This window comes from Paenibacillus sp. FSL K6-0108, from assembly GCF_045040695.1.
Taxonomy (GTDB): Bacteria; Bacillota; Bacilli; order Paenibacillales; family Paenibacillaceae; genus Paenibacillus; species Paenibacillus pabuli_B.
In genome coordinates this window covers 461371-519041 of sequence record NZ_CP150288.1, presented here as the reverse complement: position 1 = coordinate 519041, position 57671 = coordinate 461371, and the positions used below count along the sequence as shown (strand labels likewise).

General features: G+C 46.2%; 60 protein-coding genes (2 of these 60 only partly in view). 16 read left to right on the top strand and 44 right to left on the bottom strand.

Going from position 1 to position 57671, the window contains the following annotated elements; translation table 11 throughout:
* From MHB49_RS02585 to MHB49_RS02550, 8 genes are all read right to left on the bottom strand, one after another.
* On the bottom strand, positions 1-498 hold the 5' end (the start) of the coding sequence (locus tag MHB49_RS02585; RefSeq protein ID WP_405154902.1) for a YhgE/Pip domain-containing protein. The gene continues 663 nt to the left of window position 1, outside the view; 498 of the gene's 1161 nt are visible here — the first part of the coding sequence; it begins with the start codon at positions 496-498; the stop codon falls past the left edge of the window.
* Positions 499-828: 330 nt separating this feature from the next.
* Entirely contained in the window at positions 829-3357 is a 2529-nt protein-coding gene (locus MHB49_RS02580; protein ID WP_405154901.1) for a heavy metal translocating P-type ATPase, read from the bottom strand.
* Between the two features lie 161 nt (positions 3358-3518).
* Positions 3519-3719 (bottom strand): copper ion binding protein, encoded by a 201-nt coding sequence (locus MHB49_RS02575; protein ID WP_079348675.1) that lies wholly within the window; start codon positions 3717-3719, stop codon positions 3519-3521.
* Between the two features lie 57 nt (positions 3720-3776).
* Positions 3777-4178 (bottom strand): metal-sensitive transcriptional regulator, encoded by a 402-nt coding sequence (locus MHB49_RS02570; RefSeq protein ID WP_405154900.1) that lies wholly within the window; start codon positions 4176-4178, stop codon positions 3777-3779.
* A gap of 90 nt (positions 4179-4268) precedes the next feature.
* Positions 4269-5504, bottom strand: coding sequence for a phosphotransferase (locus MHB49_RS02565; protein WP_405154899.1), 1236 nt, complete (start codon positions 5502-5504; stop codon positions 4269-4271).
* Between the two features lie 55 nt (positions 5505-5559).
* Positions 5560-6042 carry a GNAT family N-acetyltransferase gene (locus tag MHB49_RS02560; protein WP_405154898.1) on the bottom strand — a complete coding sequence of 161 codons (483 nt, stop codon included), beginning with the start codon at positions 6040-6042 and terminating at the stop codon, positions 5560-5562.
* Between the two features lie 148 nt (positions 6043-6190).
* A complete protein-coding gene (locus tag MHB49_RS02555; RefSeq protein ID WP_062322497.1) occupies positions 6191-6376 on the bottom strand; it encodes a hypothetical protein in 186 nt (61 codons plus the stop codon).
* A 47-nt stretch (positions 6377-6423) separates the two neighbouring features.
* Positions 6424-6762, bottom strand: coding sequence for a hypothetical protein (locus tag MHB49_RS02550; RefSeq protein WP_405154897.1), 339 nt, complete (start codon positions 6760-6762; stop codon positions 6424-6426).
* Between the two features lie 137 nt (positions 6763-6899).
* On the opposite strand from MHB49_RS02550, the gene MHB49_RS02545 reads away from it, so the two are divergent.
* On the top strand, positions 6900-7085 hold the full coding sequence (locus MHB49_RS02545) for a hypothetical protein (RefSeq protein WP_090999551.1): 186 nt from the start codon (positions 6900-6902) through the stop codon (positions 7083-7085).
* A 65-nt stretch (positions 7086-7150) separates the two neighbouring features.
* On the opposite strand, the gene MHB49_RS02540 is transcribed toward MHB49_RS02545, so the two are convergent.
* The 3 genes from MHB49_RS02540 to MHB49_RS02530 all read right to left on the bottom strand — a co-directional run bounded on the left by MHB49_RS02540 (position 7151) and on the right by MHB49_RS02530 (position 9379).
* A complete protein-coding gene (locus MHB49_RS02540) occupies positions 7151-7762 on the bottom strand; it encodes a hypothetical protein (protein ID WP_405154896.1) in 612 nt (203 codons plus the stop codon).
* Between the two features lie 40 nt (positions 7763-7802).
* Positions 7803-8318: an HXXEE domain-containing protein gene (locus tag MHB49_RS02535; RefSeq protein WP_405154895.1), complete on the bottom strand. Its 516-nt coding sequence runs from the start codon at positions 8316-8318 to the stop codon at positions 7803-7805.
* 170 nt (positions 8319-8488) lie between these two features.
* Positions 8489-9379: a DMT family transporter gene (locus MHB49_RS02530; RefSeq protein ID WP_405154894.1), complete on the bottom strand. Its 891-nt coding sequence runs from the start codon at positions 9377-9379 to the stop codon at positions 8489-8491.
* Between the two features lie 210 nt (positions 9380-9589).
* Between MHB49_RS02530 and MHB49_RS02525 the strand changes: the two genes are divergently transcribed.
* Positions 9590-10477, top strand: coding sequence for a LysR family transcriptional regulator (locus MHB49_RS02525; RefSeq protein WP_405154893.1), 888 nt, complete (start codon positions 9590-9592; stop codon positions 10475-10477).
* Between the two features lie 433 nt (positions 10478-10910).
* On the opposite strand, the gene MHB49_RS02520 is transcribed toward MHB49_RS02525, so the two are convergent.
* The 6 genes from MHB49_RS02520 to MHB49_RS02495 all read right to left on the bottom strand — a co-directional run bounded on the left by MHB49_RS02520 (position 10911) and on the right by MHB49_RS02495 (position 16994).
* Positions 10911-11669, bottom strand: a complete 759-nt coding sequence (locus MHB49_RS02520; RefSeq protein ID WP_405154892.1) for a nucleoside phosphorylase — start codon at positions 11667-11669, stop codon at positions 10911-10913.
* Between the two features lies 1 nt (position 11670).
* The gene (locus tag MHB49_RS02515) at positions 11671-12342 is read right to left on the bottom strand and encodes a sulfite oxidase-like oxidoreductase (RefSeq protein ID WP_405154891.1); all 672 of its coding nucleotides are present in this window, start codon (positions 12340-12342) and stop codon (positions 11671-11673) included.
* Between the two features lie 45 nt (positions 12343-12387).
* Positions 12388-13311, bottom strand: coding sequence for an ABC transporter permease (locus MHB49_RS02510; protein WP_405154890.1), 924 nt, complete (start codon positions 13309-13311; stop codon positions 12388-12390).
* Positions 13295-14362, bottom strand: a complete 1068-nt coding sequence (locus tag MHB49_RS02505) for an ABC transporter permease (protein ID WP_405154889.1) — start codon at positions 14360-14362, stop codon at positions 13295-13297. The genes MHB49_RS02510 and MHB49_RS02505 overlap by 17 nt, the downstream gene beginning before the upstream one ends.
* Complete coding sequence (locus tag MHB49_RS02500) at positions 14359-15858, bottom strand: ABC transporter ATP-binding protein (protein ID WP_247900425.1); 1500 nt, start codon at positions 15856-15858, stop codon at positions 14359-14361. Before MHB49_RS02500 ends, MHB49_RS02505 begins: the two co-directional genes overlap by 4 nt.
* A 104-nt stretch (positions 15859-15962) precedes the next feature.
* A complete protein-coding gene (locus MHB49_RS02495) occupies positions 15963-16994 on the bottom strand; it encodes a BMP family protein (protein ID WP_405154888.1) in 1032 nt (343 codons plus the stop codon).
* Positions 16995-17272: 278 nt separating this feature from the next.
* Between MHB49_RS02495 and MHB49_RS02490 the strand changes: the two genes are divergently transcribed.
* From MHB49_RS02490 to MHB49_RS02480, 3 genes are all read left to right on the top strand, one after another.
* On the top strand, positions 17273-18715 hold the full coding sequence (locus MHB49_RS02490; protein ID WP_405154887.1) for a hypothetical protein: 1443 nt from the start codon (positions 17273-17275) through the stop codon (positions 18713-18715).
* A 240-nt stretch (positions 18716-18955) separates the two neighbouring features.
* The gene (locus MHB49_RS02485) at positions 18956-19588 is read left to right on the top strand and encodes a DUF5317 domain-containing protein (RefSeq protein ID WP_247900423.1); all 633 of its coding nucleotides are present in this window, start codon (positions 18956-18958) and stop codon (positions 19586-19588) included.
* A 255-nt stretch (positions 19589-19843) separates the two neighbouring features.
* A complete protein-coding gene (locus tag MHB49_RS02480; RefSeq protein WP_405154886.1) occupies positions 19844-21676 on the top strand; it encodes a diguanylate cyclase in 1833 nt (610 codons plus the stop codon).
* A gap of 128 nt (positions 21677-21804) precedes the next feature.
* Here the strand turns inward: MHB49_RS02480 and MHB49_RS02475 are convergent, their stop codons facing one another.
* Positions 21805-21972, bottom strand: coding sequence for a hypothetical protein (locus MHB49_RS02475; RefSeq protein WP_162842449.1), 168 nt, complete (start codon positions 21970-21972; stop codon positions 21805-21807).
* A gap of 302 nt (positions 21973-22274) precedes the next feature.
* Between MHB49_RS02475 and MHB49_RS02470 the strand changes: the two genes are divergently transcribed.
* The 4 genes from MHB49_RS02470 (at position 22275) to MHB49_RS02455 (ending at position 26693) form a co-directional block, all read left to right on the top strand.
* Entirely contained in the window at positions 22275-23105 is an 831-nt protein-coding gene (locus tag MHB49_RS02470) for a sensor histidine kinase (RefSeq protein WP_405154885.1), read from the top strand.
* A 1-nt stretch (position 23106) separates the two neighbouring features.
* Positions 23107-23763 carry a response regulator transcription factor gene (locus MHB49_RS02465; protein WP_090904095.1) on the top strand — a complete coding sequence of 219 codons (657 nt, stop codon included), beginning with the start codon at positions 23107-23109 and terminating at the stop codon, positions 23761-23763.
* A 180-nt stretch (positions 23764-23943) separates the two neighbouring features.
* Entirely contained in the window at positions 23944-25638 is a 1695-nt protein-coding gene (locus MHB49_RS02460) for a copper resistance CopC/CopD family protein (RefSeq protein ID WP_405154884.1), read from the top strand.
* Between the two features lie 284 nt (positions 25639-25922).
* Positions 25923-26693, top strand: a complete 771-nt coding sequence (locus tag MHB49_RS02455; RefSeq protein WP_405154883.1) for a YcnI family protein — start codon at positions 25923-25925, stop codon at positions 26691-26693.
* 164 nt (positions 26694-26857) lie between these two features.
* On the opposite strand, the gene MHB49_RS02450 is transcribed toward MHB49_RS02455, so the two are convergent.
* The 10 genes from MHB49_RS02450 to MHB49_RS02405 form a co-directional block, all read right to left on the bottom strand.
* Positions 26858-27130 carry a hypothetical protein gene (locus MHB49_RS02450; protein ID WP_076290677.1) on the bottom strand — a complete coding sequence of 91 codons (273 nt, stop codon included), beginning with the start codon at positions 27128-27130 and terminating at the stop codon, positions 26858-26860.
* 51 nt (positions 27131-27181) lie between these two features.
* Positions 27182-28432 (bottom strand): hypothetical protein, encoded by a 1251-nt coding sequence (locus tag MHB49_RS02445; protein ID WP_405157025.1) that lies wholly within the window; start codon positions 28430-28432, stop codon positions 27182-27184.
* Between the two features lie 82 nt (positions 28433-28514).
* Positions 28515-28796 (bottom strand): hypothetical protein, encoded by a 282-nt coding sequence (locus MHB49_RS02440; protein WP_405154882.1) that lies wholly within the window; start codon positions 28794-28796, stop codon positions 28515-28517.
* Between the two features lie 636 nt (positions 28797-29432).
* Positions 29433-31154, bottom strand: coding sequence for an ABC transporter ATP-binding protein (locus MHB49_RS02435; protein ID WP_405154881.1), 1722 nt, complete (start codon positions 31152-31154; stop codon positions 29433-29435).
* A gap of 89 nt (positions 31155-31243) precedes the next feature.
* The gene (locus MHB49_RS02430) at positions 31244-31636 is read right to left on the bottom strand and encodes a hypothetical protein (RefSeq protein WP_405154880.1); all 393 of its coding nucleotides are present in this window, start codon (positions 31634-31636) and stop codon (positions 31244-31246) included.
* On the bottom strand, positions 31629-32054 hold the full coding sequence (locus MHB49_RS02425) for a hypothetical protein (RefSeq protein WP_247900413.1): 426 nt from the start codon (positions 32052-32054) through the stop codon (positions 31629-31631). Before MHB49_RS02425 ends, MHB49_RS02430 begins: the two co-directional genes overlap by 8 nt.
* On the bottom strand, positions 32035-32556 hold the full coding sequence (locus MHB49_RS02420) for a MauE/DoxX family redox-associated membrane protein (protein ID WP_405154879.1): 522 nt from the start codon (positions 32554-32556) through the stop codon (positions 32035-32037). The genes MHB49_RS02425 and MHB49_RS02420 overlap by 20 nt, the downstream gene beginning before the upstream one ends.
* Positions 32553-32978 carry a TlpA family protein disulfide reductase gene (locus tag MHB49_RS02415; protein ID WP_405154878.1) on the bottom strand — a complete coding sequence of 142 codons (426 nt, stop codon included), beginning with the start codon at positions 32976-32978 and terminating at the stop codon, positions 32553-32555. Before MHB49_RS02415 ends, MHB49_RS02420 begins: the two co-directional genes overlap by 4 nt.
* A gap of 29 nt (positions 32979-33007) precedes the next feature.
* Positions 33008-33451, bottom strand: coding sequence for a hypothetical protein (locus MHB49_RS02410; RefSeq protein WP_247900410.1), 444 nt, complete (start codon positions 33449-33451; stop codon positions 33008-33010).
* A gap of 216 nt (positions 33452-33667) precedes the next feature.
* Positions 33668-34924: a DUF445 domain-containing protein gene (locus MHB49_RS02405; RefSeq protein WP_405154877.1), complete on the bottom strand. Its 1257-nt coding sequence runs from the start codon at positions 34922-34924 to the stop codon at positions 33668-33670.
* 336 nt (positions 34925-35260) lie between these two features.
* Here MHB49_RS02405 and MHB49_RS02400 point away from each other — a divergent pair, with 336 nt between their 5' ends.
* Complete coding sequence (locus MHB49_RS02400) at positions 35261-36088, top strand: aldo/keto reductase (RefSeq protein WP_405154876.1); 828 nt, start codon at positions 35261-35263, stop codon at positions 36086-36088.
* 282 nt (positions 36089-36370) lie between these two features.
* On the opposite strand, the gene MHB49_RS02395 is transcribed toward MHB49_RS02400, so the two are convergent.
* Positions 36371-36829, bottom strand: a complete 459-nt coding sequence (locus MHB49_RS02395) for a cupin domain-containing protein (RefSeq protein ID WP_247900407.1) — start codon at positions 36827-36829, stop codon at positions 36371-36373.
* A gap of 259 nt (positions 36830-37088) precedes the next feature.
* Between MHB49_RS02395 and MHB49_RS02390 the strand changes: the two genes are divergently transcribed.
* Positions 37089-37940 carry an AraC family transcriptional regulator gene (locus MHB49_RS02390; protein ID WP_405154875.1) on the top strand — a complete coding sequence of 284 codons (852 nt, stop codon included), beginning with the start codon at positions 37089-37091 and terminating at the stop codon, positions 37938-37940.
* A gap of 114 nt (positions 37941-38054) precedes the next feature.
* On the opposite strand, the gene MHB49_RS02385 is transcribed toward MHB49_RS02390, so the two are convergent.
* Positions 38055-39668 (bottom strand): glycoside hydrolase family 28 protein, encoded by a 1614-nt coding sequence (locus MHB49_RS02385; RefSeq protein ID WP_405154874.1) that lies wholly within the window; start codon positions 39666-39668, stop codon positions 38055-38057.
* 461 nt (positions 39669-40129) lie between these two features.
* Here MHB49_RS02385 and MHB49_RS02380 point away from each other — a divergent pair, with 461 nt between their 5' ends.
* The 4 genes from MHB49_RS02380 to MHB49_RS02365 all read left to right on the top strand — a co-directional run bounded on the left by MHB49_RS02380 (position 40130) and on the right by MHB49_RS02365 (position 43329).
* Positions 40130-40858, top strand: coding sequence for an amino acid ABC transporter ATP-binding protein (locus tag MHB49_RS02380; RefSeq protein WP_192262586.1), 729 nt, complete (start codon positions 40130-40132; stop codon positions 40856-40858).
* A gap of 32 nt (positions 40859-40890) precedes the next feature.
* Positions 40891-41724: a transporter substrate-binding domain-containing protein gene (locus MHB49_RS02375; RefSeq protein WP_405154873.1), complete on the top strand. Its 834-nt coding sequence runs from the start codon at positions 40891-40893 to the stop codon at positions 41722-41724.
* A 103-nt stretch (positions 41725-41827) separates the two neighbouring features.
* Entirely contained in the window at positions 41828-42550 is a 723-nt protein-coding gene (locus MHB49_RS02370) for an amino acid ABC transporter permease (protein ID WP_247902996.1), read from the top strand.
* A gap of 128 nt (positions 42551-42678) precedes the next feature.
* Positions 42679-43329, top strand: coding sequence for an amino acid ABC transporter permease (locus MHB49_RS02365; protein WP_247900403.1), 651 nt, complete (start codon positions 42679-42681; stop codon positions 43327-43329).
* A 499-nt stretch (positions 43330-43828) separates the two neighbouring features.
* On the opposite strand, the gene MHB49_RS02360 is transcribed toward MHB49_RS02365, so the two are convergent.
* From MHB49_RS02360 to MHB49_RS02325, 8 genes are all read right to left on the bottom strand, one after another.
* Positions 43829-45166 (bottom strand): FAD-dependent oxidoreductase, encoded by a 1338-nt coding sequence (locus MHB49_RS02360; RefSeq protein ID WP_405157024.1) that lies wholly within the window; start codon positions 45164-45166, stop codon positions 43829-43831.
* Positions 45167-45216: 50 nt separating this feature from the next.
* Positions 45217-46062, bottom strand: coding sequence for a carbohydrate ABC transporter permease (locus tag MHB49_RS02355; RefSeq protein ID WP_405157023.1), 846 nt, complete (start codon positions 46060-46062; stop codon positions 45217-45219).
* Positions 46055-46969: a carbohydrate ABC transporter permease gene (locus tag MHB49_RS02350; protein ID WP_405154872.1), complete on the bottom strand. Its 915-nt coding sequence runs from the start codon at positions 46967-46969 to the stop codon at positions 46055-46057. Before MHB49_RS02350 ends, MHB49_RS02355 begins: the two co-directional genes overlap by 8 nt.
* 109 nt (positions 46970-47078) lie before the next feature.
* A complete protein-coding gene (locus tag MHB49_RS02345) occupies positions 47079-47789 on the bottom strand; it encodes a hypothetical protein (protein WP_405154871.1) in 711 nt (236 codons plus the stop codon).
* Positions 47790-47819: 30 nt separating this feature from the next.
* A complete protein-coding gene (locus MHB49_RS02340; RefSeq protein WP_405154870.1) occupies positions 47820-49115 on the bottom strand; it encodes an ABC transporter substrate-binding protein in 1296 nt (431 codons plus the stop codon).
* Between the two features lie 103 nt (positions 49116-49218).
* A complete protein-coding gene (locus MHB49_RS02335; protein ID WP_405154869.1) occupies positions 49219-49986 on the bottom strand; it encodes a response regulator in 768 nt (255 codons plus the stop codon).
* A gap of 5 nt (positions 49987-49991) precedes the next feature.
* Positions 49992-51815, bottom strand: coding sequence for a sensor histidine kinase (locus MHB49_RS02330; RefSeq protein ID WP_405154868.1), 1824 nt, complete (start codon positions 51813-51815; stop codon positions 49992-49994).
* Between the two features lie 227 nt (positions 51816-52042).
* Positions 52043-52231: an aspartyl-phosphate phosphatase Spo0E family protein gene (locus tag MHB49_RS02325; protein WP_064642743.1), complete on the bottom strand. Its 189-nt coding sequence runs from the start codon at positions 52229-52231 to the stop codon at positions 52043-52045.
* Between the two features lie 896 nt (positions 52232-53127).
* Here MHB49_RS02325 and MHB49_RS02320 point away from each other — a divergent pair.
* Positions 53128-53292 (top strand): hypothetical protein, encoded by a 165-nt coding sequence (locus tag MHB49_RS02320; RefSeq protein WP_405157022.1) that lies wholly within the window; start codon positions 53128-53130, stop codon positions 53290-53292.
* A gap of 207 nt (positions 53293-53499) precedes the next feature.
* On the opposite strand, the gene MHB49_RS02315 is transcribed toward MHB49_RS02320, so the two are convergent.
* From MHB49_RS02315 to MHB49_RS02290, 6 genes are all read right to left on the bottom strand, one after another.
* The gene (locus MHB49_RS02315) at positions 53500-53937 is read right to left on the bottom strand and encodes a hypothetical protein (RefSeq protein WP_405154867.1); all 438 of its coding nucleotides are present in this window, start codon (positions 53935-53937) and stop codon (positions 53500-53502) included.
* Entirely contained in the window at positions 53930-54457 is a 528-nt protein-coding gene (locus MHB49_RS02310; protein WP_405154866.1) for an ATP-binding cassette domain-containing protein, read from the bottom strand. Before MHB49_RS02310 ends, MHB49_RS02315 begins: the two co-directional genes overlap by 8 nt.
* Positions 54458-54556: 99 nt before the next feature.
* On the bottom strand, positions 54557-55072 hold the full coding sequence (locus tag MHB49_RS02305; protein WP_109999318.1) for a hypothetical protein: 516 nt from the start codon (positions 55070-55072) through the stop codon (positions 54557-54559).
* Positions 55073-55478: 406 nt separating this feature from the next.
* Positions 55479-55658, bottom strand: a complete 180-nt coding sequence (locus tag MHB49_RS02300) for an aspartyl-phosphate phosphatase Spo0E family protein (RefSeq protein ID WP_109999319.1) — start codon at positions 55656-55658, stop codon at positions 55479-55481.
* Positions 55659-55958: 300 nt separating this feature from the next.
* Positions 55959-57317, bottom strand: coding sequence for a helix-turn-helix domain-containing protein (locus MHB49_RS02295; RefSeq protein ID WP_405154865.1), 1359 nt, complete (start codon positions 57315-57317; stop codon positions 55959-55961).
* A 24-nt stretch (positions 57318-57341) separates the two neighbouring features.
* Positions 57342-57671, bottom strand: partial view of a helix-turn-helix domain-containing protein gene (locus MHB49_RS02290; RefSeq protein WP_405154864.1) — the 3' portion only. It continues 1044 nt past the right edge of the window; 330 of the gene's 1374 nt are visible here — the last part of the coding sequence; its start codon lies beyond the right edge, outside the window; its stop codon occupies positions 57342-57344.

Sequence of the window (57671 nt, the reverse complement as noted above, 5' to 3'; positions counted from 1 at the left end):
TTCAGCTGCCTGATCTGCAGGAGCTCCGGAAGCCGTAAGAACAGCCTGCACACCTTGAGCTGTTGCTTGCTTGTTAATCGTATTCGTCACGCTTTGCGAGACGCCTTGCATCATGCTTTTAATCGTAACCGGGTTCGCCTCGTTAATGGTGTACTTAATCTCGGCAGTGGAACCGGCTGTCTGAATCAGCTCGTTAAAGCCAGCTGGAATATTCAGCACCATATGAATCTTGCGATGGTTCAACTGGTCAAGTGCTTCAGCAGCACTCAGATTCGTTACGGTATGAAAAGGAAGTGTCTCAGCCATGCGATCTGCGATCCCCTTGGACTGTTCTCCATCCTCATTGACAACGGCAACCGTCAATTCATTCATCCGGTCATTCACTCCGGAATATGCTGTCATCCAGATCACGCTGAAGATCACTTGGAACATAAGTGCCGTCACGATCCCCACAATTACTGGCGGTTTTTTCAACAATATACGTAAAGCCTGCAACATAAATGATGTCCTCCATTACTTATTAGTTCGAATTTGATGTAAACGATTGTTTAAATCAAACGATCGTTTTAAATTTTAAGTCTATATGTCTATATTGTCAATCTATTTCTGAAAGGTTCAGAAAGATGAAGATGTGTTTCGCAAACAATGAATTTCATTTCATAAGAGGACATCACTTCACACACTCACCTTCAATTAACAAGGAAAGGACCACTCCTTTGGCATTTTCCAAACACCTTTCCTCAACCAAAAAAAACACGGCCCGCCGCAGCGGACCGCAAAATATGCTTACTTCCGTATGAAAAGTTGAATCACGTCCCTCAATGGACATCAGTCATTGCTTTTAAGTTTCATTCGTTGCAGACGCAGCGAATTCAGTACAACCGATACAGAGCTGAACGCCATGGCCGCACCTGCCAACCAAGGAGCCAGGAAGCCCACTGCTGCAATTGGAATCCCAATCACGTTATAACCAAGTGCCCAGAACAGATTCTGCTTGATATTACCCATGGTGCGCCGGCTCATCTCGATTGCATCCGCAATACTGTTCAGATCACCGCGCATTAGCGTAATATCCGCCGCTTCCATCGCTACATCCGTTCCGGTTCCAATCGCCATGCCAATATCGGCTGTAGCAAGAGCTGGAGCATCATTGATACCATCTCCAACCATCGCTACCTTGAGGCCGCTCTCCTGAAGCTTTTTCACTTCCGCCGCCTTGCCTTCAGGCAGTACCTCGGCCAAAACTTTACCGATTCCTGCCTGTTCTGCCACGGCACGAGCGGTTCGCTCATTGTCTCCCGTAATCATGATGACATCGATTCCCATGGCCTGTAATCTGCCAATCGCTTCACGGGATGTTTCCTTGATGGTATCAGCCACAGCAACGATCCCAGCCCATTGACCATCCACGGCGACCAGCATTGCCGTGCGTCCTTGTTCTTCCAGGTTGTTCATCTGCTGCATGATGTCTTCGGAAACACTCACCTTCGCATCCATAAGCAGCCGGCGTGTCCCGACCAGAATCTCTTGTCCCTGAACCCGGGCCCGCACACCATATCCCGGTATGTTCTCGAACTGCTCTGGCTGGATCAGCTCCAGACCTTTACCTCGAATTCCTTCCACAATCGCCTCAGCCAAAGGATGCTCTGAACTCTGCTCTGCCGCTCCCACACGTTGAAGCAGCTCTGCTTCCGTCCATTCTGGAGCCGACACTACATCCGTAAGCACGGGCTTCCCTTGGGTAACTGTACCTGTTTTGTCCAGTACAACAGTCTGGATCTGCTGTGCCGATTCCAGATGTTCTCCGCCTTTGAACAACACGCCATATTCAGCCGCACGTCCTGATCCAGCCATAATGGAGGTTGGCGTTGCTAGGCCAAGCGCACAAGGACAGGCAATCACCAGTACAGCAATCGCCTTCTCCAGCGAACCACCAAAGTCGCCGGGACTGGCGAACAGATACCAGATCAGGAACGTCACTGCCGCGATGCCTACAACAATCGGAACAAAGATACCTGATATTACGTCTGCAATCCGCTGAATTGGGGCTTTGGAACCTTGCGCTTGTTCAACCACTTTAATGATCTGCGATAAGGCCGTGTCCGAACCAACGCGGGTCGCACGCAGTCTTAATACGCCATTTTTGTTCAGCGTAGCGCCAGTAACGGTATCCCCTGGTTTTTTATCCACGGGCAGGCTCTCTCCACTTAACATGGATTCATCGACGGAAGACTGCCCCTCCTCCACGACACCATCCACAGGAATGCTGTCTCCGGGTTTGACCAGAACGAGATCACCTACCGCGACATACGCCGACGGAACAATAACTTCCTGTCCATCGCGAATCACTCTTGCTTCACGCGGAGCCAGTTCAATGAGACTCTTAATCGCTTGAGACGAGCGCCCTTTAGCTACGGCTTCTAACCATTTTCCCAGTAGGATCAGCGTAATCAAAACTGCACTCGTCTCATAATAAAGCTCCACGGTTGGCATGGCTGCTGCAGCCATTCCCGTCCCACCATGATCCATCATAGTCGAAGCTGCATTGCCACTGGTCAGGGTCAGATAAAGGCTGTAGAAGAAAGCCGCACTTGTACCCAAAGCAACCAGTACATCCATATTGGCACTGCCATTACGCAGCGCTTTATAGGCCCCCACATAAAATTGCCATCCGATGACAAACTGTACCGGCGCTGCCAACACCAGTTGGAACCATGGGTTCATGAACAGATCCGGTACCCAGATCCACGAGGTGAATGAGAAGTGGCCCACCATGGCCCAAAGCAGCGGTAAAGATAACAAGGCGGAGATCATCCACTTCCACTTTTTGCGCTGTAATTCACGCTCACGCACCGATTGGGTATCTTCCTGTGTCTGCTGCAATTCCGCGCCATAACCAAGCTGCTTGATTTTCGCCATAATATCGGATGCCTTCAATGCTCCCGCTGCGAATTCCACATGTCCCGTTTCCAGCGCGAGATTCACGTTTGCACGGGATACACCCGGCAACCGGGAAAGACCCTTTTCGATTCGGGTAGAACAAGCAGCACAGGTCATGCCTGTAATGTCCAGATCCACGGATTCCGTTACTGTACCATAGCCAAGCGCCTCCACCTTATCCCGCAAAGCATTGATGTTTGTCGTCTTCGGATCATAGGATACCGTTGCTTGTTCTATGGCGAGGTTAACATTCGCCTGATTTACCCCTTCCATCCGGGACAAACCCTTTTCTATCCGGGTAGAGCAGGCAGCACAGGTCATGCCTGTAATTTGCAGTGTTGTCTGTAATCCCGCTGCTTCCGGTGATGGTACGGGTTCTGATGCTGTTGCGTTTTCCGTTGCCGATGATTTATCCATGTTGCTAGCTCCTTTCTTTATGGAATACTTCCATTCATTTAATACCCCCAAGGGGTATATAAAAGACCGAAAATCAGGCTTAAACAATGAACTCATTCATTGGAAAAGATCTGTTGAATTCCTTTCCATGCAAAGGGAAGTTCAGTTTAAGCCTGCGATGATTAGACTACGTCATACCCTTGATCTTCAATGGCTGCCTTGATCTGATCCACATTAACTTTTTGCTCGTCATATTCAACTGCTACAGTTCCTGCTGCCAGATCAACCTTACCGTTCGCTCCCGCATTCTTCACGGCTTCTTCAACCGATTTCACACAGTGATTGCAAGACATTCCTGTAACGTTCAACGTAATATTTGACATGGGTAGTTCCTCCTTATGATATGAATAATTACTTCAATTAAATGAATTACTTCATTTTTACTTCATTAACTTCCTTACCGTTACCAATAATTCATCCACAACCTCATGCTCTCCGGCCTGAATGCGCTCAACAATACAACTCTTCATGTGACCTTCCAGCAAAAGCTTGCCTACTGAATTAAGAGCAGACTGAGCCGCAGCGATCTGCGTCAGCACATCATCACAATAGGTGTCCTTCTCGATCAATCCCTTGATCCCGCGGATCTGTCCTTCAACGCGGTTCAAGCGAGAAATCAGATTACCCTTCATCTCTTGAGAGTGATGGCTCTTGCGCACATGCTTCCCGTCACTGCCTGCCGTATGACATGAATTGGCTTGCTGATCATCGGTCTGTGAGACTTCATTCACATCTGTTACGGATGACTCCAAAGGTTCCTTGGGATGGCTCTGATGTTCCATCGCGAACACCCCTCTTCTTTCGTTCTGTTATAAGATTAACATACCCCATGGGGGTATGCAAGACTGTTTCTTAATTTTTCTTAATACGATTTATTTCTCTGCCACAAATATAGTGTTAGCAAGTGCAGCAGCCTCTGCCGCCATGTCCATTTGAATGGAGATGATCTGGGTGCGAGCCGCTATTTTGCTGAAAAGCTCATGATTTTGGTTAGAAGAACTCCTTAATTCCTCCACCCATTTCAACCACTGAGGCACTTCCCACATGCTCCGGGCAGCTACTCCTACACAATAACCATATCTTGCAATTCGTTCATCTCCTGGCCAGCCCGCTGTTCGAAGACCGTATATGTAGCGCTCGAACAATTTTTCTTTGGCTGATATAACATCTTTTTCGGCTATGTGACCCAAACTTGCGTTGACACCATATAACTTGCCCAATTCCTCTCCTATTCCAGAAATACTCATGAATTGCCAATCAATGAGGGTAAGAAGAGTTTCATGATCACGCTCTGCCGGCAAAAATATATTACCTTGTCCCAGATCCTGATGTGACAGCACCCGTGGCAGACGTTCCAGTGAGACCAAGAGCTCGTCCATTTGCTTGCTGAACTTCGTAAACCATCGCCAGATAAAATAAGCTTGATCATGTATGTTACTTTCCAATTCAGGATATCTCTCTTTACCCTTCGCAGGATCATCTCCAGACCTTTCGAGGCAAGGCTCGATGATCTCAGGAGAATACTGACGACAGCCTCTAACCCAAGACTTTAGCCAAGCCGGGCAAATCCAATCATGTTGAGGCAGCTCCGTTTCCGTCAAGTAAGCACCATGAAACTCACCAAGACATTCAGCGACCCAACTCCAGTCATCCAATTGCCATACATGAGTGCGTTCAGAATATCCGGCAACGTCTTCCATCCACAGTGCAATGGTATTATTCAATCTGTTCTGCACCGCGTAACAATTGGGTGCGACAACTCGCCTTGGTAAATGATCAAGTATTCCAGAAGTGAAGATTTCCGCTTCCCTTTTCCAGTAATTATGGTATGATACATCTTCTTTTTCCGACGAATCTGGTTTAATGATTTTTAGAATAAAAGACCACTGCCTCAGTGCTTCACCCGCCGCAGCCGCTCCATGTATACGATATATGCCCGATGTGGTGAAATTAAGCTGGCCTGGATTGATGGATTCAGCTTCCCACGACTGCACTACAGCGCAAGACTCCCCCAATATTCTTTGTACAGTGAGAGCAAGATATTCCATATCCTCTGCCGATTCCAAAATACGGACTGGTTCCATCTGTTTATTTGAATTATCTTTCATCGCTTCGCCCCCTCTGTAGACTACGTATTGCTTCAAAGTCCCTTAGAGCCGGACATTATAGTATGTATTCCATTCTGCTGCTGCGCACAGCCAGACCTAGTTGCTCATAAAAAGCCTGGGCACCGGTATTAAACGTAGACACCGTCAGCTCAACACTGTCGACCTGCATTTCTTTGCCTAGTTCGATTAATTCCTGCATCAACAGTTTGCCTGTCCTATGTCCGCGATGCTTGCTGCCAACGATGATCTCACTGATGTACAGCATCTTTCGGTCTTTTAACAAATCTACATTTTGAATTACATTTAACTGTGCACTTGCATATCCAACAATTTCACCCTGATTCACCGTTTCAGCAACAAAGAGATAACGATGATCCGTTTCCAGTAGTTGTTGATATTCCTTTTCGTCCATTCTCGTCTGTAACTCTCTGTATACGTCAGGCCTAGCCTCTACATGCAAGTGATGAAGTTCATCCATTAATGCAGATACTCCGGTGTAATCTCTGATAACAGCCCGTCTAATGGCAATCTCACTCATCTTCACATTCTCCTCTCACAAACGTTTCCCATGATTATACAATAAGATATCGGGAAGATGATGCTTCGAAACGTATTTAACCATACTGATATAAAAGAGCAGATACCTTAACGGTATCCGCTCCTTTTCAAGCTATATTTGGTTCCTCTTATTCTTTGGATGATTTACCTTCATCAAATGCTACAGGTGACGGTTTGGCAGACCATTCGTCCGCTTGCGGCTCAATATCCACACCGCTCAAAATTTTCTTTTTCTCCATTAGGGAATCCCCGTCTTCATCCAATTTGTTGCGGATTTCCGCCTCATCCTGAGGTTGATTGTTCTGTTGTGTCATGCTGGAGTCCTCCTCTTCGTATTCATGGTGATGTTCCTGTATATAACTTACCCATTTTTTGCATTGTCATTCTGATGAGCAAGTATATCCTCTGATTTATGTATTTTACTTTGATGAAAAGTGAAATTCAGCATGCTGCACCCATCTATGAAGCCCTGCTCGTACATTGCGGACTCTGTCATGTATTGAAGGAGGGTGCTTACGTTACAATAATCCAGAAATACCGCCATTCCCTCTGGGCGCATATATTCACAAAGCTCCGTAAATAAACGATCACTTTCTTGAATCAGCCTTTTGTATTCTTCTGAACTATAACTGACTACATTTCCGGGACTCTCCATGCGAAGAGCCTTGAACTGATTAAATACATCCTCTAACTCTTCCATATAAATCCTCCTTTAAAGTGATGTCACTTTGCATATAAATACTAAAGTGATATCACTTCGATGTCAATATGATTGTATATTGAATAATTTTGTAATGCTACAATATTAATATCATTTTTAGAGGAGTTTTATATTTCATGGCTACAGATAAAAGAGTCTTTACACTTAGGCTGCGAGAAAAGAATTTCGAGAAAATTAAAGTGATTGCTGACAAAAACAAACGATCCATTGCGATGCAAATTGAGTATCTGATTGAGCAGCATATTGAAGCCTATGAAAAGGAGAAAGGCGTTATTTCTCCTGATAAACATAATGACGTATAGATCGTGCGCCCTTAGTACATGCGCATCATCCATACGTCATTTTTCATGATATATCCTGATTCCTGTTAATCGAAGTCCACCTGTTTATCCAAAATGACTTCTTCCACCTTATGTTCAAGCTCTGGGATCGAAGGGATCAGTGAGAATTGGACATTTTCCAGAGAAGAAGGCAGGGCAGGGACCACTCGGTAGCTCAATTGTGTCTCCCCACCTCCTCCACGACTGCTATGTCTCATCGACACATGACCCTGTTCACTAATAATCTCAAGAGCCAAATGCGGCACCACATGTACACGCTCAGCTTCACTCCCCTTATATTGAATCTCCACATGTACGATACTCTCCGTCTCATATTGCATGGAATGGGTTATGACGTACTCGCATGAATCTTTTACTGTTTTCTTCATAATCGGTACTACACCGGTCAGTTTGATTTCTTCGCGTGGGAAGAAATGTCTTTGAGGCATGGGCTGGACACTGCGAAGAACATAACGGAGGTCTTCCTCCTTCATATCCAGTGATATTACCCATTCATCAACGATCTCTTGAGGCGGATGGTATTGAACTGCTTCCGTTATTTTCTTCCTCGCAGCGACCAGTCTAAGCAGCTGTTCATCAATCTGCCGTACCTCATCATTGTATTCAAACGGAATTGCACGAAATTCTGACCAGCCCATATTGTTATACGCCTCCTAATAATGAAGTTCCACCTCTGATTTATGTATCCGGCACAAGTCTGCGCCCAAGCTCATGGCCTAGCATTACAATGGGCAGAACGATAAGCCCAACCGGTATACTTACCAGCACCCCGCCCAAGGTCACGACCCCCTCGTTCAGAAGCCTATAAAAAAGATAGATACCATACGGCAACGTAATACATACAGCGCTGACTACCCCAGGTGTGTACATTCTCAGAAACAAGCTTTGTCCAATATGTGTGAACACATGTAACAAAAACAGCGTATTAAACGCCAAAAACATAAAATAGTGTCCGTACTCTGCAGCAATATAAACAAAGGGTATAAAGACGACAAATTCCAGCAATACAGCTACACCGAACTGGCTGCTGTTGATCCGCAGCATCGATTCCAGACGTTTGGAGACCTTCGGCGGAACACGCTGAAGAACTTTCGTTTTATTTTGCCGAATCCAGGGACCAACCCAAATTATTTCTTCGAGATCATGCAGCAGAAAAGTGATAAGAAATAACCAGATAAGTGTTGTGAGCGACATCGGCGAAGCAAGACACCTCCTTTTATATAACCACTATACTAAGAATACAATTCGCTGTTATCGTCCCATCCCCTTTTCGTTTTCTTCTCATTTCCGCACCACCATCTAACAAAAAACGGCGAACCTCCCGCCCGGCTTAACAGCCGTTTCGGGAAAATTCACCGCATGTTTTATATTTTCGCCACCTTGCTGCCTTTCACCTTAACATTCACAAGCAGGATGCTCGCAATAATCATGACCAGACCTGCGATCAGATTGACCGTCACCGACTCTCCGAGAAACAGCACACTGCATAGCAAGGCGATCAGCGGAATCAGAAACGTAAACGATCCTACTTTGCTGGCTTCGCCGGAGCTAACCAGTTTGAAGAACGCCAGCCAACCCAACGCAATGACAAACACCGAAATAAACAGCGTATCCAGTATAAAAGGAAGCACCCACTGCACGTCAGCCCAGCTCTCTGTGACCGTACCCGTCAATGTCAGAACAACTCCACCGATCAGAATCGGAATGGCAGTCATCCAGATTCCATCGACCTTCATTGAATTTCTTTTCATATATACGGTCCCGATCGCCCAGCTAATTGCACTGAACAGCCCAAGCATAACCCCTTCAGGGGATACTTTGCCTGTCATGCCACCAATACTGATCGTAGCCACTCCTGCAAAGCCGAGCACCAATCCGGCAATTTTCAGTCCATACATGGACTCGCCCAGCCACAACCAGGCTCCTATTCCAAGCAGCACAGGCTGAAGGAACACGATGGATGAAAATAAGCCTGCCGGCACTTCCGTCAGTCCCACGGTCTGAAAACCGTAGAAGAAGATGATATTAAGCACCGCAGATAAGGCATAGATATGCCAGGTTTGTTTCAGCCGCAGCGTTTTGTAGCGGGGATAAGCGTACATCCCCAGCACCAGGCCCCCAATTAACAGGCGCATGCCTGCGAATATAAGCGGGGGTGTAAAATTTAAAGCGTATTTGGTCAGGGGCCAGTTCACTCCCCACATGAGTACCAGAAAAGCCAGGACCCAGCCTGCTTTTGCACGTGATAAAGCCATATGTTTATTCTCCTATCCGGCACACATCTACAGTCGCAGTTTAATCCATCGTACTCTTTATCCTGCGCTCTCTCGGTGCCTGCAAATCATTTGGACTCCGATCCAGACCCGTTTTACATCTGTTCTTTGATCGTTCCGTTTCTCCATGATACAATAATGATCATAATAATTGAAATGCATGTTAATCATAAGGAGCATACCAAATCTGATATGAACAATTCACAGTTGCAGTTATTCGTGAAAATTGCAGAAACGGGAAGTTTCACCCGTGCAGGTCAGGAACTAAATATGACACAGCCCGCAGTCAGTCGGGCCATCTCTTCGCTGGAGAATGAACTGGATGTCACTCTAATCATACGAGATCGCAGGAACGGCATTGTGCTTACGGATGTGGGACAGCGAATTTTGGTCATTTTTCGCCGGATTTTGCAGCAATATGATAAGGTGCAGCAGGTCGTTGCCGCCGAAAAAGGATTGGAGATTGGTACGATCCGTATTGGCTCCTTCCCCATGTCATCCGCCCATCTGCTGCCAAAAATCATCCGCTCGATTCGGGACCGCTATCCTCAGATTCAATTTGAGCTGCACGAGGGCAACATCCATGAGATTCAGGAATGGCTAAATTCACGCGCCATCGATGTCGCTCTCATCATTGCAACAGACAAAGAGCCAATAGATGTAGCTTATGAGACGCTTCCGCTCTATAGTGAGGAGATGCTGGCCGTGTTCCGGGACGATGAGCCTTTTGCGAACCGGGAAGTATTGCCCGTACAAATGTTGGACAAACACCCCATGATTATCTGCAAAGGGGGCTACGAGGTACCGATTGTTGATCTGTTCCATCGAGCAGATGCGGAACTACATTTTGGATTCGTAGTTTATAACGTAAACACTTGCCTCAGCATGATTGAGCAGGGGCTCGGAACCGCCATGCTGCCTGCAATCTCTCTATCCTGGCTGCCTCCGGGTGTCAAAGCCCTCCCTACAGAGCCGAAAGCCTACCGCAATATCGAGATTGCCGTTCCTTCACTTGTCGAAGCTTCTCCCGCATCCCGGTTATTTATTGAAACGGCGCAGCAGTTGTTTGGACAACGCTAACGAATCGATTGCACCTTATTGTGACATATAACGCAGATTGGATAATCTTACGAACACCAGACACGTTATGCAGGTAGAAAGTGATAGAAAGCCATGAAACAAGGTTCGTAACAGGGAAATAACGTGTCTACGATTCGTTGATTCACCAAATTGCCTAAATCCCCATAATAAGACCTGCTGAATTCGTTAAAAATATTGTGGCTTCGGTCGTTGTGACGGTGATGGTGTAAAGGTAGAGTTAAGGTCCCGATCATGGCTGCCAAAGTTAATGCAGCGCCATTCGCCCCTATTCCAAACTCAAAAGGGCGTCCCCAAGGTCATGTTCATGACCTTGGGGACGCCCTCTTTATATTGTCCACCTCAGATGGACATCATTTACATGTTTTGCTTTTTACCAGCAGCAGCACCATAAAATGCCTTGATGATCTCAGCTTTACGCTTGATCCTGGCGAGCGAGTGCAGCCAGTGCACGCAGCGCGGCTTCGATCTCACGCTCTACTGCATCAGCTACCGCATTGGTATGCGGATCATACTCTGCCGCCAAGTCGCTATCTGCGAATCCATCGATAGCCACAATAGCTCCGGCACGAGCACCGCGCAGTGTGCTTACGATGTAGAGCGCAGCAATTTCCATCTCAGCAGCAAGAGCACCGGCCTGCTTGTACTTGCGGTGAGGAATCTCTTCGACCCCAGTGAAGAAAGCATCCAGCGTAACGGTAATGCCTACGCCAACCTTACCCGCACCTGAAGCTTTCGCTCCACTTGTAAGCTCACGAGTCGCCTCGATTAACGCTTGTGTAACGCCAAGGTCCGCTACCGCAGGGAAACCATCCGGTACGAGCTGACGTGTCAGCCCGTCCGTACGTACAGCAGCCGTGCTGACGATTACACTGCCCGCAGGATAATCTGCGGTATACGAGCCCGCTGTACCTACACGAATCAGGGTCGTTACCCCTGCCCGGATCAGTTCTTCGAAGCAGACGGCTGCTCCGGGTGATCCTACGCCATGGCTGACCACGGCCATTGGTACACCTTCATACGATCCAACAAATGTGCGATACTCCCGGCTGAACGCCAGTTCTCTCGCCTGCTCCAGCTTACGGGAAATTTTCTCCGCACGTGCCGGATCACCACAGACAATGGCGTACGAAGGCATATCTTCGGAATGAATTTGCAAAATAGGCATCAACATCTTAATCAAACTCCTTCTTCGTCCATTCGTCTTCCGGAATCGGAATATCTTCACCAGAGAAGCGCTGCTCCTTGAACGGATCGGCAAAATGATGGAAACCATTAACTTCCCAGAAGCCATTACGGTCTTCTTTCATGAATTCCAGACCCCGTATCCACTTCGCACTCTTCCAGAAGTAGAGCTGAGGAACAACGAGACGCAGCGGATAACCGTGCTTCGGCGTGAGCGGCTCACCGTTAAATTTAAAAGCAAGCAATACATCGTCATGCATCAGTTCTTCGAGCGGAACATTGGTCTCGTAATCATGATCCGCGTGGATCATGACGTATTTCGCTTCCGGTTTCACACCCAGAAGCTTGATGAAATCCGAGAATCGGATGCCTTCCCATGGTGTATCGAACTTCGACCAACGAGTTACGCAATGAATATCGCTCACCGTGTTCACTTGAGGCATCGCCTGAAGCTCAGCGAAGGAGAACACCTTCTCCTCTTCAACCTCACCAAATACTCTCAAATCCCAGGTCGAAAGGTCATATTCCGGCACTTCGCCTTCATGCAAGATTGGGAACTTCTCAGTCAGTACCTGCCCCGGCGGCAGCCGGTCTCCGTACTCGGCACCCGCTTTGGGCGTCGGGTTTTTCGATTTTTTCAGACGTTCAGCCTTATTATGCAAGTGTGATTCCTCCTTCTCTATATGCTTCCAGCACAACTTCAGGAATTAACGCGAGCTTCCGCCCGCTTTCAGTGCGTCTTGTGCATAGGTGCGGTCCTTGAAGAAGAACATCGCCACCAGTGTCACAATATACGGCAGCATCATGGTAAAGTGAGTTGGCAGCGCGAAGCCCTGCAGTCGGATACTAAGTGCTTCCATGAACCCGAACAGCACACTGGACCCCATAACGCCAAGCGGATTCGCTTGCCCCAACATGGTCGCTACCAATGCGATGAAACCGCGACCTGCGGTCATGCCCTCAGTAAACATCGTAACCTGACCAAGTGATAGCTGTGCACCCGCCAAGGCGCACAATACACCGCACATCAGGACTGCACCATATTGAATGCCGCGTACCTTGATGCCGATACTCTGTGCCGCTACCGGATTCTCGCCAACCGAGCGGAGCCGGAAACCGGAGACACTTTTGAACAGATAAAACTGCAAGGCGATCACGATAACAATTCCGAGATACACAAGCGGGCTATGCCCTGAGATGACATTGCCTACCCACGGAATGTCCTTAATAAGAGGTATATCCCATTTGGGGAGTCCCACCATATCCTTGTCATAGTAAGCACCTTTTACATCAAAAATCGCACGCAGCGCAAAAGTCGTCAGTCCTGTCGCCAGAAAGTTAAGCGAGATCCCGACCACAATGGCGTTAGCCTTCAGATTAATACTGATAAAGGCAAATAGCGCAGAGAACAACATAACAATCACAATCGAGAATAGTACGGCCAGCAGTACATTGCCGAACAGATAGTTACCAACAATAGCGGAGAAAGCACCGATCAGTACGAGTCCTTCCAGACCCACGTTGAACAGACCGACACGAGAGCATAAAGCCCCACCGAGCGCTGCGAGCAGGATCGGCGTCATAATCCGCAGAGTAGAGCCAAACATGGCTGCATCAAACAGTTGTTGCATTGGACTTTTTCTCCTTTCTCCGCTTCAGGAATGAATATCCGATCTGAGCCGATACAAATAACGTCAATACTGCTTGGATGACACTGCCGACTTCCAGCGGCACATCCGTATTCCGTTCCATCCCCATAGCACCTGTTTGCAACGCTGCAAGCAAAATTGCCGCCACAGCTGTTCCTAGCGGATGCGAGCGGGCAAGCAAAGTCGCCATAATGCCGCTCCATGCATAACTTGCGGATGATAACGATCCATCAAGGAAACGGTACTGTGTGCCCAACACTTCCCCTGCACCCGCAAGACCTGCAAGTCCACCGCTGATGATCATGGACAGCATCATCATGCGGATGCGGCGCACGCCGCCATACGTTGCAAACGAAGGATTGCTGCCCAACATGCGGATCTCATAACCTGTTACCGTCTTGTGTGTGAACCAATAGATAAGAATCGCCGCCACGATGGCAATAATGAATCCGGCATGCAGTCCCATGCCCTGAAACAGCTTCGGCAGCCAGACACTTTGATCAATCATTGGCGTCTGGGCCATCGCCGCCGATCCCGTGCGGTCTTTAAACGGATAGGATACCATGTATCCTCCAAAATAAATCGCAATATAGTTAAGCAGCAACGTTGTGATTAACAGATTCATGCCAAAGCGGGCATCAAGCCAACCAGCAAACAGCGACCAAACTCCACCGGCAATGATCCCCGCCACAATGGCTGCAATACAGACAAACCAGCCTGGACCCGGCAGGTAGAGCGCCGTCAGCGCTGCACTAAGTCCGCCGAGAACCATCTGTCCTTCAGCACCCATGTTAAAAAATCCGGCGCGGAACGCCAGAGCTACGCCCAGTCCCGCGAGAATAATTGGCGTCGAACGTGCCAATGTGTTGGTGAAGAAGTAGAAGTTGCCGAAGGCCCCTTTCCACATCTCCGCATACGTATCCACCACGGACCCGCCAACAACCAGAATTGCTACAGCACCTGCCAGCAAACCGATGAGTACGGCAAGCAGCGGCTGTACGAGTCCGCGAAGAGTTTCTTTTACCCGATTCATATTCGCTCTTTCCCTCCTGCCATCAACAAGCTGATCTGTTCTTCTGTTGCTTCATCTGCCTTCAGTTCTCCGGCAATCAAGCCTTCATACATGACAATGATTCGATCGGATAATTGCAAAATCTCGGACAATTCAGATGAAACGAGCAGAATACCTGCACCCTCATTCCGTTTGCGCAGCAATTCGGCATGGATGGTCTCCATCGCTCCGATGTCTACCCCCCGTGTAGGTTCAGCCGCAATGAGAAACGGCGTATCCTGGGCAAATTCACGTGCAGCAATCAGCTTCTGCAAGTTACCACCAGAAAGGAACTGTGCCTTCGTTTCCGCAGAACCAGTCTTGATGCTGAACTGCTTGATCCAGTTCTCGACCATGGTTCGTGCTGCTCTCGCTTTAATGATCCCTTTGGATTGAAGCCGGTGATGGTGACCCATCAGTCCATTCTCGCGAACGCTCGCATCCTTCGCCGCTCCCCACATATAACGATCTTCCGGGATATGGGCAAGCCCGTGCTCTCGGATACGCCGCACAGGCCAGTCGGTGGTATCCTGCCCTGACAGCAGGACGCGACCGCTATCTGCCTTGCGTAACCCGGCAATAATCTGAATCAGTTCAGACTGGCCATTTCCGGAAATGCCCGCAATTCCAACGACCTCTCCTTTGCGAACCTCCAAATGGATATCGTTGAGCGCAGAACGATCCTTGGCCCCTGCCAAACTCACCGCTTCCACCTGAAGTACAGCCTCTCCGGGAACGGATGGCTGCTTGTCCATGCGTACCAGTTCACGTCCTACCATCAAGCGGGACAGTTCCTCTACATTCGTGTCTTTTGCTTCCAATGTACCTGTCACCTGACCATCACGAAGAACCGTGATCCGATCTGCCACATCCATGACTTCCTGCAGCTTGTGCGTGATCAATACAAAGGTTTTGCCCAACTTGGCAAGGGACTTCATATTTGCGAGCAGTTCTTTCACTTCCAGGGGTGTCAGTACCGCTGATGGTTCATCCAATATAATGATATCTGCGCCCTGATGCAGTACTTTGAGAATTTCAACACGCTGCTGCATGCCCAGAGGGCATTCAAATACTTTTTTCCACGGATCAACTGGCATGCCATACGTTCTGCCCAATTCATTCACCTGGGCCGCCGCCTGTTTGCGGTCAAATACCCCTCCCGCAGACGGTTCACGGCCAATCACGATGTTCTCGGCAACCGTAAAGGAAGGAAACAGCATGAAATGCTGATGCACCATGCCGATACCGCTTGCCATGGCCTGAGACGGAGTTGCGAAGCTGACCTCGCGTCCACGAACTTTGATTGTTCCTGATGTCGGCTGCTCCATTCCATACAACATACGCATCAGGGTTGTTTTACCAGCTCCGTTCTCACCCACGAGGGCATGAATCTCTCCTTCTCGCAAATTAAAACGGATGTCCCGATTAGCGGTGAAGCTGCCGTATTTCTTCGTAATCTGCTCCATCTCCAACAGCATATCTCGCGTTCTCTCCTCTCGGTCTTAAATAGCAGCAAAACCGGCTGCCTGATCGGGCAGCCGGCTGATCAACTCAATTACTCAATCCTATCGAACAAAGAATACTATTGTTGCAATGGATCTTTAACAACGATTTTGCCGGACACGATATCATCCTTGATCGCTTTAACCTTGTCGATAACCTCTTGTCCAACAAAAGCATTCAATGGAGATTCGCTGTCACGTGTTACATACGTCAAACCTACGCCATCTTCTTTCAAGCCGTAGTTCACAGCGCCTGCTTTGAAGTTTCCTTCTACAAAATCCTTCACTGTCTGATAAGCAACCGTGTCGGTTGACTTCAATTGAGACAGTACAATATGCTCCGGATCTTCAACGGTACGGTCTGTATCCTGACCGGAAGTATAGAAGCCTTTTTCCTTCGCAGCTTCGAACACGCCCAGATCGCCTACAGCAGATGCTCCAGCGATGAAGTCAGCCCCTTTGCCGAATTGCACTAGCGCAAGCTCTTTTGCTTTGGCCGGGTCATTAAATCCACCAACGTAGTTTACGAGGAATTCCGCATTCGGGTTAACCGATTCCAGACCCGCTTTGAAGCCTTCTGTATATTTCTTGATCAATGGAACGTCCATCGCAGCAATCATGCCGACTTTGTCTGTTTTGGTAGACAGTCCAGCAGCTGCACCGAGCAGGTACGCACCTTCATATTCATGGAAACCAACGCTGCGTACGTTAGGCAGATCAACCGTTGTGTCCACAATAGCAAAGGACTTGTCCGGGTTTTCAGCAGCCACTTTTTTCAATGCATCTTCTGCCTGGAAGGTTGCTGTAATAATCAGATCATAGTTTTCAGCAACTGCAGCACGCAGGTTTTGTTCAAATGCAGCGGGGTCTGTGGATTCAATCGTTTTGGTATCTGCCTTGAATTCCTCGCCCGCTTTTTTGAAACCTTCATCCATTTGTACGAAGAACGGGTTTACCCCGATTTTTTCAGGAAGTACCAGCGCCATGCGCAGTGATTTCTCATTGTCGCCACCTTGGGCCGATTGTTCGTCTTTGGAACCGGAATTTCCACAAGCCGCCAGCAATATAGCCAACATGATGATCGATAAGACGAACGATAAACCTCTTTTCATTTTGAAAATTCCCCTTTTCACAATTCTTTTTTATAATCCTAGCGGATACTGTCGATCCTTGTCAATAAATCTTTGAGCGTATACACTAAATGGAATATAATAGCTGATTCACCTTCCGCAAAGCCTCCAAATGCTCTTTATACCAAGGTTTTTTTTCGTTGACATCCAGAGCTGCTCCATGCTAAAGTCAATCCAATTATTCTATTCAGATAGGATTTGTCAGAATTATATCGCAATCTTATTTATTTTCCAACCATATATTTGAGGAGGCTATTCATTTGAAAAAAATCACCCAGATCACATTGGCCGCTCTGCTCGCCGCTCCGGTTACACTCGGCAGTCTCAGCTTGCCCGCTTCGGCATCCGCAGCATCGGCCACTCCAGCCGGACAAACTACCACCTCACAGCAAGTTAAAGGACCGGTAGCACAAGCTCCTTCTGTCTATACCGAAAGTGCAGCCGATTATGCTCAATTCCTGCAGGCCAAATACAACATCCAATTGCCACAGCAGCTAAGGAAGGGAGACTTCATCAAGGCGGTTGCTGCCATTCTTGAAGCCGATCAGGCTACTGCTACCGACAAAACAAGTGACAGTGAAGTCAAGGCTCCAGCCTTCACGGATCTGAACTCGAATGATTCTGCATATAAAGCTGCCGTTTCCTTATATAACAACGGCATCCTATCCGCTACGGAAGTACGTGCCAATGACAAACTGAGCACTTATGCCGCTGTCTTCATCGCAGTCAAAGCAGCCGGATTCAAAGAGCTGGCCTATACATATCCTGAAACCAAAACAGCGAAGGCACTCGCGAAACTTGGCATTAGCTCAAGCCGCGTTCAGGGACAAGCTGCGCAGGAATTGGCTGCTGCCTTGGATACCGGTCTGATCCCGGAAAGTCTGTACCCCGCTCTCCGTAAGGGTGGCGAAGCGAGTTCTGATTTTGCCAACATTTTGCTTGGACGGGTGTTGACCAGTCAGGGAAAATATAAAAATGAAATTGGTCGTTCGGGCGACGCAGATATTTACTCCAAATTGTACGCTGCCTATCGCACTGCTGATTTAATTGAAGCACCAGAACTTCGAACTATTGTGGATCAAGCTCTGCGGAATGATCTCGTCACGGGCTACAATTTAAAGGACAGTCGCTTCGATTCCAACTTCATTGATGAACTGACTTTAACTTACGGACATGATGATATCCGACATGCAGTACAGTTGATTGGACTGCTGCGCAGCGAAGGCATTGATGCAGACGTACAGTTCCAACCGAAGACATCCGCCTTCATTTATTTGAAGGAATGGGGAGAACCCAAAGAAACACCGGATTACAAAGTAACCCAGATCGAAAATGGCAACTACATTGCCTACGCCAAAGAATATGACATTCAGTTCGAGTTCAATAACACAGCGGACAAAGCTCGCTTCAACGACATTATTTTGAAGTATGCCAAAAAGAATAGCGATGACACCTCCGCCTTGATCCATGCTTCCTGGTGGCAGCCGCTGTATTATTCGCCTACTGCTCTTGCGAAATATCCGGTCATTGCCAACAATAAAATTTCACTTGGCAACTATTACGCACAATCTTTCTCCCTTAAGGAGAATTCCAAAGTAATTCAGGAAGGCTTCCGCAAGCTTGCCCCTGATGCGGACATTTCCAGCTACACCTTCTGGGTGGACCAGCCGTTCTTCAATTATCTGAACGGGGAATCGGAATAAACTGAACATATGTGACAAGTGAATTCAAACTCATATTTTGACAAAATATAACCCCGTCTTTACCGAACTTTGCAATGGATTCGACCCATTGGTTCGTAAAGGCGGTTTTTTGTTTATTTTTTTGCAAATTTCTTCGAAAATAAATAATTTCATTGAAGGATTTACCAGTAAAAGGTCGAATAACATAGGTACATAAACACGCAATCACATTTACACATATCTGTAAGACAGGAGTTAATCATGGTATACGACGGCATTCTGATCGGCTTGATCGTTGGACTGTTCCGGGGAGGATTCCGGTATGGTCTCCACCAGTTTTCATCTCTCAAGCTGCGAGGCGGATGGATATTCCCAGTGTTGCTGCTGGCCCAGTTCTTCATCTTTTTCGTGCAGGAAAGGCTTGAATGGGTGGCATCCATCAACGGGTACTTGTTTGCTGCCGTTTATGTCACAGGTCTTGCATTTCTTTGGCTCAATCGACATCACAGGGGTTTTACGTTGATCTGGATTGGTGTCTTTCTCAACTTCATCGTCATGGTCGTGAATGGTGGGCGTATGCCGGTATCCGTGGAAGCCTCTGCTGTTCTTGGTCCTTATTATGTGGACATGCTGCGCGAAGGCGGAGCGGTATCGAAGCACTATATGATGGATGCTTCCACACATCTCTCGTTTCTGGGCGATATCATCCCGCTGTCCAGCCCTTATCCGCGGACCCAGGTGATTAGCATCGGCGATGTGGTCATGAACATTGGCATATTCCTGTTTATCCAGTACATGATGGTGAATCGAACCGGAGAAGCTTTGCAGCCAGTGAATTCCATCAGGCCAGAAGAGATTCGGACAGACTCCAAGGAAGGGAGGTCTTTTCCATGAAAAAATTCGAAGGCATTAAATATTCTCGTCTCGTGATCAACGCAATCATCGTAGCTTCTGTCGTTGTTGCTTTGACTTCGGGATACAAGCTGGGCGGCTAGTACATATACTTCGCCAACCAAGACAAACAGGCTGCCAGCGGCCTGTTTTTTCTTTCTGGATTTTTGGGAGGTAACTTGTTATGTTATACATCAATATAGTACAAGCCGATATATTCACATCAAGAGCAGACTAAACCAAGCAGGAGAATTTTTTATGAACTTTATTCGTAACCTTATCCATAAAGCAGATCGGAGCAGCATGTATGTCGTCTTGCTTAGCTGCACCGGCATCGGTATTTTTCTGTATATGAACAAGTGGTCTTATCTCCATCTATCCTCTGACGAATGGGTAATGGTATACACAATGCTCGGTGCGGCGCTGATTTTGGATTACTTCACGTTTCAAATTCCGCCCAAAGGCAATCAGCAATCCATGGACTCTTCCGTGTACCTCGCCTGTATCTTCATGTTTGGTGGTGCATTCAGTCTGTCTGTACTGCTTCCGGTTTCCCTCATTCTGTTAATCAAGGATCGCAAACTCACCTGGTGGAAACACATCGTCAATTTCAGCATTTACAGCCTTATGATCGCTGGAGCAGCTTATGTATTCACATGGACTGGGGGCATTCCGGGAGCACTGGATGGATATAACCTGCTGCCCTATTTTGCAGCACTTGCGGCCTATTTTATCCTTAACACGATCACGCTCGGGCTGTTCTTTTATTTCTCAACAAAAGATGCATGGCAGCAAATGAAGCGTGTATTCGTCACCGAATCGCTGCTCGTCTATTTATGTACTTTGATTCTGGCGCTCGTGCTGACCATTCTCGTTGTGCATAACGGCGTTCTCGGTCTGCTGCTCTACCTTAGTCTTGGCATTCTGCTATCACATGCGTTCAAACAGCTGTTCGTGATGTATCAGAGTATTGAGGAAAAGGCGAATACGGATCAACGCACAGGTTTGTTCAATCACAGTCATTTTGAAAGTATGCTGGAGAGCGAGCTTGGTAACGCCCGTTCCCAGGGAACCCCGCTTTCGCTGGGACTCATCGATATTGATGATTTCAAAAAGTATAACGACCGCTTCGGTCATCTCCAGGGTGACAGCCTGCTGGCTCTTCTCGGGGATTTCCTCAGTCGGAAAACGGAAGGCACTCCCGTTACAGCCTTTCGTTATGGTGGCGAAGAATTCACCCTGCTCATGCCAGGCATGGATCTGGACGAGGCTTATACGTTCATGAACAAGCTGCGCAAGCAGCTGAACGATACACCGTTTGAAGGCGTCGAAGTGTTTCCGCACGGTTGCCTCTCCTTTTCCGCAGGTGTTGCGCGGTATGAGGTCGATATGTACAACAAATCACAACTCGTGGATCAAGCCGACAAAGCGCTGTATTATGCCAAGAAACAGGGCAAAAACAATGTACATCGCCACGGCAGCAATGACGGTATGGAGCATGAAATCGATCTGGTACAGGATGTGCGTGATATTGAGCAGCAGCTCAACCTGTTCAGATATAAGGATATGGACACATTCAAACATTCCAAACGCGTGTACAAATACGCCCTCGATTTAAGTGAGTTGCTGGAGCTCGACAATGTGAACAAACGGAGTTTCGTGCTGGGTGCACTGATTCATGATATCGGAAAACTTGAAATTCCATGGTCTATCCTGAATAAGAAAGAAAAGCTTACCGCTGAAGAATGGGAAACAATCAAGGGCCATGTCACCTGGGGCAAAAAAATGGCCATGACGAACGAGCGTTTTGCCGATCTCATTCCCTACATCGAATTGCATCATGAACGGTATGACGGGGCAGGCTACCCCTATGGTCTAAAAGGTAGTGAGATTCCACGGTTGTGCCGGATGCTCACCGTGATTGATTCCTTTGACGCCATGACGACAGAGCGACCGTATCAGGAAACGAAAAATGTGGATGAAGCAATCAAGGAACTACAGATGTGCTCCGGTTCTCAGTTTGATCCCGAGCTAGCCGAGCTGTTCATCCGATATATTCAGAAACGAACGGTGCAGCAGCAACTTGTGTAACACCCGCAGAATTCCCCCTTACAAAGCCAAAAGCGCTACCCCCGGCCTAATCGGGGATAGCGCCATTTTCATGTTCATCATAGAGTAAATCATGCACCAGATCACTTCATTCTTGTGCAGATTCTGCGTTATCGAGTGGTATTCATCTCATGTGAAGTCTGATGCAGCTCTTTAATCATCTGCTGCAAAAACATGTTATCCTGACGACTGATTCCGTGCTGATTGTCTTGAAGAAGCATTTGATGAATGTTCTTCTTAAGCAACTCGCTGCGACGTTCCAATACCTCTTGATTCATGTTGTTGCGTTCACTCCTTAACATCTTTTGTAATAAATTTGCGTTCTATATAAGTATAGAGGACCTCCTCCAATAGGGAAAATGGATACAGCCCCGTTCATCTGTACTCATCAAGGCTCACCCTGCGTGACATAATTTCACCCCGTGTTGTTCTTAGATATCCTTCTAAATGCTCCCTTATCCACCCGAGGTTCCTCCGAAGAAAGCCAGACTAGGGTCTGAAGCAAGCATGCGTTATAATGGTGCCAACCCTTGAAACGGATACATATAAGTGGACCTTATATCAAAGGAGTTCTGTATTCATGTCATACAAACAGATTAAATGGATGATTCTGCTGGTCCCCACATTTACGGTTGGTCTTTGGGAATACATCCGTCACCAATTTTTGATGCCGTACCTCTCCATGGATGTGGGTAACTGGCTTACCCCTCTAATCCTTTACCTCATAAGCGTCACCTTGCTAAGTCGCTTATTCAACATGTTGGAGAGTGCCAGGGCCGCTCTGGAGCAGGAGCGTGCTTCCAAAGTGGCACTCGAAGCTCGGGACCAACTGGCCCGCGAGCTTCACGACGGCATCTCGCAATCCCTTTTTCTCCTGTCGGTAAAAACAGACAAGGCCGAGCGCAGTTTGGCTGGAAGTGGTCACGAGAATGAAATTCAGGAAATACGCAAAACCGTACACGAGGTCAACGCTTACGTACGGCAGGCCATCGCCCAGCTCCGCTACGTCCCTGGACAAGCGGCAGTACCGGAGGGAACTTCCCTGCTGTCACAGGTGGAATTGCTCATAGAGGAGACGGTTCCTTCGGCGCATCTGGCATGGGATCTGGACAGCACCTTCTTCTCCCCCAAGGAGCAGGTAGAGCTGCTCGCATGCATTCGGGAAGCACTGCTTAATGTACGCAAACATGCCCGGGCTACAGATATTCGGGTGATTGCAGAAGGGAATCCTTTTGCCTGGTCGATCTTCATTCAGGATAACGGTATTGGCGTGAGCGGTGATCCACTGCACCTGAAGGATCGGTACGGCCTGCGAATTACGAAAGAACGTGCAGCTCAGATGGGCTGGTCTTTCGCCCTTGATTCAAGGCCTGGTTACACACGAATAACCATTGGAAAGGGGCATGCTTAATATGGAACTTGTAAGGGTATTGGTCGTCGATGATCACGCGCACGCGCGTGAGGCGATCTGCAGTATTTTATCCGAGGACAGTCTGTTTGAAGTTATTGGTACCGCTTCAACTGGACTGGAGGCGCTGGAGCTTACCGGGCAATGGATGCCCGATCTTATTCTGATGGACGTGCAGATGCCGGATATGGATGGGCTGGAAGCCACCCGCCAGATCAAACTGCGCTTTCCATATGTCATTATCGTCATGGTTACTGTATCGGATGATGTCACGTACCTGTTCGAAGCGCTGAAGCAGGGGGCCCAGGGATATTTGCTCAAAAATCTGGCTCCCTCCACCTGGCTTGAATACCTTCGCGCCATCGTCAGTGATGATGCACCCCTGAGCAAGGAGCTTGCCTATCGAATCCTCCAGGAGTTCCCTGCGCCTCGCACGGAGGATGTACCCGATAATCCGCTGACTACGCGGGAGCTTGAGATCCTGCAATGGGTATCTGCGGGATATACCAACCGTGAGATTGCCGACCAACTTGGCATTTCGGACCAAACAGTGAAAAATCATCTAAAGAATATTTTACAGAAACTGCATCTCGAAAATCGTGTGCAATTAACCCGCTATGCTTTGGAAAGCGGACTCGCAGGCCGTAAGCTGCGTAAATAGCAGGGCATTCATGTTTTTGTCACAATTCCATGGATCATTTCGTTTTTTTATAGCCCAATGTAGTCATACGGTGTTATTTTGGACAAAGTTATAATGGTATAGATTGTGCTCAGATAACAAAGAATGACTTACAATTCTAGACCTAAGGGTGATGATTTTTTGATTTTGAGTAGATTCACCATGAAATTGGGCAAACGGCACTGGGCACTGATGGTCGCCCTGATGTTGTTGTGTTGCCTTGTTATGCCACAATGGGCATCTGCCCATGCTTATATTGTGCAGGCCTCACCAGGGGAAGATGAACTGGTTGCGACTGCACCTGAACAACTGACTCTGGAGTTCAATGAGTCTTTGCAAACGGCCTTTTATGATATTAAAATCACCGCCCCTGACGGAACACAGGCAGATGACGGCAATGTGCACGTCGATGAGGCTCGTCCTCATATTCTGGAGACCGGACTGCGGACCGGACTTGGAAACGGAACTTACGCCGTGAATTGGAAGGCCGTGTCTGCGGATGGTCACCCCATTCAGGGAGCCTATGTGTTTCATATTGGGGAACCATCTGGTGCTCCTGCTGGTCTCGCGGATTTAACTTCTGGTTCAGGCCAGGTTAGCGGACCGTTAAAATGGATTTTGTCGCTGACCGACTGGATTCAATACCTGGGGTTGTCTGTGATTCTGGGCACACTTGCTTTCCTGCTGTTCCGGATTGCGCCTGCTTCCATGGCGAGAGAACCACTGGAAGTGCCAAGGAGCTACAGGCTGTTATGGATCAGTTATGGAGCCGCTTCTGTTGCCGCTCTGATCAGCCTGCCCCTGAACACATTGTATGAATCAGGCGTTTCCATCGGGGAGTTCAGCTGGGCACTGATGGGCAGTGCACTCAAATTGACGTCATTTGGCCAGATCTGGATGGTACAGATGCTCATTGTGATGCTGCTGGCGGTTACTATCCTCTCCGGATATGACCGGGATCGCTCACTGCGTATCCGGATCTGGTCATCATACGGATCACTGGTCCTCGTTCTTGGCTGGTTGTTCACCCATGCCATGACAGGACATCCGGCTGCGGCGGAGCAACGCGCGCTCGCCATCGCAATGGACTTCATTCATCTGATCGGAGCCGCTTTCTGGATCGGCGCTCTAACAGCCATGGCTGCGTGTCTGCCTCCGCTCGCGGATAAACTGCCTTCCACGGTGAGAGGAGAGGTCTATTGGACAGCGATCCGCCGATTCACAGCATGGGGCATTGGTGCTGTTGCTGCTCTCGTCGCTACGGGGATTTACAGCAGCCTGATCATTTTGCCTGCACCTCTCCTTACGTCTTTGTTCACAACGGCGTATGGTCTCGTGCTTATCGCCAAAGTTATCTTGCTAGTGGTGATGCTTGTATTGGCCTCGCGTCATGCCAGAATGGCTCGTACAAGCAGCGGCAAACGACTCGCGGGCAGCCTGAAGGCGGAACTGATTGCTGGTGCCGTCGTGCTTGCGCTGGCCGCCGTACTGACACACCTGTCTCCTGGACAACCGGCAGCCGCAGGACCTTATAAAGAAGCGCAGACCATGGACGACGGAACCACAATTACGCTCCAGGTAAGTCCCAATCGTACCGGAGAGAATCAGTTCAAGGTTGACGTGAAGAAACCGGACGGTACTACAGTTAACGATCTGGAACAGATCACATTATCACTGACCCACCTGGATATGGATATGGGCATTTACGAGATCACGATTCCGAAAAATGATACTGGCGTATACGAGGCAGAAGAATACATCTCCATGCCAGGACGCTGGAACATCAAGGTGCATCTGCTAACCCGTTCTCTGGATTCGCTGGATACCGAGTTTGAGATTGACACCGCTAATCCGTAGTTATAAACCGATTCATGATTGGCCTTATATGTTTAACTAAACATTTACACAATAACGAAGAGGACAGAAAAAACCTGGAGAAGCGAAGCGTTCGCCTGAAAGCTTTCTGAAAGAAAGCTGCATCGGAAGCATACGCTATCACCAGATTTTCCTCCTTTGAAGAAGAGGATCAAAAAAATCTGGGGATAACAGCGATCGGAAGGTTGTTCTGTCATTGTAGTGGCTAGTGTAAATATTCTTTAGTTGAACTTATATATTAGAAGAATTGAGAGGGGTAATTTATTTTGAAGAAAACATCATGGACTTCCAAACTGACATCCAGCCTCGCCGCTGGAGCCGCTGCGCTGATGCTGTTCGCCGGATTCGCCAGTGCTCACGTTACTGTTAACCCAACTGTGGCACAGACAGGCTCATGGCAGACGTATACCATCAAAATTCCTTCCGAAAAAGAGCTGCCTACCACCAAAGTGACGCTGAAAGTCCCACAAGGCGTTGCATTCAAGCAATATCAACCACTGGCAGGCTGGAAAATCACTACCGAAAAAAATGATTCAAACGAAGTAACGACCATTACTTGGGAAGCAGAAGGAGATAACGAAGGAATTCTGGCTGGTCAATTCCAGCAGTTTAACTTCGTAGCACAGAATCCGGATGCCGAAACGGAAGTAGCCTGGGATGCATTCCAGTATTATAGCGATGGCAGCATCGTGGAGTGGACAGGCGGACCTAGCGACAGCAACCCGCACAGCATCACGGCAATCAGCCAAGATCCTGCGGCTGCAGGTAATGCTGAGGCAGGGGGAGGTCATGACAGTGCTGGCACAGCCGGCAATGCGGGTCACGATGATGAAGCAGCAGCGGGTGACGATACAAAGGCCAATGACGATACCACACTGGGTGACGCGTTGAGCGATACGGTTACGGGTGAACCAAACAACACCGATTCAGATCCAGGCACATTGAAGCTGCAACAGGCAACACTGATCGTGTCCATTCTGGCGTTGATCATGTCCTTCCTGGGTATTGCTCTGGCAACACGCCGAAAAAGACGTTAAGAGTTAATGGATTGCCTACGATGTAGATAGACAAAAAAGGAGCCTTTCGCAACGGGAATGGTCCCGATGTGCCGAGGCTCCTTTTGGTATCTATATCATACGCTAGCTCCGAACTGTTACCTTTGCCTATTCCACACTCATACTTACAGCTCTTTTCCCTTTTCCTACCGTTCCTGATCCGTCTGGATCATGATTTCAATATATTGCAGCAAGCTTTTCTTCTGTTGTTCAATGGACTGTATCCGTCCAGACAGACCCGCGAAGAACGCTTCGATCTGCTGTCTTGTATAATCGGCCGATTGTCCCTTCCAGTCGTCGAGACGGTTGTATAAGCTTCTCGCCTCCTGCTCATCTGCCTGAAGACGGGCAAGCAGTTGGGTCAATTCTTTTTCAGCAATCCGAAGATCATTCAGCTCTACCAGCAATTGTCCGCTCACTCGCGTTCCCTCCCTTATGTAGTGTTCAATCGCCAAGCCCTTCACGCAAATCTAATTAAAACGGACCTGACTCTCATCTGCCTGACGGAATGCTTCCGCCTTCTCTTCGATAAAGTTTAGGAACTGGGTCGTATGCTTCATATGCCATGTGCTCAACTCGTTAATAGACGCATCCAGATGAGTGACAATCGGCTCAAGTCTGCGACTTCGGCTGGAATGCAGGTATTGGGCCATTCGGCTTCGCACCGTGTTCAACTCTGCATTGCACTGCTGTGCATTTTGCTTCCACCGGGCAGCGACACTTTTCAGTTCTTCGGGCGTTACCTGAATCAGACCCGATGCTCCTGCTGCTGCTCCCATGCTTCTTGCAAAGTTGCCTGCCTGCCCACCCAGATTCCGCATGAATGCTGCGAGATCGGACAGGACATTGGACGGCTGACGTGGGGAATAACCGATGTGCTCGCCTGTAACCGGATCGTAGAGATCGTTGGAAACATAGCCATTCTCGAACTTGTACTGTTTCAGGCTGTGATACTCTTTACCACCAAAGGTGTTACTGATTTTATCCCACATGCTCATGTCATCATTCATATCCTCGTAATTGGAATTGATGTAATACATGGAACCTACGTGACGATCATATCCACCAAAAAAGCCGCTCGTTACAAAGTCTCCGGGATGCCCATAATTAATAATTTGGCTATCAAACCCACCCTCTTCGGCCTTTCGTTTTGCTTCTGGCGTAAGACTGGAGATCACGGACGGTGCGCTGAACGTCACCGCGGAAAGTCCGGTATATGCGGCCGCATACTGAGCATTGCCTCCTCCAAGCGAATGACCTGTCAGCGAAAAATCCAGATCCTTGTATTTTTTCTGCATGTCTTTGGCATAGTCTTCCGCCTCATACATCTGGTTTGGTCCCAGACTGAATGTTTTATCCAGCTTTTTATCCAGTTCCCCCACAGCATTCTCGACCGTAGTGATGCCCGTAACATCCCTTACCTTCTGGATACCTTTAGCCAGCCAATCCGGCGTAAGGTCGGTACTTTGTTCGATCTTTCGGCCAAGCTCAGGCAAACCGATTTGAGCGTCTGCATAATAATCAGGGGCGCTGCGATCCAATGATGCACTTCCCTCTGTCCCCCGATATGCGATAACCGCCTGTTTGGTCTCGGGATTGTAGAAGGTCACCGCATCAAAACCGGATTTTTTGTTTCCGTGTGTGTCCTCAAGAACCTGCCATCCAGGAAGATCCTCGAACTCGGTACCTGATTTCAGATTCTCATAAGCCAATTCAGACATCTTGTTGTATGTTTCATCATCAATTTTTGGTGATTTACTCACAACCGCTGCACCTCCAAGAAAATCAATCCTGAATTATGATTTATTTGTTAAACGGATCATATCCCTTAGCTATAATTGCTTCCTTAATGGCCGGACTCATGCCAAAGTTTTTGATCTTTTTATTCTCATAGTCGTACGAGATCGTAAATTCTTGAGCTTCATGTCCAACCACATGACCTTCCATAGCAATAGAATCAAGCGCCATCTCAGGTAACAACTCTTTATTTGTGATGACTACATTTAGTTCATATTTATTTTTCAGATATTTTACGGCTTCTGCTTCCGCTTCTTTAAAATAGGCCTGTTTTTCACTTTCCTTCATGTTCTGACACCCTCCCAAAATGAAAGTGGATAGTATGATCAAAGAAAACAAACATGCATATGTACGTATTGATTTCACATGAGCCACCTTCTTCATCGTATTTTCGTATGATTTACAATCTGCAATATATCCTTCCATGACAGGAGATCTATCATTTGTTCCCTGTCTATTTCTAATTTCTCCTGTTAATTGCATCATAGTACAAAATCAACATGGTCACATCGGCTGGGAGCATCGTTTTTATATAACTTTATTCCTATAATGATTTAAACAAAGTATCTGGGTGTACATTACCCATTTTTCTAATATTTGCATCAGTAGCGGATAACCTTCTTTGCCGGAAATTAAAAAAACAGGCTGTCCATAGTCAGTGGTAGACTCTGGAACAACCTGTTGATTGTACAAATATCAAACGCTTAACAGCACTGAAGAAAGGTTGAGCTAAGATAAGTACTGCATGTAGAGCACTTACCATCACATGGATAACCAAAGACATCGCAGGTAACTGTTGGAAGTATCGGAGAGCATGCATAATCATGCCGATAGAGACTACGTCTTCCGTTACACGGATTACTGGTACAATCATTTTGAGATCCACACATATAGTTCACCTCCTTTCATAATATTCTCATCTGCTTAAAGCGCAGCAACCAGGTTTTCTTCCTTCTTATTAAAAGGCTTGCTTTGCACAGAAAACATGGAAGCATACAGCCCTTTCTCTTTCATCAAACTAGCATGTGTTCCCATTTCAACAATTCTGCCTTTATCCATCACAATAATTTTGTCGACACGTACACAGTTAGCCAAACGGTGAGTAACAATCAAAGCTGTCTTATTCTCGGTGTACTCAAAAAAACGGTTAAAGATCTGGTCTTCAGATAAAGGATCAATAGCTGAGGTGGGTTCGTCCAAAACAATCAAGTCAGCTTCTTTGAAAAAAGCTCTGGATAGCGCAACTCGCTGCCATTCCCCTCCTGACAATTCCGCCCCATTCTCATAGACTCTCCCTAGAGAAGTATTCGCACCATTCGGAAGACGATTGGCTATATTTCTGAAATCCTCGAAAAGTTCATCTACGAACAGGCGCTGCGTTTCTTGATCGTTGTTTACTTTTTCAAATGCTATATTCTCTAATAATGTTAGTTCGTACCTAGCATAATCCTGAAACAAAATACTTGTTCTGGCTAACAATGAATTAATGTTTGATTTATTCAACTCTTTACCATCAAATTGAATACTTCCTTCTTGAATTTCATATAGACCTGTAATACATTTTGCCAGAGTGCTCTTACCCGAACCATTCTCCCCAACAATGGCAACGGTTTCTCCTGCAGCAATAGTAAATGAGATATCTTTCAATGTTGCATTTTCACTATTGGGATAGGTGAAGCAAATATGGTTAAGTTGTATTTCATCTCTGAAGGTGATATCATCCGATTCCTCTATAAGATCAGAAGTCCTGCGATCCAAAAACTTGATAAAATCTCGGATAACAAAAGCGTATCCGTAAACGATCCCGGTGTTATTAACAACCGTGTTCATCGAACTACTACTGAGAACCAGCAGCGAAGAATAGGCAACATATTCGCCGATTGTCATATTACTATGAGCGCCAAAAAGGATAAGTCCAATAATATAGATCGTATTGATGACATGGTTGTAAATCGCAGATTGTCTTTTACGCTTGGCATCTTTGCAATCCAAACTATATTGTTCGTCAGATGTCTCCCAGTAGAGAGATTTCCATAAACTCAAAAGATTGTGACCATGTTTGAATATTTTTATTTCTTTTTGTACACTTCGATCCCGAAATAAATTGATAAAATAGTTAGCTCTACGAACCTTAAACGACTGTGCATAGGCCTGAAGGTAGAATTTTTTAGACATCCCCAGATATATATATAAAGAGGGAACTAAAAGAGCGATAAGGATGAACCCCAGTGACCAGTGTACCTTCATTAGCATAAAGGCGTACGTTGCAAAAATGGCAGTGTGCTTAATGACTTCTACGGAGGAGACAAATATGCTTATCGTTTTGGAGCCGACTCCGTTAATTCGTTCAAGCACATTGTGATTTTCCGTTTCTTCAAAGTATATAATTGGAATTTCGATCAGCTTGTTTGCTTTTATATCCTCCAAATGATAGTCAGCGATTTGGTTTAACCTTTTAACTAACAACGCTTTCTTCTCATTTGCAATATATGAAACCAAAAAAATCAATACATTCAAACCGATAAACAAAAGCGCCTCCATCATATGGGTCTTTGTTTCAAATACATTATTAATCGTATCCGTAGTCTGTTGGATCGCATAAATCTGCAAAGGAGATAACAGAATCTCTATTATTGTTAGAAGCATGTACAAAACCACTCTGAATTTCTGAAGTACAGTAGCTTTATGAAATATTTTAAAATATGAGGAAACGGAACTTAACAATTTCTTGCCCATCATTTCTTCAACAAAACTTGAAGGGGGTACTCCGCCACAAGTTGATGTCTAACGTAAAACCTGTATTTGTATGTACCTTCTTCCACAACTGCAAAGTTAATTTGGAGACTGGCATCCATACCTGGATTTGCGGGATGAGGTCTAAAGTTCATGATTTTCATAATAGGCGTATTTAATTCCATTAATCCGTCTGGCGCAACGATATCCATGTATCCCTCTTCTTGGAAGTCTCGTTTTGGAAATAATATCTTAACCAACACATGAGTTTTAACAGCACAAGGTATATAGGGAACTTCCACTAAATTAAGAACATCATTGATCGAATGGCGCTTTATTGCGTTGTTAAACAATATTTCATTCGCTACTAGCAAACTTACCTTTATATCATCCATATTGCACCTCTCTTGTAGCATTCTTAAGCCCCTCAAGACCCCCTGTGTATTTCACATGTTTGGATGGAGACAATCGTATTGCATAATCTACTTCTTCAAGACTTACCACATTTGAATCGATAAAATATATGATTTCATTTTTCCATTTCTTTTGTTTGATTTGATAAATCCAACGTGTAGATAACAAAATGATTTTGACATCGACCATTTTATTTTCTGATAAGATTGCATCAATTTCCTTAAAGTCATGTGATTTATGGGTAACAACAACAACGATTTCAGTACCCTTGCTCCCAATCATTTTTCCAAGAATACTTAATGCATTTTTGGCAATCTGAATCTTGGTATACATATATATTGCAAACACACATATTAAGCAAACCACAAGAATCAAGGATTCAGAAGTTAACATATTCATTGATCGCCCTCATCTTTTTATAGGTTTTTCTACTTTCATACAACTGCACCAGCGTTACGAAAATCAGAGCATATGAAAGATTGTTAAGGCCTCTATACACCCCCGTGTCCACATGCATTGAAAAATCCAACACACAGAAAAAGATAATAGCTATATTTCTGATTACCGGATTTTTGTTCAACAAACGGTTTGTACCAAAACATGTACAGCTTACAGTCCCCGTTCGCCTTCTTTTGAGCCAAGTGACTACAATAAAAAAGATCAGCAACATCACGGTGATGCCTGTTCTAAATGGTAGCCATAAGTTAAAAAGATAACTTATTGAAATCCCCAACTCAACAAACAAAAGCGCATAGATACTTAAATCTGTTAAGCTTTTTGGAATGATCCTTAGAACTGCCACATCATTTCTTAAATCACTAATATCGAAGATTTTGGTACTAAAAGAAAGCAGAAACAGCGAGCCTATAATAACATTAAAAATAATGGAAAGGATTATCATGATCCTGAATGTTGCAGGAATTCAATAACCTGCTTTATATCTTTGGTAAACTCACTTGCAACATATGCTCCCTGTTTATCGACCCTTACACAGGTAGGAGTATGGATAATTCCCAATTGACTGAGTGGTTTGGTATATGAAATAATGGGGAATTTTAAATTGAGTTCTTGAATTATGGCCTGATTATCATTTTCGTCTCCATCCGTGATCAATACGAAATTTTCAAAATGGGATAAATTCGTCAACTCAGGAATCAACTCGATGCAATGAGCACAACTCAATGAAACGATGCCGTAGACAGTCTCTGTATCCAAAACAGGAATATCATTATATATTTTTGGGAATCCCTCTTTGATTGAATTTGGGTTGACTTCCTCGACTCCCTTAGCACTATTAAAAATATCCTTTAAATTCAGTTTCATGCTTCTAAGTTCTCCTTTCATCTTGTTCGTTAAATTGATAGTTTTCTCAACGGCATCAATAACATATCCATAGCAAAATCCGCCCCGCAGACTTCACTTCTCAATACCTGACCATATTTATTAAGCATAAAACCTCTTGGAAAAGAGAACACTTGCAGCTCGTCCTTCATCCGTTCCTTACCAACTGAGGAAATAAAAATTCTGCCTTTATAGTAATCATTTAATAGCTGAGTGGTCACATCATCCGCGTTGATAAACACGGCAATATTAACATCTGGTTTCTTCAAACTGTAGGAATCGATGATATGTAACGAGTCTTCGCATGTTGGACAATCAATACTAAGAAAGATCGCAAGTAAATGTTCGCGTTTAATTAAGTCATACATTTTCAATCCACTTTCGTTCACAACAAAATTCTTAAAATAATCACCAGCTTCAACATTAAAATTACGAGGCGATTTAAAAAATTTCATATGGCTATTTTTCTGAACAACAGCATCATTCACCATATCATCCCTTTTATGTAATTTATACTATCTTTTTTACATTTTCAACCTAACACATCGATCGCAAATTGTAAACTATTTTTTTCCATTATATTACTATATTTAACATTTAAAATTTGTATTAAAAAAGAAGCTATCTATACACTCAGACAGCTTCTAAACATTAAAATAAGTATCTTCTTGTTATTCCAGCACCATCCGCAATGCGGTCAATACAATCCCGATCACAAAGCCGGTAACGGCCCCATTAATCCGAATCCATTGCAGGTCCTGTCCTACCTTGTCCTCAATCAACGAGATCAAGGAGGCATTGTCCATTTTGTCGACATTTTCCCGCACGAGGTTACCGATTTTGGAATGGTTTTTCTCCAGGAGTGTAGTTACGCCCTCCACAATCTTGGCATTCAATCCGGCCAATAATGCATCGTCTGACCGCAAATCAGACAATACCCGTTCAATGGCAGGCAGCGCATACGTATCCACGTACTGACCATCTTCCATTGCAGCGAGCGCCTTATCCCTCAATTCAGTGAGTTTGTTCAGCACGGTTTCCTCTGCGTTCCAACTATCCAGCATGTTGTTTTTCCAGCCGTTGACTCCATCCTGCACACTCTCACTCATCGCCAGTCGAACCACTTGGGTTCGCATCAGATCAAGCACTTTGTAACGAAGAGCGCTCCCTTCCCGCTTCATGTCCTCTACCCGGTCAAACAGATATCCTTGCAATATGCTGCCCATACGCTCCTCGTTCAGATAGCCCATAAACGCATTCATCGCAAATTGCATTAATCCATTCATCTGGATTCCGCTAATTGCCTTTAGGCCGCTCTCACCCAAAAACATGATGGTCTCCGGCTTCACCAGCCATTCCTCTGCCTGCTTCAGACTGTAGTCCAGCGCTTTGGCATCATATCCACGCTCACTCATCTGGATCGAAGCTCGTTCCAGGATCGGACCCAGGTCGAAGGCTCCTGCCTGTGATTTGATCTCACCCGCAACCAGTGGAGCAATCTGCTCCAACGGCAGGCCTGCAAGGATACGTTTGCAGAGTGTATCGATCATGGATTTGACTCCATCGTTGTGAAGTTCCCGTGTCATGGTATCCAGAACGATTTCTGCTGCCTTGAAACCGGCAATCTTCTCGGTGATACTATCCTTGTTCAGCAAGTTATTTTCCACCGCGGAAACAAGGCCTTCCGTCAATTTGTCCCGATTTTTGGGCAGCAATGCCGTATGTGGAATCGGAATACCCAGTGGATGACGGAACAACGCTGTTACAGCGAACCAGTCCGCTAGTCCACCTACCAACCCTGCTTCAAATGACCCTACCAGCAGTTTGCCTACAACACCACCTTGAAACGGCAATGATGCGGCAAATCCCGCTCCCATAACTACGAGAGACCAGGCTGCTGCTTTTTTGGTTTGTTTAGGTTTAGCCATCGTATTCTTACTCCTTTATCGTTAATCACACGGGTTTAATAACACCTAACTTCCCCGTGCTCCTGTGCTCTTTATTTAATCCCTTTATATAGAAAGCTTCTGTTTCCATATTTCGTATACTTCATCTTATCACCCGTACGCGTCAAAACCAAACCTCTGGCTGGCGAAAAAGGATAAAAGAGGGGTTTTTCCTATCGAAATGGTCGTATTCTTTTCCATTACCAAAAAGGTTTTAGTATAATCAGTATAGACGGTCATACATATACGATTGGCCGGCGGTCAGCAGGGTAATTACATAATGGAATAATGAATGAATCAGAGGAGGAATTTCGGACCATGAAACACGTGCAGGACACAACGACACTTTACAACGGAGTCAAAATGCCTTGGCTGGGTTTTGGTGTATTTAAGGTTAAAGATGGAGAAGAAGTGGTTGAAGCCGTTAAAACGGCCATCCAGGCAGGTTATCGCAGTATCGATACAGCGAAAGCGTATAACAACGAAACGGGTGTAGCTCAGGGTATTCGTGAATCCGGAATCGCTCGCGAGGATCTCTTCATTACCACCAAAGTGTGGAACGCGGATCAAGGTTACGAATCTACACTGGCCGCTTTTGAAGCAAGCATGGAACGCCTGGAACTGGAATATCTGGACCTCTATCTGATCCACTGGCCTGTCAAAGGCAAGTACAAGGATACATGGAGAGCGCTGGAGAAGCTGCATAAGGAAGGACGCATCCGTGCCATTGGGGTGAGTAACTTCCAGATTCACCATCTGGAGGATCTGATGACCGATGCTACCATTAAACCTGCTGTGAATCAGGTGGAACTGCATCCGCTGTTAATCCAGACAGAGCTTCGGGAGTATTGCAGCAAACATCAGATCCAGATTGAAGCCTGGTCGCCACTGGGTCAGGGACATCTTTTGGAGCATCCACTTCTTCAGGACATCGCTGCCAAGTACAGCAAATCACCGGCACAGGTGATTCTGCGTTGGGATCTGCAAAATGGAATTGTGACCATCCCTAAATCCGTTACGCCACAGCGCATACGCGATAATGCAGACCTGTATGATTTCGAGTTGACCGCGGAAGAACTCGAACGCATCAGTCAATTGAATGAGAACAAGCGATTTGGTTCCGATCCGGACAACTTTAACTTCTAACTTCAATATATAATCAAAGCTATATAAGTTGAACTAATCATTTACACAGAAACGGAGAGGACAGAAAAAACCTGAAAAAGCGAAGCGTTCGCCTGAAAGCTTTCTGAAAGAAAGCTACGTCGTAAGCATAGGCTTATCACCGAGCGATTGGAAGGTTATTCTGTCATCGGAGTGCACGTGTAAATAATCTTTAGTTCAGCTTATATAGAAAACATCAAAAAATCCCGATCTGGATGCACACGCAACCTTGATCGGGATTTTGCTTGTCCATTTATGGTTATATTAGCCTTTGGAAACCAGTTTGAAATCATCAAAATGGAAACCTGGCGCTACAACGCACGTTACCAGCACAGGCTCGTCGCCCAGCGGACGTGCTGTTTGCCATACTCCGGCAGGAACGAGCACCTGTGGCGATTGCCCCGCAGCAATATCCATACCCAACACAAGTACTTCTTCATTTTCCGGGTTTTCCCCGTTGCCGCCCAATTTCAATTCAATCGGACTGCCACTGTGCCACAACCAGAGCTCATCAGACAAAACGGTATGCCATTCCGAGATTTCATGCGAGTGCAGCAGGAAGTACGTCGAACTAGCCGAGAATCGAGGGCCCGAGTATGTATCCGGCAGTACGGATTGTGGAATTTGATACGATGCCTTCCATTCTTCCTTATACCAACCGCCTTCAACGTGCGGCTGCATATTCAAAGCAGCAACGAGTGGCGATAATTCATGTGTCGTCATATTCTGTTTCCTTCCTTCCAAATCGAATTGGAGACTCCCCGATCCAGAGGTTAGCCTCACTCCCCCTACTGTAAAACATGTATAGACTTTTGTCACCTTTACAGCATGTATAAGCTTGCCAAAAATCATTCCATCCGCATGCTATTCATTTCGTCTGGTTGGGCCATCATCACAAATGATAGCGTTTACAACAAACTGGATTTGCCGTTATGATATGGATATTAACCGTAAATCAGCTGGCTCAGAGGGGAGACGTGTTATGAGTGTTATAGAGGATCGGATTGGACCCAAATATCGAATTGGTGAGGGTTCATTCACCATTGAACATATGAGCAGACACGACGGGAACGCCATGCCACAGCCTCACGCTCACCCTTTTTACGAACTGTATTATCTGCTTGAAGGAGAACGCGTCTATTCCATGAATGGTCAGCTTCTTACCGCCCGCAAAGGGGATTTGATCCTGATCAACCCCCATGATGTACATACAACGTCCAAAGGAAGTATTCCTGGCTTTGAACGAATCCTGATCGGATTTTCACCTTCTTTTGCCACCGGAATGGAGCTTGGAATATGTGGTCTGCTTCCCTTCGATCGTTCAAGGCTGCTGCACTTGCCTGATGCGGAGCAGCCCGAGATCGAACGAATGCTGTGGCAGATGCTGAAAGAATGCAAGGAGCGCCGACCTCATTATGAAATTGTGGTGAGAAGCCTGCTCGCCCAGATCCTGATTCAGATCCACCGGGTGGAAGAGAATACTCGGCAAACCTCTCCGGTTCCGCATCATCCCATGCAGGATAAGATCAGTGAGATCGTCACTTATGTGAACAATCATTATAATGAGCCCCTTACATTGGAAGAGGCCGCAGCGCGATTTTATATCAGTCCATCTTATCTTAGCCGAATGTTCAGCCGTTTTACCGGATTTCGCTTCAGCGAATATTTGCGTGTTACCCGAGTTCGGGAGGCACAGAGACGTTTATTGTCCACCCAAGAACGGGTGCAGCTGATTGCGGAGAAGGTAGGATTTGAGCATACAGCCCATTTTAATAAAACGTTTAAACAGGTGACCGGGACTACGCCGCTTCGCTATCGCAAAGAACATCGATAGATCTTCAAAGCGACTGGCGAAGCCGGACGTCTGTCATACGACAATCTGCCATGACACCGCGCGCCAGGATATGCCCGCGGTGATAAGATAAACTTATGCTACGTCGAGCCCTTTTTACCTGCGGATCATTACACCGCTTCTGACTTCGGGACCAACGGAGATTTGGCGTCCCTCTGTATCTGCGTCACTTTCCCGGCATACGATCCCTGCCGATTCATGTCCTGTCACCATTAGAAGCCGACCATCCGGGCCCACTCCCTCAATCGCTTCCAGCTCCGCACCCTTACACTGATGCAAATGAATTAACGATCCTTCACTAATATGTGCGTTCATTTCGGCGATTCGCAGGTGTTTCGCATGAGCGCATTGTACCCCATTACGAGCCGTCACCGTATATCCCTGAATGACCAGACCATCCAGCGGCATTTCCGGCAGTCCACTAACCAATAACGCGGTTTCCGCTCCTGCACAGACCACATCCGATATCCGAATATCCCGGAACACCGGAGTTTCCTCACTGACCTCCTGAGTCAAGTCGCTACCACGAGCGGACCCCTCCTGATTGGCATAGAAAAAGGAAAACGAGATAGCTTCCATTATGATATCTTTCATATAAATGCGCTCTACCTGAATATCTTCAACAACCCCGCCGCGCCCACGCGCGCTTTTGAAACGGAGTCCGATATCCGTTCCAATAAACGTACAGTCCGAGACACGGACATGCCGCACGCCGCCGGACATTTCACTGCCAATGACAAAACCGCCATGACCGTGATACACGGTGCAATCGCGGATCGTAATATATTCCGAGGGCAGACCGAGTTCACGACCTTCTGCATCCTTGCCGGATTTCAGGCAGATCGCGTCATCACCCACATCGAATACACTCTGCTCCACAACGACATGACGGCAGGATTCGATGTCCAGCCCGTCACCATTTTGGGAAAACCATGGATTCCGCACACTCACGTTACGAATCGTGACATGCTCTGATGCCCAAGGATGCAGATTCCATGCAGGCGAATTCTGGAACGTCGGGCCGTCCAAAAGCACTCGTTTACATTGGCGCAGGCTGACCATGTTTGGACGCAAAAAGTCTCTGACTTCCTCATAAGCAGCCACATCATACACCTGCTCCAGATGCAGACGATTCGCAATCGCACCGCCTTCAAGGGCAGAAGTGGAGGGCCACCAAATGGCTTCATCTCCGTCACCATGCTCTACCACACCGCCGGAAGAAACAAGCCGACTCCACTGCGATGCGGTCATCTTGGATCGTTTCACCGGACGCCATGCCTCTCCACCACCATCCCAAATTCCCTCACCCGTGATCGCAATATCCTCCAGCTGCTCACCATCAATGGGAGACTGACACCGCACGGCCTGCCAACCTTCGAAGCTGGACGCAATCAGGGGATATTGATCGAAATTGCGACTAAACGTAACCAGAGCTCCCGTCTGAACATGAAGTTCAATCCGACTGCGGAGAACGATCGGTCCCGTTAACCAAACACCCGCCGGAATGACAATTCGGCCGCCGCCCGCTTCTGCACAAGCTGCTATAGCCAGCCGGAACATCTCCGTATTATCCGTCAAGCCATCCCCTACCGCACCATAATCCGTAATCTGAAAATCCCGTGCAGGGATGACAGGTAAACTCACTTCATAAGCCTTCCTATCAAATTCAATACCTTCTCCTGTATCCAGTGGGGAGTAATATGTATTCATTGTTCGTAACATCCTCTCTCTAGCTATAATGGATCGGACTGTCTTTCTTATTGCATCACTTGCTGGCAGCGCATTCTCGCTCCATCATATCAACGACGTAGCACATAAGGTTGAGCTTTTTTGCCGTGTACAATGAAGAATTTGATGTTATTTGTTTTTATGATCAGAGACATAAAATGAATATCTCTTCCAGTATACTCTATACATCTATTCCAATGGTTGTAAAACAACTAGGAGAATGGATTCATTTTTCTGTCAGGATTCGTCACAAATAGTTTATTGATATGACAAATATATAACATAAACTCTAGCTATAGCCCTATGAAACCCATTACTTATGTCATGTTTTATCACAAACCAATTGCCTTTAGCAGGATGAGTATGTATGATTAAATAACTAGTTTCAATTTATTCCTTAAAATTCCTTTTACACACAGGAGCTGCAGAAAGGATGGGGTCTCTTGATTGAATTTAGGGGTGTCCAGAAGCATTTTGGTCATTTTCATGTCCTCAAAGATATTCATCTTCACATTGAAGAAGGAGAGGTCGTTGTCATTATCGGCCCTTCCGGCTCAGGCAAAAGTACATTGCTCCGCTGTATCAATCGTCTGGAGACGATTACCGAAGGTGAACTTGTCGTCAGTGGTGTCCCTTTACATCAGAAAAAGGTGGACATCAACCTCTTCCGCCGAGACATCGGCATGGTATTTCAACACTTCAATCTCTATCCTCACAAAAAAGTCATTGATAACATTACCCTTGCACCCATGAAGGTGCGTAAACAGCCCAAAGCACAGGCAGCCTCTACGGCGATGAAGTATCTGACCCGGGTAGGCATTGCGGACAAAGCTGACAGTTATCCTTCCCAGTTGTCCGGTGGACAACAGCAGCGTGTGGCCATTGCAAGAGGTCTTGCCATGGAGCCCAAAATCATGCTTTTTGACGAACCAACCTCTGCGCTGGACCCCGAAATGATCGGGGAAGTGCTGGATGTCATGCGATCTCTGGCCCATAACGGGATGACGATGGTTGTCGTAACACATGAGATGGGATTTGCCCGCGAGGTCGCAGACCGGGTCATCTTTATGGATGAAGGCCGAATTGTGGAAGAAGCCGCCGCCGCTGAATTTTTCGACAACCCGAAAGAAGAACGGGCCAAGCAATTCCTGAGTCGTCTGATTCACCACTAAGAATAATCCATTTTGAAAGGGGTCTTTACCAAATGAAAAATGTATTAAAGTGGCCGTCGTTTATGCTTGTTTTGATTCTATCCCTTGTATTGTCCGGCTGTAGCACTGGAGAGGAAAGCAGCAGCAGCGGCGGTTCTGGTGGGAGTAGCGAAGCCAAAGGCACCATTGAACAGATTAAAGAGCGCGGCAAGCTCATTGCCGGCGTGAAATATGATACCAAATTGTTCGGTTTGAAGGACCCCGCAAGCGGCGAAGTCGAAGGATTCGATATTGATATCGCCAAAGCACTTGCCAAACAGATTCTTGGAGACGAAACGAAGGTAGAACTGAAGGAAGTAACGTCCAAAACGCGTATTCCGATGCTGCAAAACGGCGACATTGATATCATCATTGCCACGATGACAATTACGGATGAACGCAAGGAACAAGTGGATTTCAGTGATGTCTATTTTGAAGCCGGGCAGTCCCTGCTTGTGAAAAACGATAGCGCGATTACCGGTCTGGAAAGTCTTGGCGGTGTGAAGGTACTTGCCGTTAAAGGCTCAACTTCTGCACAAAATATTCGCGAAAAAGCCCCGGATGCCGAGGTGCTGGAATTCGATAACTATCAGGATGCCTTCACAGCCCTCAAAGCGGGTAAAGGCGAAGCTCTGACGACCGATAACATCATCCTGATCGGTATGCAGCAGACGGATAACAACTACAAGCTGGTTGGTGGCAATTTCACGAGCGAACCTTACGGCATGGCAATTCGCAAAGGCGACACTGCCTTCGTCGAAGAAGTAAACAGCCTGCTCAAAAGTATGAAGGACAGCGGTGAATATGATACGTTGCACGAGAAATGGCTGGGCAGCAAGCCCGAGTAACCCCGATTAATGATGGTTAAGCGGCGACTTCGCCGAGGTTGTGCTGTGCATGGACAGGACGCAATCGCCGCTTCTACATCTGGAGAACGGAGGCTTCGCCTATATGGGCAAATTGGACTTCAGTATACTGATCAAACACTCGGATCGATTTCTGGAAGGCTTCCTCAATACCATCCAGGTGAGCATTATGGCCTTGATTGGCAGCTTTATTCTTGGGGCAATCATGGCTATCTTTCGGATCTCACCCATCAAGCCGCTCAACTGGATCGGTACGGCCTTTGTGGAGTTTATCCGCAACATTCCGCTGCTGCTCGTCGTATTTTTCTTCTATCTCGGATTGCCTGCAATGGGCATTTCACTGGACGGATTCATCTCGGGCACACTCGGCTTGACGATTTATACGGCCGCTTTCATTGCCGAAGCAATCCGGGCGGGCATTCAGACGGTCCCTCGCGGGCAGCTGGAAGCCGCAAGATCTTCGGGTCTGTCCTACGTACAGGCCATGAACCTGATCATTCTGCCGCAAGCGATCAAGATTGTATTGCCGTCCATTGGCAACCAGTTTATCAATCTGGTCAAAAATTCATCCATCCTCGCGGTCGTAGCCGGTATGGATCTGATGTATTTTGCCGATCTGATCAACTCGGATACATTCCTGCCGTTAAGCGTCTACACTATTGTTGCGCTGTTCTATCTGGTGTTGACTTTGCCGCTCAGCTTCCTGGTTCATTATATGGAGCGCCGTTTCGGACAAAGTGATGCTGACGCCAGCCGTACCAAAGGCAAACCAAAAAAGACCCAACCAACGGGTCAGGTCACCATGTAACATTTGAACGATATTCTCTCTGTGTTCAACACATCTGTTCAAGGTGCATCTCTACTCTACTGTGTTATGCAATCGCTATTCCAATCTTCTACATTTCCTGTCCGCACACAGAAGGAGGCTGATGAATTATGGACTTTAGCGGGGCCTACGCCTGGCCCAACCTTCGTTTCCTGCTGCACGGATTCCTGATTACCCTGCAAGTGGCAGGGTTGTCGATTGTATTCAGTTTTGTACTCGGCACGGTGCTCGGTACCGTTCGATATACCCGAATTCCAGTCCTGTCACAGATTGTGGCAGTTATCGTGGATACGATCCGGAATCTGCCACTGCTGCTGATCATTTTTTTCATCCATATCGTATTGCCTCAGCTGGGGATCAAAATGTCCGTCTTCTGGTCAACGGTCGTTGGACTGAGTCTGTTCGAAGGCGCCATGATCGCGGAGATTGTCCGCAGCGGCCTCAAATCGATCGAGCGCGGCCAGGTGGAAGCCGCCCGCTCCTCCGGCCTGAGCTACATGCAGACACTCGGCAGTATCATCATGCCCCAGGCTTTACGGCGCATGTCGCCACCGATGGTGAGTCAGTTCATCTCCTTGCTAAAGGATACGTCACTGGCGATCATCATCTCCCTGCCAGAGCTGATGCACAATGTGCAGATCCTCGGTGGGCAGAGCTTCGATTACGTCATCCCTGCCCTGCTGCTCGCAGCCGTATTGTATTTCGTCATCAACTACACGCTGTCCATTGTGGCACGACGGCTTGAAGCACGAATGACTTGATGATCGGAAGGAATAAGGCATAAAAGAATACGAAGCATAAAGTAACATGAGGCATGAAGTAACCAAGGCTTCGTATTTGATCAGATTATGAAGGAAATAGACATGAAGGAAGAACCAAATGGATGAAAAGAATGAAAGTGCCCAAAAGACTCCAAATCCACGTAAGCAGTGGATTTGGAGTTTCTTGTGGGCCTACAGTTATGCTCATAAATTCACGAACTTCCCACCAATTTCTAACGAACTGAGGGAAGCTTATTTAGCCATTATTGAGACAGTTTCTAATCTAACGAATCGTAAACGCTCTATCCTTCCGAACTCCCCCGCTTTAACCCGCTATTTCAGCGTTCTGAGTAAAATAGTCTTACTGAGATTCGTTAGATTTTTCACTTCAGCTGATATCCCCAAATTAGACGTCTCAGGTTCGTTACATTTTTCGACCCAGTGATTAAATAAACACCCACATCCACTTCTACTTCTTCGCCCACAATCAACTCATCCCTCAAATCGCTGCTCCGTTTCGGCGTAGTTCCTTTTGCAGCACCGCTACCGGCAGCTCCAAAAGATCCAGCTTCATCTGTACAGCTATAGCGGCTGCGGTTCCCGCCGCCTGCCCCGTAGCCATGCAGCTTGGAGTCAGCCTTGTCGTTGCATGCGCCTCATGTGTGGTGGAGATGCAGCGTCCTGCCGCCAGCAGATTGCGGATATTGCGGGAAATCAGAGAGCGGTACGGAATATCGTATGCCCCGTCTCCTTCAATAAAGGCCGCTACGACGCCTTGACCAGAGGGATCATGAATATCAATCGGATAGCCGCTTCTGGCGATGACATCGTCAAACTTTCGCCCTGTAACCACATCGTCCTTGGTTAACGCATAATGCCCGATAATTCGTCTGGATTCACGAATACCGATCTGCGGTGCTACCGCTGAGATGGAAGCCCGCTCGAATCCAGGCACGTCGCGCTGCAGAAACTCAGCGATCATCAGCACCTGCTTCCTGCCTTCCTGTTCGGCAGAGGTCAGATCCTCTGCATCCGTAGCATCGAGCCCCTGCACCCGGGTACAGTTAATCAATACTTCATCTTCAGCCGGTCCGGTAAAAAACAATACCTGATCGCGGTTAATCGGTACACCCGCTTTTTTCCACTGGGAATAAAAGCCGCTCACCCCGGTTAACGGGATACGGTCCAGCTCGGAGAAAGGCGTCTTGGCATAGAAATCCTCCGGGTGCTCCTGCATATATCGCTTTACTCGTCCAAGGTCCACACCACGCATTCGGAATTTCATGGTCATCGGCTGTGACTGGTGATCGCCATCTCGCCCCTTGGCAACAGAGGCGCCCGCAAGATAAGCCGCATCCGCATCACCGCTGGCATCCACGAATACGTTCGCTCTTAGCTCCATTCGCCCAGATTTGTTCGTCAGACGTACCGCCTCTACCCGATCATCCACCATAACCACTTCATCCACGAAGCTGTGCAATAACAACCGGACACCTGCCTCCTGCAGCATCTCCGCCGCAACCACCTGATAGATCGCCGGATGATACGGCGTAACGGTGTGCACAAAACCAACCGTATCACGAAGATGCCCTGGAGAGCCGCCACGCGCCTGCAGCCGGTCAACGATTTCCTGGGCGATGCCCCGAATCACCTGCTCACCACTCTCCGTATGGAAGGTCATCCATGGGTAGACCATGGCGGCAGTCGACATTCCTCCAACGAACCCGTACCGCTCCACCAATACCGCTCGAACACCTTGTCGTCCAGCAGCGATGGCTGCCGCTATACCCGCCGGACCTCCTCCAACAACAACCACATCCGCTTCTTCCTTTTTCATACTCTTCCGTTCACTCAAGTGATATCACTCCTTCCGTTCTATTGCATGGGCTACTCTTTCAGTCCCGTCATGGCAACTCCCTCAATGAAGCGCCGCTGTGCCAGGAAAAAGACAATCAGAAGCGGCAGAGTCGCCATGACGGTGGCACTCATGAGATATTGCCAGGCTGTACCCACTTCATCCGTGAATAGGGATAACCCAAGCGGCAGCGTCATCAATTCACGTGAGTTAATGAAAATCAACGGATCGAAAAACTCATTCCAGATCGTCACAAAAGTAAAGATCGTCAGCGTAGCCATACCGGGCTTGGCAATTGGCAACATAATTCGCGCATAGATCCGGAATCGGTTGCAGCCATCAATCATCGCCGCTTCCTCCAGCTCGGTAGGTACCGTAATGAAGAACTGCCGCATCACAAAAATGCCAAACACGCCGCCTGCCCCAAAGATCGGCAGTAAAATCAGCGGAAGATGGGTATCAATCCACCCCAGCTGCCGCATGAACAGAAACATGGGAATTGCCGTCACCTCATGAGGAATCATCATCGCACTCAGCAGGATGAGAAATACCACATTACGTCCCTTGAACGGAATTTTGGCAAATGCGTACCCGGCGAGAGATGCAAAGAATACTGTACCCAGCACAACCACAGCAGCAATATATACACTGTTAAAATAAAAACGATGGAACGGAATCAGCTGAAAGACATCGATGTAGTTCTGAAACCGGAACGTATCCGGTATCCACTGCGGTGGATAGGTGAATATGCTCTGAGGCTCCTTGAATGACGTCGATAACATCCAGATAAATGGAACAATCATGATCAGTGAGATCAGTGTGAGCAATAAGTACGTACCAAGGGCACTCCCTGTCTTGCGAAACGAAGAACTAAGCATCGCCTTCATTGAATACCCACCTCTTTCGAAGCTGCCATTGCAGCAGCGTCAGAATTAGCACGATAAAGAACAGTACATATGCAAGCGAAGAGGCGTAGCCGAACTGAAATAATTTGAATGCTTTTTCCCAGATATAATAGACCAATACCTTTGTGCTGTTGCTCGGCCCGCCCTGTGTCATGACGTAGATCTGTCCAAACACCTTGAGCGAGCCAATCACGGTCATGACCATGGTTAGAAATACCGTTGGCGTGATCATGGGCAGCGTGACGTGAAAAAAGGTTCCCTTTCTGCCCGCGCCGTCCAGTGTTGCCGCTTCGTACAATGAACGCGGCACCTGCTGAATGGCTGCAATGAACAGCACCATATTCAGACCCACATTTTTCAGTACACTTGTCACAATAACCGCAGGCATCGCCAGATCCTGATTATAAAGCCAGGCCGGTCCCTTGATGCCGATCATCAACAGAAGCTGATTGATCAGTCCAGACTCCGTTGCATACATCAGCTTCCATACGATGGACCATACAATCAGCGAGGTCATGACCGGAACGAAGATGGCTGTGCGGAAAATTCCGATGCCGCGTAAACTTCTGGATAGCAGCAAGGCAAGCAGCAGGGCGAGCACAATATTAAGCGGCACAAGCCCCGCAGTGAAATAGACCGTATTGGCAAGCACCTTCCAGAACATAGCGTCTGTCATCACATTCCGGTAATTTTCCAGTCCAATAAATTGATGATCCCCCAGCAGCGGCCAGTCGGTCAGGCTCATGTACAGCGCCAAACCCATGGGAAACAGCAGCAGCAGGGTAAACCCGAGCACCATCGGCGATACAAACAGCCATCCCGCGATCTGGGCCTCTCTGGCGAGCGGACCTCTTCCTGTACGCTTGCGTGAATGGGTCACAGTCAGGTCCTCCCCTTTATCAAATTTCTTCCTGAAACGAATATTTACACTTGGCACTCCGTTTTTTCAGGTTATTTCTGTCCTCTACGTTCTCTTGTAAATGTTTAGTTCAACTTATAAAGTCCAGACGGTTCAAACTGTCCACCGCATTGCGGAACCCGTGAACAACACTTCGCAGCTGATCCTCCGTTTTGCCCGTTACGACCGCTCCAAGCATGATCGCCTTGACTCCGGTATCGTGCAGCACCCGAACATCGTCCGGTACCAGCTTTCGCTGGGAAGGAACCAATACCGGAATTTGCGCCTGCAAGACCAGACGGCGATACTTGAGCACATCCGCAAAGCTTAGTGGTGTACCATATTCATTTCCAGGCACAATGGAGGCCTCCAGGGCGGTGAAGCCGTAATGAGCCGCTGACGTTACGAGGGAAGGTTCATATTCGTCATTAATTGCAAACGTGGGGTCCAGCCCCAGGTCATCCAGCATGAAGGACGGCAAGTGATGTGCATAGATCGAATAGAAGTCAAAACCCAGCCCGGAGAGGCGCTCCACGTCCTCCCGTTTTGCTCCATCTATGCTGCCGGACGGTACGACCCCAAGCGGGCCGCCAAACTCGCTGCGGATCGCCTGAAAAACTTCGGCATAGTTGTCTAGTGGACCAAAATGATTCCCGCTGGCGCGATGGCCGACATTATAATGCACCTTCAGTGCATCAGCACCCTCTTCAATTGCTGCCCGGGCCAAAGATAGATCGTTCTCGGGTAGGCTAACCACAAGTGACAGCGATTTCCGATCAAGCAATTCCTTGAATTTGCCCATCCTACTCACCTCCTGTTTCTATAAAATGATTTATTGCTGCAGCACGGCTTGGATCTCTTCCTGCATTTGCTTCAGATTATCCTCGGGTGTCGCTGAACGGGCGAACAATCGATCAAATCCCTGCAACACCGCATTGTCGATATCCTGCCAACGGATATGACCGGGAATCAAGCGCGCTTTTGGCATTTCATTAATCACCGCCTGCACAATATGCTCCTTGCTCGGATTATTCGGCTGATGAATGAACGCATCGGAGTTCAGCACAGAGGTACGCGGAGGCACAAAGTAGGTGGCCGTCGCCTGAATACCCTGCTCGCTGGAAAAATACTTCAACAGCTTCTTGGTTTCCTCCGGATGTTTGCTGTCGTTGAACATGGCATATCCAGCCTGCCCCAGCATCGGTACGCTGCCCTGTGAGCCGGAAGGCATAGGAGCGATACTCCATTCAAAATCCGTAATCTCTCTTGCCTTGGAAACATAGCTGTAGTTATCGAAGAACATGCCCACATTGCCAGCATCGAAGCTGACCTGCTCGCCTGCTTTTGGATGCGATTCATCGGTGAACATCATGCGCTCCAGCAGTTCAAAGGTCTGTACACCATAGGCATCGTTCCAGGTGAACTTCGTCATGCCTTCGTCAAACGGGCCACTGCCATTGGACCAGGAATACGAGGAGAGCACAGCCCAGGTCTTCCAATCGCGAAAAAAGTTGGCGCCATAGATCCGGTTGGTCGCCTCCTTGCTGGTAACCGCCTTGGCGGACTTCTCGAACTGTTCCCATGTCCATTGCCCTTGGCTGGCAAGTGTATTCGGGTCGGTCAGGCCAGCTTTGTCGAACAGCGTTTTATTGTAGAACATGACCACTGGTGGTGTGGAAAAAGGCAACCCCAGCAGCTGATCGCCATCACGGAACAAATCCAGCGTACTTGATATATAATCATCCAGCTTGAACTGTGCATCATCCTTGAACTCGGATACATCGGCCAGGATGTGATTGGATTTGAATTGTGGCACCATCCGCTCTGATACCCAGGCGATATCCGGGAGAGAGCCTCCAGCGGCAAGCACCGAAATTTTTTGCTGGTATTCTGCGAAAGGAACGGATTCCATCGTCACCTTGATGCCTGGATTTTCCTGCGTGAAGCCATCGATCAGCTTGTTGTATACATCCATATGTGCCTGATTGCCCCACATCATGAATTTCAGCTCAACCTCTCCATTCTCCCCGGCTGCTTGCCCAGGATCACTTCCGGAATTGGAGCTTGTGCACCCGATTGAAGCAACCATCATGAGTAAGAGTAGCAATATCAGTCCTGCTTTTTTCATGAAAATCCCCCTTATGGACGTAGTGGTATACATGTGCAACCAAAGTATAACGAAGGCATCGCCCGCTCATAAATCACGTCAATTACAGAAATGGTATGGTATTTCAAGAAATGCTGAATCGGTCACGATATTCCCCTGCTGTCCATCCCACCTGCTGCTTGAATACCAGCATGAAGTGCTTGGGACTCTGATGCCCGGATAACCTTGCAACATCATAGATTTTGAGTCCTGTGTTAACCAGCAGCCACTTGGCCCGTTCCATACGAGCCTCAGCAATGTATTCGGAGTAATTGGTCCCTGTTTCGCTCTTGAACAGCTGGCTTAGATAGGTGGGATTCAGATGAACCAGAGCTGCTATGGTCTGAAGTCGCAGATCCCCATCGGGGTGCTGCTTGATGTGCTCCTTCACATCTCGGATAATCTTTCGCGTATCTCCGCCGGAGTGCTCTGCTTTCCCAGATGGTTCCGTGACTGGAAGGGTTGAAATGCCGTACCTGCGATCCAGCAGCAACTGAATTTTTTGGATGCATAACGCCAGTTCATGACGTTCAATCGGCTTCAGCAGATAATTCAACACCCCGTACTCCATCGCCCTGCGTGCATATTCAAACTCCCCGTACCCGCTTATGATGATCATCAGCAGTTCAGGGTACATATCTCTTGCTTTGGATACCAGTGTCAATCCGTCCATTTCACGCATGCGAATATCTGTGATCAACACATCCGGTACTTCACATCTCAGAAAATCCAGTGCCTCGGCTCCGCTCGAAGCTTCACCTGTTACCTGAAACTGAGGAGCGGCCTGTACAATCAGCTCTCTCAGCCCCTGACGTATGACCGTCTCATCCTCCACAAGCAATACTTTATACATGCGCTTCATTCCCCTTTCGATTGCAGTTGAATGGATATCGTGACCGCCAGACCCTGCCCGGGACTGCCGTCTACGCTCAGACTGCCACCTTCTCCATACATGAGTCGGAGCCTTTGGGCGATATTGTTAAGCCCCAGCCTATCCCCGGCATGACATCGCAATGCATCACTGGAAGGCTGCCGAGTCATGGATTCATTTAATTCATCAATCTCCGCTTGAGCCATGCCTTTGCCATTGTCACGTACATTAATCAGCAGCTCATCATCAAATTTCAATGCAGATATCCAGATCACCCCGCCGTCGGCCTGCCCTTCAATGCCATGGTAGACAGCGTTCTCCACCAGCGGTTGCAATATCAGCTTTGGAATCAGACACGCTGTAATGGCTTCATCGATGTCATAGATTACCTCCAGCTTGCCGTCATAACGTACCTGTTGAATGCGTACATAGGATTGCACAAAAGCCAATTCTTCCTGAAGTGGAACCCTCCGATCCACCTTATCAATCGTATAACGCAGCAGCTTGCCAAGTGCCGTCACCATATCAGACACCTCAGCGTGTTTCTGGCGGACCGCCATCATGTTGATGGACTCTAATGTGTTGTATATAAAATGGGGATTGATCTGGCTCTGCAATGCTGACAACTCCGCCTCTCGCTCTTGAATGCCCAACAGAAATACCTCGTTGAACAGTCGATGGATCTCTTCCATCATCCGATTAAAACCCCGGCTAATCTGCCCGAACTCATCATTGCTAAAGTGCGCTACGCGCTGGCTAAAGTCCCCCTGCTCCACCCGAATCATATTGTGCTTCAGTCGAATCAGCGGCCTCGTTATGCGATAGGATAAGAGAACCGCGAGAACTGCTACGGCCGCCATACATAACACAGCGAATCCAAACGTAAACGTGAGCATCTCGCCCGACTCCTTCTGAATAACGGCAATAGGTGTCAGGCTGATCACCGAAAGTCCTGAATAGCTGGAATGGTGCTGTACGTAGAGATAGGGCTTCCCATCAAGGACAACCTTCTGGTTGCCTGCGTAGCCTTGAAGCTGGCCATGCGTTAACAGTTGGTCGTATGCAGACAAGCCTCCGGCTGAGGTGCGTTCGAATAGGAGCCGCTGCTTGCTGTCGACAATCATCAGGCTCGCATTTTGCTCAAAATTCAGATTGGACAAGAGCTGACCGAAAGCTTCCAACCGGATGTCGATCAGGATGTAGCCCAGTCGCTGGAGTGTCCCCGGATCACGAATCTCACGGGCAACCGATATATACGGCTCTTCATGAATGCCCGTGTAATAGCTGGGTTCGTGCGGAGGAAGCAGACGCCATTCGCCTTCCGAGCCGTTAAGCTCTGCAAACCAGTCATCCTGCCTGCTGTCCCATACCGGATTCACTGCCAGTGAATCCAGATTGGAGAACAAAATGCCGCTGTTGCTGATCAGATGGATGCCACGAATTTCCGGTCGGTCATACGCCTGACCGGACGTGTAGAGCTTCATTTTCAGATAATCATCGGACCTCGCCCATGTACCCGATCCCATCGGAGCATTGTATTTGCCCAGAATGCCGAGCACCATCTGATCGTAGAGCGGCAAGAGCGACAACCGCTCGAAGTCCTTGAGCAGCCGATTCAGATTGGTGTTAATCTGGCGAACAATATCAATGGTGAACTGCTCCGTCTTGCGATCAATCGTCTGCGAGAAATGCAGGTAATTCACTACTCCCTGCAAGCTTAGCGGCAGCAAGGTCAGCCCCAGGAACAACAGGAGCAGCTTGGTGCGCAGATTCATATTTCTTCCGAAATAACCCTGTACCTTGTCCATCATTTCCGTTCATCCCTCCCTCTCCCGATCATTGTATGATCCCTCTTCATAGATCAATCTGGATATAACTGGGGTCATCATATCCAGTTTTAATGATCGCTGGCTATCCTGCCAACCCTGGGATTGGTACGGAATTTCAAGATTGAATCGCAGCTTTAGAGGAAACGCAAAAAAGCCGACTGTATCGCTGAAGTCGACTACTCTTTTATTGCATAAAAAAACCGACTGCATTATGCAATCGGCTGTCTTTTCATAAAGTGTTTTTTATATTTGAAGCGATTATATTCATTAATTAATTCATCCAATACCATCGATTGTTGAAGGACTTTGTAGTCTTGCATGCCATGATATTCCGCCAATCGACTTAACTCATGCCTGTTCTGTTCGATTTGGTCTCTAATCTGCTTCGGTTCTCTCACAGCATGCACCCCCTCTTTTTAAAACATTTTAGGATACATTGCCAAAAAATTCATATTTTATTCCTTTGCAAAATAAAATGATTGTTTACAGAGGGATTCTTTCATAACACATCTTTTTGCATTAAGCCGTGAAAGTTGTTATAACTACAAGATGTGCGCAAAGATATTATGAGCATGTCTACATATGGTGTCCAGAAATGTTTGGTCGAAGAATTTAAGAACTGAATTTTTATCACTTTATTAATTAGTCTCTGATGACCATCCATTGGATGGGAGGTTATCATTGGAGTTGAATTAAGGTAGTCTGAAAGGGGAGCCTCAAAACTCAATTAAAGTAAATATCATCTCAGTCTATTCCATGTTACGTATAATCTCAGCAGATGCTATTTTCCACGTGATATTATTGCGAGTCATCTTAAAAATTAGAGCGCTCGATTTGATCTCCGTGTTTATGTCGTCATAAATAACGATTTCAAAGCTGGAAATAACTTCCTTTAATTTTGAGTTAGTATGAGTTGTTTTATAAGTAACACTAGGTCTTTGGAGATTGTTAATAGTATGATAATTCAGGAATTGAATCACAGAATCAGGATAGGCGTAAGACGTTCTCTCATTCCTAACGTTTTCCCCAGACGATTAGAATTACAAATCGGTTCCATGTTCATGGTTATGTCATCGAGAGTGTTTAGGAGATTCTAAAATCTATTCAACACAGGTTATCTCCCCGGGCCAAATCCATCCCGAAAAGCCATTATCGATCGCTGAATCCACCCATGGATCTGCTTTCTGAACAGAGCAAAGCCCAATTAGAAAGCCTACTCACCTTCTCTCTGTTGTGACGCAGAGTCTGGGAATGGAAAGAATCTTTCTCTGAGTGGTATAAATACTCTCCCAACATTCATGTAGCTTACTTGGGATTCAAACGCTGGCTAGAGGAAGGTGAAACCATTGAGCACCCTGCCGTCCGCAGCACATTGAAAACCATGCGAAACTGGCAAGAGGAGATCGTGGATTACCATCACTTGTCGTTTTACGAATGCGACAGTGGAAGGAAAGCATAAACTGATTAAAGCTTACCAGCGTCGGCACTACTCGTACTTGGGTGTGCCACAAAGAAGGTATTTTAGAACGCAATCGACGATATTTAATAATTTGAAGAATTCAACCACTAATTTCTAGATTGAGCCAAAAAAATTGTTCAAAAAAAGAGCCTATCTTAGAAATGGCTAATTAATGTTAATTTAAGAATGCGGCGGTTTAAAAGACTTCTATGGCATGAGAGTCCTTTGTTTCTTTAAAGCAATCCATGTTACTAACAGGAAAAACATTGTATACGCTAAGGTAAACAGCATGCTTGTAGTTACAGAATATATGTCAGGCATATCGTAGAATGATACAATTCCTCCATAAGCAGTATCTCTAAATAAAATAGGAAGCATTGATTTCTGAATGAATAAAGGTAAATACTGTCCTACTGACCAACTATGGAACACTGATGATTCAATGGTTGGGTAGATAAAACCAACGATGATCCCCGCCATTAAACTTTTGCTCAAAACGGTGATGCAAGCTGCAAACATCCCCCACAATAATAGACTTATAATAGAACCTAAAATTTGTAGAGAATAATCTTTAATCGTTATTATTTTCGTGTTTACTAAATCCATCGGAAGATTAAAAACAGCAGGAGTGACAAAGCTAAACATAATTCCTACAAGTATTGTCAGCAACTACTTCGACCAACCTATTATAGGAGTAATGATCGAGTCCATTTGTTGGTTCATCCAAAAGGTAAACTTTTGCATTCTTCGAAAGAGCAATAGCTATTCCTAGTCGTTGTTTCTGACCAAAAGACAGCGTCTTCACTTTCTTTTTCATTATTTGTGGTGTAGTCAGATCTAGTTTTTTTAATATTTTCAATGCTCTTTGAGGATCAGGGGATAATAATCGTGCATTATCGTTACCCGTTAAATGGGAGTAGAAAGAAGTGGGTTGGAACGACATACTCGTTTGCTTAAATTGATTTAATTTCTCTTCAATAAAAATATTTCCTGAGGTTGGTGAGAGGAGTCCGGCTAGGCTGGATAATAAAGTAGTTTTGCCAGAACCATTGATTCCGACCAATGCATAAACATCACCAGCATTGAGAGAAAGTGAAATATTATTTAGTATCAGATCATTTTTAAATTTGATCTTCAAGTTATCTACTTTCAGGATTCTGTTCATATTAGCTCCTTTCGACTCTCATCCTTTATACCAACAAATACTTGGATAAGGTCATTATATACCCATCCAAGTATTTGTGTTTTTCATATGTTTTCTAACTTATTGAGCAGTTGAGTTACCAGTCGAAGAAACATTAATTAGAATACGACTTGTAAACTCTGATCCTCCTGCGTGACCCCATGGTGTAGGAATTCCGCTCTCAAACAATACACCTTGGTTCGTTTGACCCGTTGAAGTATATTTATAATTCCATTTGTTCTCTTCGTCTTTGAAACCGTAGAGCGGAGCAGTGGAATTATTTTGCCACAAATTACCGAAGTTTGTTATTTTACCGTCATCCCAAGTCCATTGAGCAAACGCTTCTTGAGTTGCAACTGTAATTCCATACAAATTTTTATAGCTTTTCAGCCAAGAATGAGTTGAAATTGTCGCAAATGTTGAAAATCCATCGTTATTTGCCCCCGGCACTGGGGCTACATATGATTCAGAACCAATAATTGAAGTATCCGGAATTTCAACGTTCTCCGCTGCGAATGTTGGAGCAACACTACCAAATGCTAATCCTGTACTCATAACAGCGACAGACAACATTTTTAAGAATGAATTTTTTTTCATTTTGGAATTCTCCTTTTTTTTGGACTGAAAAACGTTAAAGATCAACCAGCAACACTTCAAAAATTACGCATCTAAATGTCGTTCACCTCCGTTTCCAGAAAAAGAAAAAGAACCGTCAATCTTTTTATAAAACTGAAATAGATTATAATTGACCCCCAATAAAATCTTATAATATTTTGCAAAAAATACTAAAAAACTCTTCTTATGAATAAAAACCTATAAATAAAATATTAGAGTAATTAATACTTATTGGAAATTAGTGCTCATTATTCAAAGACTGTACACAATCTCACATGTTCGGTATCGGTTTTTATTATATGTTCTCTGCAGGAAACTTTAGTTGTTACTTTACCAATGATTTAACATCTTTCGTAATTGTCTTAAAATCAGGTATGTGTATTGTATTTTACTTTTTAATATTCATGTTCATTCCTAAAGTAAATCGATTATACTCATTAATTAGCTCATCCAACGCCATCGACTGCTCAAGCACTTTTACATTCGGGATTCCATATTGATCTACCAAGCGACTCAATTCTTGTCGTCCTTGCTCTATTTGGTCTTTTAAGATACTCTGTTCTCTCATGGCATGTACCCCTCTAGGACATTCTAGAAAAACATTTAATATGAGTAAGCTATTAGTTTCACTAATGGCTATAAGTGCTTTTTAGAACATAATATGTTTTGCATGATATTGTAAAAACAAATCTTTAGAAAAGGCATTGCATTAATCCTTTTTCAAAACACAAAACAACCTACCTCAGAAGCAGATAGGCTGTTTGTTTTATTTTATATTTATCGTCTTAAATAATTGTGAATACGTCTCTTGCTAAAACAACTATCTTGCTGTCTGTTTTTTACGTATAAATCAACGCATTTTACTGTCTCAGAAAGTCGGTAAACTTAACTTTTCTATTACATTTTTGTAATTGTTCATCTGTTTTTCATCGGCTTCGCTCCGATACTCTCCGTACAAATCTAAACATTTAACGCACATCAGATCATCTTTACTTGAAGAAGAGAGATCTAAACACATAAGTAAGGCATCAATTCCAAGTGAATAATTACATTGATTAATTTGATATTTTGCCAATTCATAATAAAAAACTCTATATCCATGGTCTATCATTTGATCGGTATAACTACCTTTATTATGAAAGTCCGTATTAAACAAATTAATCGGTTGTTCAAACTTTTTCAAAGCATGATCAATATTAAAGCCATACTGATTAGCTGCTTCCAATATATTTAGCAAACCAGTTAATATCTCTTCCGGATTGCTCTCTAAATATCCTAAATAAGGAAAAATTACATTCTCCTGACCTAGCATTATTCGGAATGCATATTGATTCCCCTCTCCCCATTTCTTAAATAGATCTATTATTTTTTGATCCTCTTCTGTAGGATTCTCAATCTCAATTATCTCCATGTATTTTTGCAGATAATTTATGGCCTTATCGTACTCCTTGCGGGTATCGTAAACGCTTGATATTAATAAATTTGCATAGGCTTCATATGTAAAAAGAGGATAGGCTGTTAGCCTTTTTTTAATTTTTCGCCTACGGGATTGAATTTTTAATTGAAATTCTGATTTTCGTTCCAGTTTCCGCGCCCATGCTTCGACCTTATCCCACAAATGTATCGTATTATACACATTGGCCAAGTCTTTAATTGCATCCAATTGCACTTCTTCATTTAATTTATCGATATAAGGTTCGAACTTTACTGCGGCATTAAGATTATCAAATTTATTCAGTGTTTTATGAAGCAGAAAAATACGGTATTGGCAAAGGGCCAACCGCTCCGAATGTTGATACTTCTCACTGTCTGCCACACATTCATATATAATGAGTGCAGATTCATTCATGCATTTATTATAAAGACTCTCTGCCACATCAAATAACTCATCAATATAGGATTGATCATCTGTGACATGAGTGATGACTTGTTTAATAATATCCAGCTTGCCAAGCTCAGCGCAACGATATATAAACGGTTCCAATCTTCTCCAATGAGGTGCAGACTCAATAAAACATTCCACACCATACATTTCATAAAAGTAACCTTGTTCCAGACCCATTGCTAATGTGATTTGGTCTAGTTGATTCATTGAAATAAGTCTGGTTCCTCTGATGATAGCACTTAATGTACCCACATTAATATCAGCGATTTCTGAAAATTGTTGTAGCTTATATCCGTTCTCCTTTAAGTAATTTTCAATATAGAAACGTATTTTGGACATCATCTTCATCGTCCTCCCCCAGATAATTCACGGTCGAAAAGTCGGTACACCTAATTTATCTATTAGTTTTGTATACTGCTCTTCCTGGGTCTTACTGGCCCGATCTCTATATTTTCCGTATAAGTCAATGCATTTGATACACATCATGTCATCATTACTTGAGACACAACGTTGAAGACTAGTAATCAAATATTCGATCCCCTGCTGAATTTGGTTTTGACTCAACCTATATTTTGCAAGTTCGTAGAATAAAAGTATATATTTCAGATTCGAAGACTGCTCGTTATATGTTCCTTCGGAATTTTTCTCTACCTTGATTTGGATGATGTAATTTTCAAACCTATTCAACGCATGATC

Excerpts from the sequence above, each read along its gene's own strand:
- MHB49_RS02580 (WP_405154901.1), bottom strand. The coding sequence starts at position 3,357 with ATGGATAAATCATCGGCAACGGAAAACGCAACAGCATCAGAACCCGTA.
- MHB49_RS02575 (WP_079348675.1), bottom strand. The coding sequence starts at position 3,719 with ATGTCAAATATTACGTTGAACGTTACAGGAATGTCTTGCAATCACTGT.
- MHB49_RS02570 (WP_405154900.1), bottom strand. The coding sequence starts at position 4,178 with ATGGAACATCAGAGCCATCCCAAGGAACCTTTGGAGTCATCCGTAACA.
- MHB49_RS02565 (WP_405154899.1), bottom strand. The coding sequence starts at position 5,504 with ATGAAAGATAATTCAAATAAACAGATGGAACCAGTCCGTATTTTGGAA.
- MHB49_RS02560 (WP_405154898.1), bottom strand. The coding sequence starts at position 6,042 with ATGAGTGAGATTGCCATTAGACGGGCTGTTATCAGAGATTACACCGGA.
- MHB49_RS02555 (WP_062322497.1), bottom strand. The coding sequence starts at position 6,376 with ATGACACAACAGAACAATCAACCTCAGGATGAGGCGGAAATCCGCAAC.
- MHB49_RS02550 (WP_405154897.1), bottom strand. The coding sequence starts at position 6,762 with ATGGAAGAGTTAGAGGATGTATTTAATCAGTTCAAGGCTCTTCGCATG.
- MHB49_RS02545 (WP_090999551.1), top strand. The coding sequence starts at position 6,900 with ATGGCTACAGATAAAAGAGTCTTTACACTTAGGCTGCGAGAAAAGAAT.
- MHB49_RS02540 (WP_405154896.1), bottom strand. The coding sequence starts at position 7,762 with ATGGGCTGGTCAGAATTTCGTGCAATTCCGTTTGAATACAATGATGAG.
- MHB49_RS02535 (WP_405154895.1), bottom strand. The coding sequence starts at position 8,318 with ATGTCGCTCACAACACTTATCTGGTTATTTCTTATCACTTTTCTGCTG.
- MHB49_RS02530 (WP_405154894.1), bottom strand. The coding sequence starts at position 9,379 with ATGGCTTTATCACGTGCAAAAGCAGGCTGGGTCCTGGCTTTTCTGGTA.
- MHB49_RS02525 (WP_405154893.1), top strand. The coding sequence starts at position 9,590 with ATGAACAATTCACAGTTGCAGTTATTCGTGAAAATTGCAGAAACGGGA.
- MHB49_RS02520 (WP_405154892.1), bottom strand. The coding sequence starts at position 11,669 with ATGTTGATGCCTATTTTGCAAATTCATTCCGAAGATATGCCTTCGTAC.
- MHB49_RS02510 (WP_405154890.1), bottom strand. The coding sequence starts at position 13,311 with ATGCAACAACTGTTTGATGCAGCCATGTTTGGCTCTACTCTGCGGATT.
- MHB49_RS02505 (WP_405154889.1), bottom strand. The coding sequence starts at position 14,362 with ATGAATCGGGTAAAAGAAACTCTTCGCGGACTCGTACAGCCGCTGCTT.
- MHB49_RS02500 (WP_247900425.1), bottom strand. The coding sequence starts at position 15,858 with ATGCTGTTGGAGATGGAGCAGATTACGAAGAAATACGGCAGCTTCACC.
- MHB49_RS02495 (WP_405154888.1), bottom strand. The coding sequence starts at position 16,994 with ATGAAAAGAGGTTTATCGTTCGTCTTATCGATCATCATGTTGGCTATA.
- MHB49_RS02485 (WP_247900423.1), top strand. The coding sequence starts at position 18,956 with ATGGTATACGACGGCATTCTGATCGGCTTGATCGTTGGACTGTTCCGG.
- MHB49_RS02480 (WP_405154886.1), top strand. The coding sequence starts at position 19,844 with ATGAACTTTATTCGTAACCTTATCCATAAAGCAGATCGGAGCAGCATG.
- MHB49_RS02475 (WP_162842449.1), bottom strand. The coding sequence starts at position 21,972 with ATGAATCAAGAGGTATTGGAACGTCGCAGCGAGTTGCTTAAGAAGAAC.
- MHB49_RS02470 (WP_405154885.1), top strand. The coding sequence starts at position 22,275 with ATGTCATACAAACAGATTAAATGGATGATTCTGCTGGTCCCCACATTT.
- MHB49_RS02465 (WP_090904095.1), top strand. The coding sequence starts at position 23,107 with ATGGAACTTGTAAGGGTATTGGTCGTCGATGATCACGCGCACGCGCGT.
- MHB49_RS02460 (WP_405154884.1), top strand. The coding sequence starts at position 23,944 with ATGAAATTGGGCAAACGGCACTGGGCACTGATGGTCGCCCTGATGTTG.
- MHB49_RS02445 (WP_405157025.1), bottom strand. The coding sequence starts at position 28,432 with ATGTCTGAATTGGCTTATGAGAATCTGAAATCAGGTACCGAGTTCGAG.
- MHB49_RS02440 (WP_405154882.1), bottom strand. The coding sequence starts at position 28,796 with ATGAAGGAAAGTGAAAAACAGGCCTATTTTAAAGAAGCGGAAGCAGAA.
- MHB49_RS02435 (WP_405154881.1), bottom strand. The coding sequence starts at position 31,154 with ATGCTTCTAACAATAATAGAGATTCTGTTATCTCCTTTGCAGATTTAT.
- MHB49_RS02430 (WP_405154880.1), bottom strand. The coding sequence starts at position 31,636 with ATGGATGATATAAAGGTAAGTTTGCTAGTAGCGAATGAAATATTGTTT.
- MHB49_RS02425 (WP_247900413.1), bottom strand. The coding sequence starts at position 32,054 with ATGAATATGTTAACTTCTGAATCCTTGATTCTTGTGGTTTGCTTAATA.
- MHB49_RS02420 (WP_405154879.1), bottom strand. The coding sequence starts at position 32,556 with ATGATAATCCTTTCCATTATTTTTAATGTTATTATAGGCTCGCTGTTT.
- MHB49_RS02415 (WP_405154878.1), bottom strand. The coding sequence starts at position 32,978 with ATGAAACTGAATTTAAAGGATATTTTTAATAGTGCTAAGGGAGTCGAG.
- MHB49_RS02410 (WP_247900410.1), bottom strand. The coding sequence starts at position 33,451 with ATGAAATTTTTTAAATCGCCTCGTAATTTTAATGTTGAAGCTGGTGAT.
- MHB49_RS02405 (WP_405154877.1), bottom strand. The coding sequence starts at position 34,924 with ATGGCTAAACCTAAACAAACCAAAAAAGCAGCAGCCTGGTCTCTCGTA.
- MHB49_RS02400 (WP_405154876.1), top strand. The coding sequence starts at position 35,261 with ATGAAACACGTGCAGGACACAACGACACTTTACAACGGAGTCAAAATG.
- MHB49_RS02395 (WP_247900407.1), bottom strand. The coding sequence starts at position 36,829 with ATGACGACACATGAATTATCGCCACTCGTTGCTGCTTTGAATATGCAG.
- MHB49_RS02390 (WP_405154875.1), top strand. The coding sequence starts at position 37,089 with ATGAGTGTTATAGAGGATCGGATTGGACCCAAATATCGAATTGGTGAG.
- MHB49_RS02385 (WP_405154874.1), bottom strand. The coding sequence starts at position 39,668 with ATGAATACATATTACTCCCCACTGGATACAGGAGAAGGTATTGAATTT.
- MHB49_RS02375 (WP_405154873.1), top strand. The coding sequence starts at position 40,891 with ATGAAAAATGTATTAAAGTGGCCGTCGTTTATGCTTGTTTTGATTCTA.
- MHB49_RS02370 (WP_247902996.1), top strand. The coding sequence starts at position 41,828 with ATGGGCAAATTGGACTTCAGTATACTGATCAAACACTCGGATCGATTT.
- MHB49_RS02365 (WP_247900403.1), top strand. The coding sequence starts at position 42,679 with ATGGACTTTAGCGGGGCCTACGCCTGGCCCAACCTTCGTTTCCTGCTG.
- MHB49_RS02360 (WP_405157024.1), bottom strand. The coding sequence starts at position 45,166 with ATGAAAAAGGAAGAAGCGGATGTGGTTGTTGTTGGAGGAGGTCCGGCG.
- MHB49_RS02355 (WP_405157023.1), bottom strand. The coding sequence starts at position 46,062 with ATGCTTAGTTCTTCGTTTCGCAAGACAGGGAGTGCCCTTGGTACGTAC.
- MHB49_RS02345 (WP_405154871.1), bottom strand. The coding sequence starts at position 47,789 with ATGGGCAAATTCAAGGAATTGCTTGATCGGAAATCGCTGTCACTTGTG.
- MHB49_RS02340 (WP_405154870.1), bottom strand. The coding sequence starts at position 49,115 with ATGAAAAAAGCAGGACTGATATTGCTACTCTTACTCATGATGGTTGCT.
- MHB49_RS02335 (WP_405154869.1), bottom strand. The coding sequence starts at position 49,986 with ATGTATAAAGTATTGCTTGTGGAGGATGAGACGGTCATACGTCAGGGG.
- MHB49_RS02330 (WP_405154868.1), bottom strand. The coding sequence starts at position 51,815 with ATGATGGACAAGGTACAGGGTTATTTCGGAAGAAATATGAATCTGCGC.
- MHB49_RS02315 (WP_405154867.1), bottom strand. The coding sequence starts at position 53,937 with ATGTTTAGCTTTGTCACTCCTGCTGTTTTTAATCTTCCGATGGATTTA.
- MHB49_RS02310 (WP_405154866.1), bottom strand. The coding sequence starts at position 54,457 with ATGAACAGAATCCTGAAAGTAGATAACTTGAAGATCAAATTTAAAAAT.
- MHB49_RS02305 (WP_109999318.1), bottom strand. The coding sequence starts at position 55,072 with ATGAAAAAAAATTCATTCTTAAAAATGTTGTCTGTCGCTGTTATGAGT.
- MHB49_RS02300 (WP_109999319.1), bottom strand. The coding sequence starts at position 55,658 with ATGAGAGAACAGAGTATCTTAAAAGACCAAATAGAGCAAGGACGACAA.
- MHB49_RS02295 (WP_405154865.1), bottom strand. The coding sequence starts at position 57,317 with ATGATGTCCAAAATACGTTTCTATATTGAAAATTACTTAAAGGAGAAC.